The sequence below is a fragment of the Geotalea toluenoxydans JCM 15764 genome, assembly GCF_001311985.1.
GTDB lineage: Bacteria > Desulfobacterota > Desulfuromonadia > Geobacterales > Geobacteraceae > Geotalea > Geotalea toluenoxydans.
The window spans coordinates 1-57671 of record NZ_BBCJ01000014.1 but is presented as its reverse complement, the minus strand read 5'-3'; the positions used below and the strand labels follow the sequence as shown (position 1 = coordinate 57671).

At 54.5% G+C, this 57671-nt stretch carries 46 protein-coding genes, 18 pseudogenes and 1 riboswitch (1 of these 65 running past the window's edge); of the genes and pseudogenes, 42 read left to right on the top strand and 22 right to left on the bottom strand.

What is annotated here, in order from left to right; translation table 11 throughout:
* A protein-coding gene (locus tag JCM15764_RS10685; RefSeq protein ID WP_243688750.1) for an AMP-binding protein crosses the window boundary here: on the bottom strand, positions 1-657 show its 5' end (the start). It extends 1287 nt beyond the left edge of the window; 657 of the gene's 1944 nt are visible here — the first part of the coding sequence; it begins with the start codon at positions 655-657; the stop codon falls past the left edge of the window.
* Positions 658-873: 216 nt separating this feature from the next.
* On the opposite strand from JCM15764_RS10685, the gene JCM15764_RS10675 reads away from it, so the two are divergent.
* Complete coding sequence (locus JCM15764_RS10675) at positions 874-1449, top strand: hypothetical protein (RefSeq protein WP_054695441.1); 576 nt, start codon at positions 874-876, stop codon at positions 1447-1449.
* Positions 1450-1535: 86 nt separating this feature from the next.
* Here the strand turns inward: JCM15764_RS10675 and JCM15764_RS10670 are convergent, their stop codons facing one another.
* From JCM15764_RS10670 to JCM15764_RS22955, 4 genes are read right to left on the bottom strand one after another with little or no spacing between them, the layout of a single operon-like run.
* Positions 1536-3572 carry an amylo-alpha-1,6-glucosidase gene (locus JCM15764_RS10670; RefSeq protein WP_054695438.1) on the bottom strand — a complete coding sequence of 679 codons (2037 nt, stop codon included), beginning with the start codon at positions 3570-3572 and terminating at the stop codon, positions 1536-1538.
* Positions 3569-4057, bottom strand: coding sequence for a DUF3459 domain-containing protein (locus JCM15764_RS22965; RefSeq protein ID WP_243688749.1), 489 nt, complete (start codon positions 4055-4057; stop codon positions 3569-3571). Before JCM15764_RS22965 ends, JCM15764_RS10670 begins: the two co-directional genes overlap by 4 nt.
* Positions 4012-5085: an alpha-amylase family glycosyl hydrolase gene (locus JCM15764_RS22960; protein WP_243688748.1), complete on the bottom strand. Its 1074-nt coding sequence runs from the start codon at positions 5083-5085 to the stop codon at positions 4012-4014. Before JCM15764_RS22960 ends, JCM15764_RS22965 begins: the two co-directional genes overlap by 46 nt.
* Positions 5086-5111: 26 nt before the next feature.
* Positions 5112-5456, bottom strand: coding sequence for an early set domain-containing protein (locus tag JCM15764_RS22955; protein ID WP_243688747.1), 345 nt, complete (start codon positions 5454-5456; stop codon positions 5112-5114).
* A 281-nt stretch (positions 5457-5737) separates the two neighbouring features.
* Here JCM15764_RS22955 and JCM15764_RS29585 point away from each other — a divergent pair.
* The 14 genes and pseudogenes from JCM15764_RS29585 to JCM15764_RS10605 form a co-directional block, all read left to right on the top strand.
* Positions 5738-6127: pseudogene (locus JCM15764_RS29585) on the top strand (SDR family NAD(P)-dependent oxidoreductase); the annotation flags it as partial.
* A gap of 56 nt (positions 6128-6183) precedes the next feature.
* Positions 6184-6861 carry an NAD-dependent epimerase/dehydratase family protein gene (locus tag JCM15764_RS29580; protein ID WP_439645286.1) on the top strand — a complete coding sequence of 226 codons (678 nt, stop codon included), beginning with the start codon at positions 6184-6186 and terminating at the stop codon, positions 6859-6861.
* Positions 6858-8936: an NAD-dependent epimerase/dehydratase family protein gene (locus JCM15764_RS10655; RefSeq protein ID WP_054695435.1), complete on the top strand. Its 2079-nt coding sequence runs from the start codon at positions 6858-6860 to the stop codon at positions 8934-8936. The genes JCM15764_RS29580 and JCM15764_RS10655 overlap by 4 nt, the downstream gene beginning before the upstream one ends.
* A gap of 76 nt (positions 8937-9012) precedes the next feature.
* Positions 9013-9804 (top strand): MDR/zinc-dependent alcohol dehydrogenase-like family protein, encoded by a 792-nt coding sequence (locus tag JCM15764_RS22945; RefSeq protein ID WP_439645285.1) that lies wholly within the window; start codon positions 9013-9015, stop codon positions 9802-9804.
* 144 nt (positions 9805-9948) lie between these two features.
* Positions 9949-10953 (top strand): Gfo/Idh/MocA family protein, encoded by a 1005-nt coding sequence (locus tag JCM15764_RS10645; RefSeq protein ID WP_054695432.1) that lies wholly within the window; start codon positions 9949-9951, stop codon positions 10951-10953.
* The gene (locus tag JCM15764_RS22940; protein WP_243688745.1) at positions 10934-11686 is read left to right on the top strand and encodes a glycosyltransferase family 4 protein; all 753 of its coding nucleotides are present in this window, start codon (positions 10934-10936) and stop codon (positions 11684-11686) included. The genes JCM15764_RS10645 and JCM15764_RS22940 overlap by 20 nt, the downstream gene beginning before the upstream one ends.
* A 115-nt stretch (positions 11687-11801) precedes the next feature.
* Positions 11802-12134: a glycosyltransferase gene (locus JCM15764_RS22935; RefSeq protein WP_243688744.1), complete on the top strand. Its 333-nt coding sequence runs from the start codon at positions 11802-11804 to the stop codon at positions 12132-12134.
* Positions 12135-12142: 8 nt separating this feature from the next.
* A pseudogene (locus JCM15764_RS10635) lies at positions 12143-13128 on the top strand (CgeB family protein).
* Positions 13125-13277, top strand: coding sequence for a hypothetical protein (locus tag JCM15764_RS29575; RefSeq protein ID WP_439645281.1), 153 nt, complete (start codon positions 13125-13127; stop codon positions 13275-13277). The pseudogene JCM15764_RS10635 and the gene JCM15764_RS29575 overlap by 4 nt, the downstream one beginning before the upstream one ends.
* Positions 13278-14390 carry a CgeB family protein gene (locus tag JCM15764_RS10630; RefSeq protein WP_054695429.1) on the top strand — a complete coding sequence of 371 codons (1113 nt, stop codon included), beginning with the start codon at positions 13278-13280 and terminating at the stop codon, positions 14388-14390.
* Positions 14369-15501, top strand: a pseudogene (locus tag JCM15764_RS28225) (CgeB family protein). Before JCM15764_RS10630 ends, JCM15764_RS28225 begins: the two are co-directional and overlap by 22 nt.
* Positions 15482-16267: a TIGR04290 family methyltransferase gene (locus JCM15764_RS10620; RefSeq protein WP_054695426.1), complete on the top strand. Its 786-nt coding sequence runs from the start codon at positions 15482-15484 to the stop codon at positions 16265-16267. Before JCM15764_RS28225 ends, JCM15764_RS10620 begins: the two are co-directional and overlap by 20 nt.
* 684 nt (positions 16268-16951) lie before the next feature.
* Entirely contained in the window at positions 16952-18343 is a 1392-nt protein-coding gene (locus tag JCM15764_RS10610; RefSeq protein WP_054695423.1) for a toll/interleukin-1 receptor domain-containing protein, read from the top strand.
* Between the two features lie 47 nt (positions 18344-18390).
* A complete protein-coding gene (locus JCM15764_RS10605) occupies positions 18391-18612 on the top strand; it encodes a hypothetical protein (RefSeq protein WP_054695421.1) in 222 nt (73 codons plus the stop codon).
* 156 nt (positions 18613-18768) lie between these two features.
* On the opposite strand, the pseudogene JCM15764_RS10600 reads toward JCM15764_RS10605, so the two are convergent.
* Positions 18769-19161: pseudogene (locus JCM15764_RS10600) on the bottom strand (integrase core domain-containing protein); the annotation flags it as partial.
* Between the two features lie 73 nt (positions 19162-19234).
* Between JCM15764_RS10600 and JCM15764_RS22920 the strand changes: the two are divergent.
* The 15 genes and pseudogenes from JCM15764_RS22920 (at position 19235) to JCM15764_RS22905 (ending at position 31821) form a co-directional block, all read left to right on the top strand.
* Complete coding sequence (locus JCM15764_RS22920) at positions 19235-19402, top strand: hypothetical protein (protein ID WP_243688741.1); 168 nt, start codon at positions 19235-19237, stop codon at positions 19400-19402.
* Positions 19402-19554, top strand: a complete 153-nt coding sequence (locus JCM15764_RS28220; protein ID WP_243688740.1) for a transposase — start codon at positions 19402-19404, stop codon at positions 19552-19554. The genes JCM15764_RS22920 and JCM15764_RS28220 overlap by 1 nt, the downstream gene beginning before the upstream one ends.
* A 532-nt stretch (positions 19555-20086) precedes the next feature.
* The gene (locus tag JCM15764_RS10590; RefSeq protein ID WP_054695418.1) at positions 20087-20803 is read left to right on the top strand and encodes a DUF2461 domain-containing protein; all 717 of its coding nucleotides are present in this window, start codon (positions 20087-20089) and stop codon (positions 20801-20803) included.
* Complete coding sequence (locus tag JCM15764_RS10585) at positions 20804-21670, top strand: alpha/beta hydrolase (protein WP_054695415.1); 867 nt, start codon at positions 20804-20806, stop codon at positions 21668-21670.
* A 102-nt stretch (positions 21671-21772) separates the two neighbouring features.
* Positions 21773-21919, top strand: coding sequence for a hypothetical protein (locus tag JCM15764_RS22910; protein ID WP_012648333.1), 147 nt, complete (start codon positions 21773-21775; stop codon positions 21917-21919).
* A gap of 291 nt (positions 21920-22210) precedes the next feature.
* Complete coding sequence (gene pyrR / locus JCM15764_RS10580) at positions 22211-22747, top strand: bifunctional pyr operon transcriptional regulator/uracil phosphoribosyltransferase PyrR (RefSeq protein ID WP_012648334.1); 537 nt, start codon at positions 22211-22213, stop codon at positions 22745-22747.
* 55 nt (positions 22748-22802) lie between these two features.
* Positions 22803-23737: pseudogene (locus tag JCM15764_RS10575) on the top strand (aspartate carbamoyltransferase catalytic subunit).
* Positions 23738-23883: 146 nt separating this feature from the next.
* Positions 23884-25158: pseudogene (locus tag JCM15764_RS10570) on the top strand (dihydroorotase).
* Between the two features lie 125 nt (positions 25159-25283).
* Positions 25284-25825 (top strand): annotated as a pseudogene (locus JCM15764_RS28215) (carbamoyl-phosphate synthase domain-containing protein).
* Positions 25791-26402, top strand: a complete 612-nt coding sequence (locus tag JCM15764_RS26500) for a carbamoyl phosphate synthase small subunit (RefSeq protein ID WP_369412296.1) — start codon at positions 25791-25793, stop codon at positions 26400-26402. Before JCM15764_RS28215 ends, JCM15764_RS26500 begins: the two are co-directional and overlap by 35 nt.
* Positions 26403-26484: 82 nt before the next feature.
* Positions 26485-27410: pseudogene (locus tag JCM15764_RS10560) on the top strand (radical SAM protein).
* Positions 27407-27736, top strand: a complete 330-nt coding sequence (locus JCM15764_RS10555) for a DMT family protein (protein WP_054695413.1) — start codon at positions 27407-27409, stop codon at positions 27734-27736. Before JCM15764_RS10560 ends, JCM15764_RS10555 begins: the two are co-directional and overlap by 4 nt.
* A 46-nt stretch (positions 27737-27782) precedes the next feature.
* Positions 27783-31023, top strand: a pseudogene (gene carB / locus JCM15764_RS10550) (carbamoyl-phosphate synthase large subunit).
* 83 nt (positions 31024-31106) lie between these two features.
* Positions 31107-31582: pseudogene (gene greA / locus JCM15764_RS27530) on the top strand (transcription elongation factor GreA).
* A 42-nt stretch (positions 31583-31624) separates the two neighbouring features.
* Positions 31625-31821 (top strand): annotated as a pseudogene (locus JCM15764_RS22905) (DUF1858 domain-containing protein).
* 189 nt (positions 31822-32010) lie between these two features.
* Here the strand turns inward: JCM15764_RS22905 and JCM15764_RS10535 are convergent.
* The 7 genes and pseudogenes from JCM15764_RS10535 to JCM15764_RS10510 all read right to left on the bottom strand — a co-directional run bounded on the left by JCM15764_RS10535 (position 32011) and on the right by JCM15764_RS10510 (position 38236).
* A complete protein-coding gene (locus JCM15764_RS10535) occupies positions 32011-32742 on the bottom strand; it encodes a metal-dependent hydrolase (RefSeq protein WP_243688739.1) in 732 nt (243 codons plus the stop codon).
* Between the two features lie 303 nt (positions 32743-33045).
* Positions 33046-33792, bottom strand: a complete 747-nt coding sequence (locus JCM15764_RS10530; RefSeq protein WP_054695407.1) for a GltB/FmdC/FwdC-like GXGXG domain-containing protein — start codon at positions 33790-33792, stop codon at positions 33046-33048.
* A 73-nt stretch (positions 33793-33865) separates the two neighbouring features.
* Entirely contained in the window at positions 33866-34228 is a 363-nt protein-coding gene (locus JCM15764_RS29570; RefSeq protein ID WP_243688738.1) for a class II glutamine amidotransferase domain-containing protein, read from the bottom strand.
* On the bottom strand, positions 34195-34971 hold the full coding sequence (locus JCM15764_RS10525) for a class II glutamine amidotransferase domain-containing protein (RefSeq protein WP_243688737.1): 777 nt from the start codon (positions 34969-34971) through the stop codon (positions 34195-34197). The genes JCM15764_RS29570 and JCM15764_RS10525 overlap by 34 nt, the downstream gene beginning before the upstream one ends.
* Before the next feature lie 17 nt (positions 34972-34988).
* Complete coding sequence (locus JCM15764_RS10520; protein WP_054695403.1) at positions 34989-36266, bottom strand: NAD(P)/FAD-dependent oxidoreductase; 1278 nt, start codon at positions 36264-36266, stop codon at positions 34989-34991.
* Positions 36263-36712: a 4Fe-4S dicluster domain-containing protein gene (locus JCM15764_RS10515; protein ID WP_054695401.1), complete on the bottom strand. Its 450-nt coding sequence runs from the start codon at positions 36710-36712 to the stop codon at positions 36263-36265. The genes JCM15764_RS10520 and JCM15764_RS10515 overlap by 4 nt, the downstream gene beginning before the upstream one ends.
* Positions 36713-36805: 93 nt before the next feature.
* Positions 36806-38236 (bottom strand): annotated as a pseudogene (locus JCM15764_RS10510) (glutamate synthase-related protein).
* Between the two features lie 442 nt (positions 38237-38678).
* Between JCM15764_RS10510 and yhbY the strand changes: the two are divergent.
* Complete coding sequence (yhbY, locus tag JCM15764_RS10505) at positions 38679-38999, top strand: ribosome assembly RNA-binding protein YhbY (protein WP_054695399.1); 321 nt, start codon at positions 38679-38681, stop codon at positions 38997-38999.
* 64 nt (positions 39000-39063) lie between these two features.
* Here yhbY and JCM15764_RS10500 read toward each other — a convergent pair whose 3' ends face one another.
* The gene (locus JCM15764_RS10500; protein ID WP_054695395.1) at positions 39064-39633 is read right to left on the bottom strand and encodes a YXWGXW repeat-containing protein; all 570 of its coding nucleotides are present in this window, start codon (positions 39631-39633) and stop codon (positions 39064-39066) included.
* Between the two features lie 70 nt (positions 39634-39703).
* Positions 39704-39780: riboswitch (cyclic di-GMP riboswitch) on the bottom strand.
* A 115-nt stretch (positions 39781-39895) separates the two neighbouring features.
* On the bottom strand, positions 39896-41047 hold the full coding sequence (locus JCM15764_RS10495) for a deoxyguanosinetriphosphate triphosphohydrolase (protein ID WP_054695393.1): 1152 nt from the start codon (positions 41045-41047) through the stop codon (positions 39896-39898).
* Positions 41048-41225: 178 nt separating this feature from the next.
* Between JCM15764_RS10495 and rsmD the strand changes: the two genes are divergently transcribed.
* From rsmD to lepB, 5 genes and pseudogenes are all read left to right on the top strand, one after another.
* Entirely contained in the window at positions 41226-41789 is a 564-nt protein-coding gene (gene rsmD, locus JCM15764_RS10490) for a 16S rRNA (guanine(966)-N(2))-methyltransferase RsmD (protein ID WP_054695391.1), read from the top strand.
* Between the two features lie 9 nt (positions 41790-41798).
* Positions 41799-42283 (top strand): annotated as a pseudogene (gene coaD / locus JCM15764_RS10485) (pantetheine-phosphate adenylyltransferase).
* 33 nt (positions 42284-42316) lie between these two features.
* Entirely contained in the window at positions 42317-42511 is a 195-nt protein-coding gene (locus JCM15764_RS10480; RefSeq protein ID WP_012648356.1) for a DUF1858 domain-containing protein, read from the top strand.
* Positions 42512-42613: 102 nt separating this feature from the next.
* A pseudogene (lepA, locus tag JCM15764_RS10475) lies at positions 42614-44410 on the top strand (translation elongation factor 4).
* A 44-nt stretch (positions 44411-44454) separates the two neighbouring features.
* A pseudogene (lepB, locus tag JCM15764_RS10470) lies at positions 44455-45113 on the top strand (signal peptidase I).
* Positions 45114-45170: 57 nt separating this feature from the next.
* Here the strand turns inward: lepB and JCM15764_RS29565 are convergent.
* The 6 genes and pseudogenes from JCM15764_RS29565 to dnaE all read right to left on the bottom strand — a co-directional run bounded on the left by JCM15764_RS29565 (position 45171) and on the right by dnaE (position 51654).
* Entirely contained in the window at positions 45171-45953 is a 783-nt protein-coding gene (locus JCM15764_RS29565; RefSeq protein ID WP_305048676.1) for a pyrimidine dimer DNA glycosylase/endonuclease V, read from the bottom strand.
* Entirely contained in the window at positions 45899-46342 is a 444-nt protein-coding gene (locus JCM15764_RS29560) for a pseudouridine synthase (RefSeq protein WP_305048674.1), read from the bottom strand. The genes JCM15764_RS29565 and JCM15764_RS29560 overlap by 55 nt, the downstream gene beginning before the upstream one ends.
* A gap of 14 nt (positions 46343-46356) precedes the next feature.
* A complete protein-coding gene (locus JCM15764_RS10455; RefSeq protein ID WP_054695388.1) occupies positions 46357-46677 on the bottom strand; it encodes a nucleotidyltransferase domain-containing protein in 321 nt (106 codons plus the stop codon).
* A complete protein-coding gene (locus tag JCM15764_RS10450; protein WP_054695385.1) occupies positions 46670-47092 on the bottom strand; it encodes a nucleotidyltransferase substrate binding protein in 423 nt (140 codons plus the stop codon). The genes JCM15764_RS10455 and JCM15764_RS10450 overlap by 8 nt, the downstream gene beginning before the upstream one ends.
* Positions 47093-47177: 85 nt before the next feature.
* Positions 47178-48133, bottom strand: a pseudogene (locus JCM15764_RS10445) (acetyl-CoA carboxylase carboxyltransferase subunit alpha).
* Positions 48134-48192: 59 nt separating this feature from the next.
* A pseudogene (dnaE, locus tag JCM15764_RS10440) lies at positions 48193-51654 on the bottom strand (DNA polymerase III subunit alpha).
* A gap of 204 nt (positions 51655-51858) precedes the next feature.
* Between dnaE and JCM15764_RS29555 the strand changes: the two are divergent.
* The 6 genes and pseudogenes from JCM15764_RS29555 (at position 51859) to JCM15764_RS10420 (ending at position 56029) form a co-directional block, all read left to right on the top strand.
* Entirely contained in the window at positions 51859-52167 is a 309-nt protein-coding gene (locus tag JCM15764_RS29555) for an NADPH-dependent FMN reductase family protein (RefSeq protein WP_439645280.1), read from the top strand.
* Positions 52119-52475 carry an NAD(P)H:quinone oxidoreductase gene (wrbA, locus tag JCM15764_RS29550; protein ID WP_439645279.1) on the top strand — a complete coding sequence of 119 codons (357 nt, stop codon included), beginning with the start codon at positions 52119-52121 and terminating at the stop codon, positions 52473-52475. Before JCM15764_RS29555 ends, wrbA begins: the two co-directional genes overlap by 49 nt.
* A 150-nt stretch (positions 52476-52625) precedes the next feature.
* Positions 52626-54013: pseudogene (locus JCM15764_RS10430) on the top strand (TatD family hydrolase).
* A 122-nt stretch (positions 54014-54135) separates the two neighbouring features.
* On the top strand, positions 54136-54516 hold the full coding sequence (locus tag JCM15764_RS10425; RefSeq protein ID WP_054695381.1) for a desulfoferrodoxin: 381 nt from the start codon (positions 54136-54138) through the stop codon (positions 54514-54516).
* Positions 54517-54638: 122 nt separating this feature from the next.
* Positions 54639-55088, top strand: coding sequence for an MFS transporter (locus tag JCM15764_RS26485; protein WP_279384369.1), 450 nt, complete (start codon positions 54639-54641; stop codon positions 55086-55088).
* Positions 55046-56029 carry an MFS transporter gene (locus JCM15764_RS10420; protein WP_279384368.1) on the top strand — a complete coding sequence of 328 codons (984 nt, stop codon included), beginning with the start codon at positions 55046-55048 and terminating at the stop codon, positions 56027-56029. Before JCM15764_RS26485 ends, JCM15764_RS10420 begins: the two co-directional genes overlap by 43 nt.
* Positions 56030-56490: 461 nt before the next feature.
* Here the strand turns inward: JCM15764_RS10420 and JCM15764_RS10415 are convergent, their stop codons facing one another.
* A complete protein-coding gene (locus JCM15764_RS10415; RefSeq protein ID WP_243688736.1) occupies positions 56491-57501 on the bottom strand; it encodes a transglutaminase-like domain-containing protein in 1011 nt (336 codons plus the stop codon).
* Positions 57502-57671: the final 170 nt, after the last annotated feature.

Genomic DNA, 57671 nt, shown 5'->3' with positions numbered 1-57671 from the left:
GTAGACGATGGTGGAGCCGTTGTAAAGCGGGGTAAAGAAGCCCCCCATCTGCTCGAACATGTGGGAAAGCGGCAACAGCGAGAGAAAGTTGAATTGTGAGGTTACAACGGGGATGTGCTCATTCACTTGCATAATGTTGGCCATCAGATTGCCATGGGTAAGAATTACCCCTTTCGGATTCCCTGTCGTACCCGAAGTGTAGATAAGCTCGGCAACGTCATCGGGAGCAGGCCTGGCAATTTCAGTGAACGGTTCAAGACCGGCAAGATCGTATTCCAGATCCTCCAGCAGGATGGATGATGCATGGTCCAGAGGCTCGATCTTGAAGCGGCTCTGGATGACGACTTTGGCCTCGGTAAGCCCGGCAATGGTCTCAGCACGCTCCCTTTCCGACATGAAATCGACGGGTACCGCTACAGCCCCGCGGACAATGGCTCCCCAGAATGCTACAGCCCACCACGGGGAGTTCGGCCCCCAAATCAGCACACGGTCCCCGGTTGCCACACCCCGGTCAGCCAGCAGGCGGGCCATTTTTCTGGAAAGCAGGTGAAACTCCTGATAGGAGAAGATGAACCTGCGGACGCCGGTTCTGTTGACGAAGGCGGTATCCTTTCCTCTCAGGGGGAATGTCTCAAAAAGATCGATCAAGGTCTGCATGCAATTTCCTTTTCCCGGCCAACCTGAAAATGTCGCTTTTTTCCTGACAGTATATGGCGGTCGCCACCCAACGCAAGAAGATAATATGGGGGTCCCTGCTGCCACAATTAATTATTTTAAATTTGAACATCTTAACTCGGATGATATAGTTTCATCTATAGCTCTGCGCTACCTTTTACATGTGCGCATAAACAAACAGAAAGAGGAGGAACAACGATGAAGAATGTAAAACGTTTGGTTTTTACCGCTGCAGCGTTGATTGCTCTATCGGGATTTGCTTTCAGCGCAAGTACCAGCGGTAGCAGTATGGGCAGCTCTTCCGGGTCGGACAGTTCTTCCGGCATGACCGGCAGCGGCTCTGGCGGATCGACAACCGGTTCTTACGGCAGCGACACCGGCAGCGGCATGGGTGGCTCGACCGGTGGTTCGACAAGCGGTTCTGGTGGGTCGACAAGTGATACATACGGTACTGGTTCGGGCACAGGTGGCTCCACCAGTGACACTTATGAGACCGGCACCGGTGGTTCGACCAGTGATACTTATGACACCGGTACTGGTGGAGCAACGGGCGGCACATTTGGAACGTATACCGGCGCAGGCACCGGCGGCTCCACTGGCGGCACTTATGGATCGGATACGGAAATGGGCACCGGCGGCTCCATGGGCGGCACCTATGGCACAGGCACCGGCGGAAGAAGTAGCGATATGGAGAAAGGGAAATCCGGTCACATGGGAACCATGGGTTCATACACCAGTTCGAGCCACGGACATATGGGTACCAAAGGCTACTGATTTTTCTACACATATCCACATGAAAAATGGCCTGCTGATGCAGGCCATTTCTTTTTTCCGGCAACGCCGCAGATGGGGGTGTTTCATCAGCCGGAGGTTTTCAACCAGCATCTGAGCATCTCCGCCACGCTCCACGCCTGTGCAACGCACCCCCGCGGCGAGTAGGGCTCTTCCGCATCGAACACCTCGTTGATACTACCGACACACTTATGATTAAGCTGGTCTGTCAGCCCTTCCAGGAATCCCCTTGCCCCCGGCTTGTCGTCCGGATACAGCCGCAGCCAGGCATCTACGAAAGGCCCCAGAAGCCAGGGCCAGACTGTCCCCTGATGATAGGACGCATCCCTGGATCTCAGATCGCCGAAGTACTTTTCCTTGTAGTCGGGATGTCCCGGGGCCAGCGTCCTCAAGCCGACCGGCGTCAGCAAACGCTCTTTGACAACGGACAGGACCCTCTCCCAACGGGATGGTTCCAGCACCGGATAACGAAGGGCAATGGCTAATACCTGATTGGGGCGGCAGGCCGGGTCGTCTCCCTGTTCACCGTCCACAACATCATAAAGGTACCCTCCCTCCTCGTACCAGAAACGTTTGTTGAAGGAGCGGCTCGTCTGATCGGCGAGAGAACCAAGCTGAGCTGCAAGCTTTTCGTCGGCCTCCTCACGGCTCCATTTCTCCAGAAGCCGCAGGGCATTGTACCAGAGGGCATTGATCTCCACCGCTTTGCCACGGCGCGGTGTAACGACCCAGTCGGCCACCTTTGCATCCATCCAGGTCAGCTGGTAACCTTCGGCGCCCTGCCGCAGCAGGCTATCCGCCGGGTCGATGCCGATACCGAAACGTGTCCCGGCCAGATGCCGGTCAATTATTTCCTTCAGCTTGGGCAGGATCAACACCAGTGTCGCCCGGTCCCTGGTGACTTCCACATAACGGTCCAGGGCATGGAAGAACCACAGGGTCGCATCGGCGGTGTGATAGAGCCTTCCGTCTTCTTCGGGGAACATGTTTGGAATGAGGCCATCGCGGATATAGTGGGAAAAGGTCCTGAGAATCCAGCCCGCTTCATTGATCCGCCCGGTGCAAAGGGTGAGACCCTCAAGGGAAATCATGGTGTCCCTGCCCCAGTCGGTGAACCAGTGGTAGCCCGCTATGACCGTGCGAATCTCGTCTCCCATGGCATTGGCACGAACATAATCCTCCACTCTTCCGGTTGGAGAGATAATGAACTGGTCGGCGGCAAAGACCAGCTCGGCCGGCAAGCCTGACCGTGCCCCCGGATCGGCGGCAGCCAGAAGCAGACGCCGGCGCTCCTTCTCCAGTCTGAAGGCTTCACTGGGGGACAAGGCAGCGATGGTTTCCCATTTTTCCGTGGAAGCGATGAGGGTGGCATCTTCTCCCTTGGCCAGATCGATGGCAAAATAGCCGGGACTCCAGAGATCTCCTGCGTCTTCATAGCCACGGTTGTGCTCGATGCGGTAAAAGATATCCGGAATGGTCTTTTCTTCCAGGGTAAAGGTCCCGTGCAGCCCGTGGAGCACCAGGCGAAGCTGTGGCGACCTTCTGCCGGAGGATATCTGGTAGCGGTTTTCCACTGCCGAAAAAACATAGGATTCTATGGCCGGGGCGTTCACCGGCGCATCATGGGGTCGAAAATGAACGGAGGGCTGCAGTTTGAGCCTTACCTGCTGCTCCCCTTCAAGCATCCGATAGTTCACATGAACCGTGTTCTGCTTGTGAATGAGAAATATCCTCTTCTCAATAACAGTACCATTGATATGGTATTGCCACACCGGCAGCCCGTCTTCCAGGACGAATGAGAAGAGGTTTTCGGAACCGAAAAGCTCCACCGAGCCGTCCCCCCTCTCATTACCTCCCAGCATGACCACGCTTCCATCTTCGAACCTGAGCCGCTCGGTCACTTTGCTGAAGACCATGTTGCGACCCATGGGGGTTGGATAGGCGGCGACGAGCAGGCCATGATAGCGGCGGGTCAGTGCACCACTGACCGTCCCGGAAGCATAGCCGCCAAGACCGTTCGTGACCAGCCATTCCCTTTTCAGCAGCACTTGATCGCGGGTCATGTTCGGCCCGGTAAAAGGCATCTCCCTGCGAATTGAATTCATAATCCTCCTCCATTGGGGGCCGGAACCAGAACTACTGCGGCATGGCCCAGAATTCTCCAGAAGTTTTCCGTCTCAGGCTCGGAATACCCTGAGCCGCCATACTCTGGCTTCTCGCTGGACCAGGCCACCTTCCACACGCCACCCTGGGGTGGTGCAAGCAGCGGTTCAGGCGCCGGCCTCAGCCTCAATTCCCTCCCGAGATTCACCAGCAACAGCCTTTCATCATCCCCATGCAGGTAGCGAATGACAAAACCTTCTGCACCAAGGACAGCCCCGTCAATGAAAGAAGATGCACCGGCACTGAAAACGGCATCTTCTCGCCTAAGCCTGATGAGATCCCGGTGCAGGGCGTAAATTCTGCCATGCTTTTGCCTTTCCTCCAGATTGAGGCGCGATCTCTCAAAGGTGTTCAGGGCGGCTGGGCTGTCCAGACTGTCGATTATCTCCTGGGAGGCAACATTGGTGAACTGGCTGAGAAATTCCACCCTCCCTTGCGCACCATGTTTGCCACCTCTGCGCAGAGGTCGGCGAAGTACAGAAACGGGGTCGAAGCGGCAAATTCCTGCCCCTGAAAGAGCATCGGCGTGCTGGGCGCCAGGAGCAGTAGTGTGGTGATGGCCCTGTAGCTGCCGGGGCTCGTCAACTGGTGGATGCGGAAGCCCCATGCCGAGTTGGCGATCTGGTCATGGTTCTGGATGAAGTTGACGAAACAGGATCGCTTCACCCCCCTGGTGGAGCTGCCACGACGCTTGCCCTGCCAGAAATAACGCTGGCCCTGGTACAGGTACCCATATTTCACTGCCGATACCAGTTCCTGTGAGGTCCCCAGATATTCGCTGTAATATGCCTCATTGTATCCGCTGACGGCAGCGTGGGCACTGTGGTGGAAGTCATCGTTCCAGACCACATCGAAACCATAGCCTCCCTGCTCGGGTGGTTGTAGACATTTAATCTGCTGGGGCTCGTTCTCCCCCACCAGGAATACGGATTTTTCTCCGGCTGCCTTTCGCACCTTTTCGTTGATGCAGGCAATAATATGTCGGGGTGAAGCATCATAGATCTGCTGGGTGGCATCGACGCGCAAACCGTCCAGGTGGAACTCGTCGATCCAATAGGCAGCATTGGCCATGAAAAATTCCCTGACCGGACCGGCCCCATCGCCATCGAAATTGACAGCCTCGCCCCATTCATTCCTGTATCTGTCGGTGAAATAATGATCGGAAAACTGCTTCAGGTAGTTTCCCTCAGGGCCCAGATGGTTATAGACAACATCCAGAATTACTCCTATTCCGCAGTTGTGGGCGGTATCCACGAAGGTCCTCAGGTCGTCGGGGCGGCCGTAGAGCCTGGTCGGAGCAAAAAGATCTACCCCGTCGTAGCCCCAGCCGAATTCGCCTGGAAAATCGGCAATCGGCATCAGCTCCACCACATTGATCCCTAGCTGGGCAAGCTCTGACAGCTCTTTCGCTGCCCCATGCCAGGTGCCGTCCCTGGTGAAAGTGCCGATGTGCATTTCATATATGACGTTGCCCTCTTTGCCTATGCCGCGCCAATCGGAGTCGGTCCAGTTGAAGCTTGGATCGATGATGCAAGACGGCCCGTGGGGTCCGGAAGGCTGAAAACGCGAGGCAGGATCGGGAAAAGCAACGCTGCTGTCAAGACGATAGCGATAGAGCCATCCAGCAATGCCGACCGGCAGAACCCGGAGAAATATCCGCCCGCCTCGGCGGTTAGCCCGAAAGAGAAACTTTCACACTGCTCTCCGTCGAGACTCCCCTCCATCAGGACTTCCACAGTTTTCCGTTTCGGTGCCCAGACGCGAAAGTGGACACCTCCATGGGCCATGACATCAGCTCCAATGGGCAGTCTTCTGGCACCGATCATGCGGCCTCCACAAATAAATGTATTTTAATACTATCACACTCCAGCCATAAAAAAATTATTTGACACTAATGCCAGCACTGTTAGTATTAGTATTGTTTAATTACCTTCAATTCATTACAAATGTTCCCTCCCACCGTGGAGGGACAGGAATGGGGGGGTGAAACTCTACCATCACTTCCTTCTGCTTCACCCTCCCCCTCGCCCCCTCCCGCTTCTGGAGGGGGTATAAAAACTTCGGCAGGCAGAAAATCCCTAACCGCCAATCTGAAGGAGGATTTTTTATGACCTGTGGCAGCGTGCTTGTAACGGGTGGGGCCGGTTTTATCGGTTCGCACCTGGGGGACGAACTGCTCCGGCACGGTTATCGTGTCAGAGTACTTGACAGCCTTCTCCCCCAGGTTCATGGGCCGGCAGCCGGCAGGCCCGAATATCTGGATAGTGAAATCGAGCTCATAAAAGGGGATGTACGTGATCCCGATGCGGTAAAAAAAGCATTGGATGGCATGGATGCGGTTTTTCATCTTGCCGCAATGGTCGGTGTCGGCCAGAGCATGTATGAAATCGAGCGCTACACGTCGGTGAACAATAACGGCACGGCAGTGCTCATGGAAGCCATCGTCCACAGCGGCAGGGTCGAAAAGGTTGTCGTTGCATCCAGCATGAGCATATACGGTGAAGGGCTTTACCATGACAGCCTGGGAAATGAGTACCATGCAGTCAGCGCTGCCTGGAACAGCTCAAGACCGGCACATGGGAACTTTACAACGATGAAGGGGAGCACCTGGTCCCGGTTCCAACCCCGGAAACGAAAAACCCGAGTCTGGCCTCGGTTTACGCCCTTTCGAAGTATGATCAGGAGAGGATGTCCATCATCGTCGGCAATGCCTACCACATTCCAGTGGTCGCTCTCCGATTTTTCAATGTCTTCGGTACCAGGCAATCCCTGTCCAATCCTTACACTGGTGTACTTGCCATATTCGCCTCCAGGCTGTTGAACAGCAACTGCCCCTTGATCTTTGAGGACGGGTTGCAGCAGCGGGATTTCGTCAGCGTCTACGATGTGGTCCAGGCCTGCAGGCTTGCCCTTGAAGTCCCCCAGGAATCCTGCCAGGTGTTCAACGTCGGCAGCGGTACGAGCCATAACATCCTCGAAGTGCTTGAGCAGCTCGCCCAGCTGCTGCAATGCGAGCAGATCAAGCCGGCAATCACCAACAATTATCGGGCAGGAGATATCAGGCACTGCTTTGCCGATATCACGGCAGCCCAGAATCTGCTTGGTTACCGGCCGCGGGTAAGTTTCGAGGAAGGGCTGACGGAGCTGGCGGAATGGCTCCGGGGACAGATCCCTGAAGACTATGCCCCGGTTGCCCATGCCGAATTATCCGCCCGGGGGTTGACCCTATGAGTTTTCAGGCCAAGGATCTGAAAAGGGGGGAAACGCTCCCCGACCATCTGGGTCTGGTGGAATGGTTCCGGCCCGGTGAATTCAGCCGGGTGGAGAAAGTCCTGACCACTATGAAGAAAATCGGCATCGGACGCCTGCGAACCGGTGTGTCATGGGCTGACTGGTATACAAGCGCAGGAACGAGCTGGTACGAATGGTTGATGCCGCGACTGGCAGCAGAGGTGGAGGTTCTTCCCTGCTTCCTCTACACACCGCCTTCCATCGGCATCGAGCAGAAAACCTCCTCTCCCCCTGTGTGCAACAAGGATTATGCAGATTTCCTGGATCTGTTCACCAGCCGCTTCGGCCGGTTCTATGAATACGTGGAATTGTGGAACGAGCCCAACAACCTGAGCGAATGGGACTGGACCCTTGATCCGCACTGGACAAAATTCGGCGAGATGATCGGTGGCGCCGCCTACTGGATGAAGCAGCGAGGCAAAAAAACCATTCTGGGGGGCATGAGCCCCGTGGATGGTCACTGGCTCTGCCGCATGTTCGAACTTGGGGTCATGGAATACATAGATATTGTCGGCATCCACGGCTTCCCCGACATCTTCGATTACACCTGGAAGGGATGGGATAGAAGCATCGCCATGGTGCGGGAAGTACTGGAAAGCAAGGGGAGCAGTTGCCGGATCTGGGTTACGGAAGCTGGATTTTCCACATGGCAGCATGACGAACTGAAGCAGATGGGGGTCTTCCTCGAATTTCTTCAGGCGCCGGCCGACAGAATCTACTGGTACGGGGCAGATGATCTTGATCCGGCTCTTGCCGCAGTCAACCGCTTCCATCTGGACGAAAGGGAGTACTCCTTCGGCCTGCGGAAGGCTGACGGCACGCCGAAACTTTTATGCCGGCTCCTGGAGAATGGCGGCGTTACAGCCGTTCGCCAGGTGACGGAGGGATTTCCAGCCACGACAAGCTATCTGGGAGAGAAGCAAAAGGGAGTGCTTATTACCGGCGGCGCCGGCTTTATCGGCACCAACCTTGCCGACCGGCTACTGGCTGCAGGAGAACGGGTGATCATCTACGACAACCTTTCCCGGCCCGGGGTGGAAAAAAATCTTTTCTGGCTGCAGGAGAAATACGGCGACAGGCTGGATGTGAGAATCGCCGATATCCGCAACAGCCTTCTGCTGGAGCAGGCAGTGTCGGAGGCGAAGAACGTCTTCCATTTTTCCGCCCAGGTGGCCGTTACCACCAGCATTGAAAATCCCGCAGCCGACTTTGCCGTGAATGCCGCCGGGGCCTTTGCCCTCCTGGAAGCCATCAGGAAGGCCCCTGTACCCCCGACCCTGCTGTTTACTTCCACGAACAAGGTGTATGGGGCAATGGAAGGACTGCAGCTGCAAAAGAACAACCAGCGCTACGAGCCGGTTGACCGGTCACTCCAGTCCTTCGGTATGGGGGAAGATGTTCCCCTGAATTTTCTCAGCCCTTACGGCTGCTCCAAAGGGTGCGTCGACCAATATGTGCTGGATTACGCCCACACCTACGGGATTGCGGCAGCGGTATTCCGCATGAGCTGCATCTATGGCCCCCATCAATTCGGCACCGAGGACCAGGGCTGGGTTGCCCATTTCGCCATCCGGACCCTGTGCAACAATCCCATAAGTCTCTATGGCGACGGGTGTCAAGTCCGCGACCTGCTTTTCGTTGAAGACCTGGTGGATGCATTCCTCCTCGCCCGCCAGTTGATGCCGGAGATAAAAGGACAGGCCTTCAATATCGGCGGCGGGCCGGAAAGATCGACAAGTCTCCTTGAGCTTCTCCAGCTTCTCCAGGAAATACACGGCGACCTTCCTTCCATCAGCTTTGGCAACTGGCGAACCGGCGATCAGCGCTACTACATATCAGACATACGAAAGTTCACGGCGGTTTCCGGGTGGGAACCCCGCCATTCGGTAGAAGAAGGGGTGAAAAAGCTTTACGACTGGCTGGCGGCCTCAGTGAAAACCGGCAGGCGAACCGTCTCCAGGGGTTATTCACGTCCTCCGATTTATCCCTCGGCAGCAGTGGAGGCAATGACTTGATACATTCCATGCAGGCAGCAGTCATTACAGGTCCCGGACAGGCAGGACTGACCGAGATTCCCATACCCGATCCCGGATCAGGCGATCTTTTGATCAGGTCGAAGGATGCGGCGTATGCCCGTCCAACCTTCCCCTGTGGCAGGGAAGGCCATGGTTCACCTATCCCGCGCCACCCGGTAATCCGGGGCATGAAGGTTGGGGAACGGTCGAAGCCACCGGCCACGGCGTCAAGGGTTTTGCCGAAGGTGACCGGGTGACCTTTCTTTCGTCCCAGGCCTATGCCGAATACGATCTGGTTCCCGCCGAAGCGGCAGTAAAGCTGCCCTCCAGCCTGGATGGAAAGGCATTCCCCGGCGAACCGGTCGGCTGTGCCTTCAATGTCTTCCGGCGCAGCCAGATCCGGACCGGCCAAACGGTGGCGGTCATCGGCGCCGGATTTCTCGGCATCATATTTACGGCACTGGCAGCCGCCCTGGGGGCCAATGTGGTCGCCATAACCAGACGAAGGACATCCCTCGATCTGGCTAAAAAATACGGCGCTGCGGAAACGGTGGAACTGGATGACCACCAGCGGATTATCGACCGCCTGAATAAAATTACCGGGGGGAAGGGCTGCGACCGGGTCATCGAGGCAACCGGCTATCAATGGCCACTTGATTTGGCTGGAGAACTGGTCAGCGAGCGCGGCACACTTGTCATAGCCGGATACCATCAGGACGGCCCCCGGCAGGTCAACCTCCAACAGTGGAACTGGAAGGGTATCGATGTGGTAAATGCCCACGAACGGGACCGGAAGGTCTATCTGGAAGGGATCAGGGAAGGCATCAGGCTGCAGAATCGGGTCTGTTCCGCCTCGATGATCTGGTAACCCACGATTTCAGACTCATGGAGCTGGGTAAAGCATACTCCGCGCTTACCGAGCGCCCCGAAGGGTTCATCAAGGGAATAATCCGCATGTAGTTCAAGAGGAAACTCAGGAGATTCCCCCTCTAAAACACAGGAAGGAAAGAGCATGACCAGTAAGCACCACACCAGCCGGCCTCGACTCGGCTTTCTCGGCACAGGCTGGATCGGCAGACATAGGATGGAAGCCATTCATCGTTCCGGCGAGGCGGAAATTACCGCCATCGCCGACATCTCGCCGGAAAATGCGCGACAGGCCGCCAAGATCGCCCCGGAGGCGGTACTTGTGGATTCCCTCGACGATCTTTTATCCATGAAAAAACTGGATGGCATCGTCATTGCCACTCCCAGCGCCTGCCATTCAAGCCAGGCAATACAGGCACTGGACGCGGGTTTTTCCGTATTCTGCCAGAAACCCCTGGCCCGCACCGCCAAAGAAACCGGACAGGTAATAGACGCCGCCCGCAAGGCAGACCGGCTTCTGTCGGTGGATTTTTCCTACCGGTACACCGATGGCTTCCAGAAGATCCATAGCCTGGCCAAATCCGGCGGGCTTGGCGACATCTATGCCGCGGATCTCGTCTTCCACAATGCCTATGGCCCGGACAAGCCCTGGTTTTACGATGCCGCCCTTTCCGGCGGCGGTTGTCTCATGGACCTGGGGACCCATCTCATAGATCTGGCCCTTTGGGTCCTTGATTTTCCAAGGCTCAAGGCTGTCTCAAGCTCGATCTATGCCGGAGGGACCAGGCTGAACGGTCCGGGGGCGGTGGAAGATTACGCAGTGGCATCCCTGGGGCTTGAAAACGGCAGCATTGTCCGCATCGCCTGCTCCTGGAACCTCCCGGCAGGTCAGGATGCCGTGATAGAGTCAACCTTTTTCGGCACCAGGGGGGGAGCCCGCTTCAGCAATATCAACGGCTCTTTTTACGACTTTACGGCAGAAAGGTTCACCGGAACCTCGCGGGAAACACTCTCCGTTCCACCTGAAGACTGGGGTGGGAGGGCCGCACAGGCATGGGTGCGGCAATTGAAGGATGGAGGCAGCTTCGCACCTGCAACTGAAAATCTCCTGCTCACCGCAGCAGCACTGGATGCAGCCTATGGTCGTTAAATCGGCAACTAGAAAAAGGTTCAGCGCCTGGAACCAGCAACAGGGTTTCTCTGACGAAGCTTCGGCAGCACCCCGGCGCATTCTCATGACCACAGACACCGTCGGCGGGGTATGGCATTACTCCCTGGAACTGGTAAGGGGGTTGGCGAAATTCGGCGTGGAAGTGGCGCTGGCCACCATGGGCCCCCTCCCCACGGCGGAACAACGGCGCCAGGTCGCCCGCATCCACAATATCACCCTTTTTGAAAGCAGCTATCGCCTGGAATGGATGGAAGACCCCTGGGAGGATGTGGAGAAATGCGGTGCCTGGCTGATGAACCTGGAAGATGAATTGAAGCCCGACCTGGTGCACCTGAATGGTTATGCCCATGCCGACCTGCCCTGGAACTGCCCATGCATGGTGGTTGCCCATTCCTGCGTTCTTTCCTGGTGGGAAGCAGTGAAAAAAGAACCGATTCCCCAAAGGCTCGGCCGTTACCGGGAAAGGGTGGCGCAGGGCCTGGCACGGGCTCATCTTGTGGCAGCACCGACAGCAGCAATGCTCAATGCCGTCGAAACGAGCTATCTGCCCCTGCCAATACCAGGGTTATCTACAACGGACGCTGCAGGAAAAGGTACCGGCCAGACAACAAGATCAATTTCATCCTCTCCGTGGGGAGGATTTGGGATGAGGCAAAAAATATCAACGCCATCGCCGAGCTTGCCGGCTCTCTCCCCTGGCCCGTGTTCATAGCCGGTGAGCAAAAGCACCCGGAGGGGGAAACGACCTTCCTGGACAACGTCAACCACCTGGGAAATCTTCCCCCGGCCAGGCTTGCTCCCTGGTTTGCCACGCAGCCATATATGCCTTGCCGGCCCGTTATGAGCCTTTCGGCCTGACTGTACTTGAAGCGGCGCTGTCAGGCTGCGCCCTGGTCCTGGGGGATATTCCCAGCCTGCGCGAATTATGGGAAGGAGCGGCTGTCTTTGTGCCGCCCGATGACGCCAATGCTCTGGCCGATGTTCTCCAGTCCCTGTGCCAGGATCGCACTCTCCGGGAAAGAATGGCAGAGAAGGCTTTTGAAAGAAGCCGCTTTTTCAACCCGGACAAAATGGCAGCGGAATATTTTGCCGCCTATCTTTCCCTGAATTCCGGCCTCCGCCGTCAGGCGCTCGATGAAGCCGTGAACTTCAGCAGTTGAAAGGAAATATGATGCGTATTGTAATGTTCTACCATTCCATAATATCCGACTGGAATCACGGTAATGCCCATTTCCTTCGGGGAATAGTGACGGAACTTCTGGGGAGAGGCCATCAGGTGGAGGTTTATGAACCGAAGGATGGCTGGAGTCTTACCAATCTCCTGCGTGAACAGGGGGAGATTGCCATCAGGCAGTTCCGCAGGATGTATCCCCTGCTGGATGGTAAACAGTATGTTGCCGAACGTCTGAACCTGGACCGGATCTTTGAGGGGGCCGACCTGGTAATCGTCCATGAATGGAACGACCACGAGGTTGTCAGGAAAATCGGCGAGCACCGGAAAAGAAACGGCCATTACCATCTCCTGTTCCACGACACCCATCACCGGTCGGTCACCGACTATGATTCCATGAGCGCCTACGATCTGTCGGGCTACGACGGCGTACTGGCCTACGGTACCAAGATCAGGGACATCTACCTGAAAAGCGGCTGGACCAAGCGGGGCTGGGTCTGGCACGAGGCTGCGGATATCCAGGTCTTCCAGCCCCACACCCGGATGGATTACGCCGGGGACGTGGTCTGGATCGGCAACTGGGGGGACGAAGAGCGCAGCGAGGAAATCTGCGAGTTCTTCGTGGAGCCGGTGAAGCGGCTCAAGTTGAAGGGAATGGTCTATGGGGTAAGATATCCGGAAAAGGCCCTGAAATATCTCGCCAAGGCAGGCATTGAATATGGGGGCTGGCTGCCCAATTTCGATGTGCCGAAGGTCTTCAACAGGTACCGAATGACCATGCACATACCGCGGCGCCCCTACGCCACCGCCCTTCCCGGCATACCGACCATCAGCCTTTCGAGGCCCTGGCATGCGGCATTCCGCTCATTTCCGCACCATGGGTAGATTGCGACGAGCTATTCACGGCAGGGGAAGACCTGCTTTATGCCCAGGACGGCTTCCACATGGAAAGACAGATGAAGCAGTCCTGGACCAGCCGTTGAAGACCGAACAGATGGTCAACCATGGCCTGAAGACCATCAGGGAGCGCCACACCTGCAGCCACAGGGTCGATGAGCTGCTTCGCATCTGCACCGAGCTGGGGATGGATACGAGCCTGCCCAGGAACAGGAAAATCGGGGGGAAAGGATAAATGATGAAAGGTTTCTCCATCGCATTTTTCGGGTCGAGCCTTGTCTCCTCCTACTGGAACGGAGCTGCCACCTATTACCGTGGCCTGATCCGAGCCCTGCATGAGCGGGGACACAGGGTCACCTTTTTCGAGCCCGATGCCTATGATCGCCAGCAACACCGGGACATGGAAGATCCCCACTGGGCAAAGGTGGTGGTTTATCCGGCCACGGAGGAAGGGGTCTTTCGTTCCCTGGAAGCAGCCATGGGGGCAGATATAGTCGTCAAGGCAAGCGGCGTCGGGGTATTCGACGAACTCCTGGAGAAAGAGGTGCTTTCACTGAAGACGGCAGATAACCAAGTCGTTTTCTGGGATGTGGATGCCCCGGCGACCCTGGAGCGGATCAGCCACAACCCCGATGATCCCTTCCGCAGCCTCATTCCCGGCTATGACCTGATCCTCACCTATGGCGGCGGCGATCCAATCGTTGCCGGTTATGGCTCTTTCGGCGCCAGGGAGTGCATCCCGGTCTACAACGCACTGGACCCGGACACCCATCACCCGGTCCCCTCCGACCGCCGTTTCTGTGCCGACCTGGCATTTTTGGGCAATCGCCTCCCGGACCGGGAAAAGAGAGTGGAGGAATTCTTTCTCAGAACCGCCGCCAGCCTTCCCCACAAAAGGTTCCTCCTGGCAGGAAGCGGCTGGGACGACAAGCAGCGACCACGAAACGTGGACTACCTGGGGCATTTGGGGACGGCCAGTCACAACGCCTTCAACTGCAGCCCGCTGGCTGTTCTCAACATCAGCCGGGAAAGCATGGCGAAGAACGGCTTTTCACCCGCCACCAGGGTCTTCGAGGCGGCCGGTGCGGGAACATGCATCATCACCGACAGCTGGCTGGGCATCGAGCAGTTCTTCGAGCCGGGCAAGGAAATACTGGTAGCCGGCTCAGGGGAAGAGGTTGCGGACATTCTGGAACGCCTGACCCCCAGGGAAGCATCCATGGTCGGCCTGCATGCCTTTGCCAGGGTCAGGGCCGAGCATACCTATGCCCACCGGGCCAGACAGGTGGAAGCCATTTTTATGGAAGAAGAATCGAGCATGGGCTCATGTGCAGGAGGGGCAGCATGAAAATAGTCATTTTCGGTCTTTCAATAACATCCTCATGGGGAAACGGCCATGCCACAACCTATCGGGGGCTGGTGCGGGAACTGGCAAAGCTCGGCCATGAGATACTGTTCCTGGAGCGAGACGTGCCGTGGTACGCAACCAGCCGGGATCTCCCCTCCCCCCCCTATTGCCGGACGGTTCTCTATAACTCAGTCGGCCTGCTCCTTGGCGATTACGGCAGGGAGATCATGGAAGCGGACTGTGTCATCGTCGGATCCTATGTGCCGGACGGCATCGAGATTGGCAGGTGGGTGACGCGCAAGGCCAAGGGCATCACCGCCTTCTATGACATCGATACGCCGGTGACCCTGGCAAAACTGGAACGGGGGGACTGTGAGTACCTCACCCCCGAACTGATTCCCATCTACCGTCTCTACCTTTCCTTTACCGGCGGACCGATCCTGGAGCGGATCAGGGAACAGTATGGGGCACGGGAAGCAGTGCCGCTCTATTGCTCGGTGGACCCGGAGATTCATTACCCCGTCCAGCAGCCGGCCAAATGGGATCTGGGCTACCTGGGCACCTACAGCACTGACCGCCAGCCCCCCCTGGAGCGGATGCTGTGCGAGCCGGCCACCCTCTGGAAAGAAGGGCGTTTCATCGTCGCCGGCGCCCAATACCCGGCGGGAACCGCCTGGCCCGACAACATGAAGCACATCGAGCATCTCCCCCCGGAGCAGCATCGGGAATTCTATACCGCCCAGCGCTTTACCCTCAACATCACCAGAAAATACATGATCCAGGCCGGCTATTCCCCCAGCGTCCGTCTGTTCGAGCGGCCGCCTGTGCCGTGCCGGTCATCAGCGACCAATGGCCCGGAATTGAAGAGTTCTTCATCCCCGGCGAGGAGATCCTTTTGGCCTCCACAGCCAAAGAGGTATTGGGGTATCTGCAGGAACTGTCCGATGAGGATCGCCAGGCCATGGGCCAGCGGGCTCGCAAAAGGGTACTCAGGTCGCACACCGCCGGTCGCAGGGCGACCGAGCTGTTAGATTACATCGCCGGTTGTGAAAACTTCAGGAGCAAACTTCCCTTATCAGGTGGTACCCATTATGGACTATGCCGACTCTGACGGTATTTCCGACAAAATAAAGGCCCTCTCCCCCTGGTTCCATAACCTCCATTTCGAGGATGGCACCCAGACCGCACCGGACCATTTCCTGGGGGATTTCCCCCGGTTCAAGTGGCTGCAGCTGGCCCCCTTAATCCCGGAAGATCTGAGCGGCTGCCATGTCCTGGATATCGGCTGCAACGCGGGGTTTTATACCTTCGAACTGGCCAGGCGCGGCGCCAATGTCACCGGAATCGACATCGACCCGCGCTACCTGGAGCAGGCCGACTGGGCAGCCCGGCAATACGGGCTTCAGGACAGGGTAACCTTCAGACAGATGCAGGTCTACGACCTGGCGCGGGAGAAGGGAGAGTACGATCTCGTCCTCTTCATGGGGGTCTTCTATCATCTCCGCTACCCGCTTCTGGCCCTGGACATAATCGCCCAGAAGGTAAAGGGAATGATGGTCTTCCAGACCCTGGCCATGCCGGGCAAGGAAATATACCGGCAGGTGGACCATCCCATCAACGAACGGGCATCGCTCCTTGAGCCGGGCTGGCCGAAGATGGCCTTCATCGAATACCGTTTCGCCGGAGATCCAACCAATTGGTGGATACCCAATCACGCCGCCGTAGAGTCTCTGCTCAGGTCAGCCGGCATGCGCATCACCGGCTACCCCGGGCACGAAATATACCTCTGCGAACCAGACCATGAGGCGCCATCGTGCATCAGCACCTGGAACCGGGAGGAGTACCTGGCGGCGCTGGGGTTGACAATCGACCGCTGAAAATGCCCTATAAAGCAGGTACCGCGGCCGGGTCGTCAGCACCCGGCCGTTTGCGTTCCCTCTCCTCTATCTTTTCTTTTCAAACCCTTAGCCAATCTTTTAATTTTCCAATTGAGATGACCACATTTTTGGTGTAGTGATGGTGGCAGCCTTGTGTGCCATCCACGGGGCACCACAATGAGAAATCTAGAGCCAGGGGGAATTAAATATTCCTCCCCGGAATCTTCCGGCAACCAAGGGAACTGGGTCGCCCCGGAAAATTGGGGAGTGTCCCTTATTTTCCTTATTTTCCCCCTTATTTTCCCCAGATGCTTCATATGGCGGGCGCAGATGATCAATTGGTAAAGGTGGCCCCGCTTCTGGAGATGGTTGGGGATTGGAAACTTTTTCTTAGTGCAGCAACTGATGAAGAGATGGAAAAGATAAGACGCCACGAGCGAACCGGTAGACCTTTGGGTTCAGACGGTTTTGTAAATCAACTGGAGTCGGCCCTGGACCGCATGCTGACGCGCGGAAAGCCAGGCCCAAGGGGCAGGAGAATTAAGTAAGGTGTCCCCCGAACTCGTTGGGCGGCTTTTTATTTAGCTTTGCTTAAGAATAGGAAGTTGAACAATAATTTATCCAACGCTTGGAGCCACGCAGGGGGGACTGCAAACGTCATCCCTTGCCAAGAAGGGTGGTCATATGGTCGATATTTGGACGGAAATGTTGCAAGCAATGAGATCAGTCGGTGTTGACCCAGCTATTGTGTACGCTACTGCTAAAACAGGAATGATGGTTTCCAGTGATAACCGACATCTTTTTAGCGGCAATGATCTCAGAAAATGGAACAGAGCAATACAAGAATATGATTCGATAACAGTGCCTAACAACATTTTAACTAGTAGGATAACAGCACCTTCCTACCATTCAACAGCAACTTATGACCTTCCGGCTAGCCCTGTTGTATTTCTCTCCTACTGTTGGAAGGATGGCGGTATCGCAAATGTTATTTACGAACAGTTTAACCAGTTCAATCTAAAGGTACGCAAGGACAATATTGACATCAGTTATAAAAAAAGTATCAGGGAATATATGAGCAAAGTGAGAAAATGCGATTATGTACTGATGCTTTTATCCAAAAACTATTTTAGGTCATGTAACTGCATCCTTGAAGCACTTGATATAGCAGTGAGCACAAGATTCCGAGAGCAAATATTACCTATCGTGCTGGATTCGTATAATTTATTCGCGCCTCAGGAAAGAATACGGCTCCTAAAATATTGGGATTCTAAAATTGAGAAAATGGCAGAAGCAATAAAGTCACTGAACAATTATGAGTCAATTACAGCACTTGAAAAAGAGCTAGAAACGTATCATAAAATACGTGCTGGGTTGGATAGCCTTTTATCAGCTTTGTCTGACATGAAAATGCCAACGTTGAAAGATTTAGTGGCCACTGGGTACGAAGAAATTTTGAAAGTCATTGCATCTTCAGAATCGGCTAAAATCAGCCATGGGATTAGGATATTGAACACTCCTGATCCTTATTTGCAAATGTCAAAATTGTCGAGCTTTAAGAATTTATTTTCTGGCGACAAATATCCAACATTCTTGGAGGGGGTAATTACTTATAAAGCAAGAAGCCTCGATATAGCAGCCGAGTGTTTCGAGAGAGTTATATCAGAATGGCCAGAGTATGAACCAGCCTATATAGAGCTTGCGATACTAAACATAGATAAAGGAAATTTTGATTATGCACAACATTTATTAGAACAAGTCTTACGAATCAACACTACTAATGCTATAGCTATGTATAACCTTGGTTGTTTGTTTTGTAAACTTGAAAGGAAAAATGCTGCTATCGATTGGTTCAAGGCTGCGATATCTGTTAATACTCAAGATTCTGATGCTTTCCAGAACATTGGGGCCATATTATATGACTTGAAACAGTATAAGGACTCCTGTAAATATCTAGTGAGAGCAATAGAGCTAAATCCTCTTGATGCCAAAGCTCATCTTAATCTAGGACGACTGTTGTCTGATCCTTTCATGAGGCATGACGAGGCAAAAAATTCTGTTGAAAAAATCATATAAAATAGAAAAAAAGTACTGAAGCACTTATCGAGCTGGGTAGGATACATATGCAGCTTAGCGAAAAATCTCAGGCTAAAGCTTGTGTTAATAAGGTGTTGAAACATGATGCAGATAATGCTGAAGCAAGGATTAATTTGGCGTTCCTGGAAGAAAATAACGGAAAAAGGCAGGATGTTTATTTCTCACTAAGAAGAATTCTATCTATTAGTGATCGTGATTTTAAGAAAATGATAAAAGGTATTGAGGATTTCCATTCGTCGGAGACATAAACCGGGAGGGAACATCCGTATCTACTTGCAGGGGAGTTCTGTGGGAATTCCGGGGACTGGGAAAAGCATAGGGGTCATGTTTGACATTTAAACATTCTCGCAACTTCTGTACAGAGATGGTAATCACCTGACAGTCCGTCCTTAAACGGGGAAGAATCAGGCTGCCTGTTTTTCGGTTGTATCTGTTTTTACGTTCTTTGGCAATCCGGCAATAAATACCTTGTATGGTACCCGGCCCTTCATGTTGCGGCCCTGGTGGGTCCGTTTGTGATTGTAATGTTGCAGGTAGGTTTCCAGGTCCTTTTGCATTTCTTCCACCGATTCATACCATTTGGTTCGGCCCATGATGCGGAAATGCTCGTCCAGCAAGGTTCTGTGCAGCCTTTCGACAAAGCCGTTGCTCTGGGGCCTGCGAACCTTGGTAGTGCGGTGCTCGATCCCCTCCAGTTGCAGGAAGATCTCGTAGGGATGCTGATCCGGCCTACCACAGAACTCTCTGCCGTTGTCGCTGAGAATCGTGGTGATAGAGGCATTATGCTCTTCAAGGAAAAACTAGGAAAAACTAGGGACACTCCCCATATTTCTGTTGCTAATGTGAAAATCGGACGGTACTATCTCACCCATGCCAAGAATAGCCCGCATCATAGCACCCGGCTACCCACATCACATCACGCAACGCGGCAACAACCGCGCTACGGTATTCTTCGATGATGAGGACCGACAGACATATTTGAAGTTGCTGGCAGGTTACGCCCAGAAGCATCATGTACAGATCTGGCTTATTGCCTGATGAGCAACCATATTCATCTGCTCGCCGTGCCCGAGACGGAAACCTCCCTGTCGCGCGGTATCGGCCTTGCAAACCAGATGTATACCCAGTATCTCAATCGAAAACATAAGCAGTCAGGTCGGATCTGGCAAAATAGGTTTTTTCTTGTGTAGTCGAAAACGAGCAATATCTTTGGGCAGTCGCACGCTACATCGAGCGCAACCCTATTAAGGCCGGACTCGCTACGAATGTTGAAGGGTATCGGTGGTCCAGCGCCAAAGCCCATGTGTCAGGCGCACATGACCCACTGCTGGCGGCAGATTCCTGGCTTTCGCCACAGGAGCACAATGCGTATCGGGAATTTGTGGCCTTTGAAGATGAAGAAACGGATAGCGCCATCCGCAAAGCCACTAACTCCGGACGGCCTTTTGGATCGGAGTCCTTCGTTGAGATGTTGGAATTTAGATTGAATCAGGTACTCAAACCCAAGAAACCTGGGCGTCCTAAAAAGAAAACCGGGGAGTGTCCCTAGTTTCTCCTAGTTTCTCTAAAAAGCAGCACATAATCGGGTAGCCGGAGGTCTTAGCCCCCCAGCCCACACATCACCTGGCATATGGGTCCGCACCGGGCGGTGAAAAGGCCCTGTACGGGGAATGACCTTATCATGCCGTTTTACGCGGCACTATCAACACCTTGGAGCCAAGGATGAATGACGTGAATGAAAAATTTGATGGTTTTTCTTCCCTTTCGATACATTTTATCAGTGAACTCCGCGATAACAATCGCAAAGACTGGTTCGAACTGCACAAACCGGAATACCAGAATCATATACTGAAACCATTGCAAGCGCTGGTAGCTGGATTGGGCCCGTTGATGCTGAGCATCGATGCAGATTTTGAGGTAGCGCCGGCAATTAACAAGACCATATCGAGAATATATCGCGACACCAGATTTTCGAAAGAAAAGTCCCCCTACAAGACCAGCCACTGGATTACCTTCAAACGTCCAAGAGCAGAGTGGAAGGATTACCCGGCCTATTTTTTCGAGATTTCTCCCACTTCATATCGTTACGGAATGGGCTTTTATAGCGCCAGCCGTGAAAACATGGACCGGTTCAGAAAGAGCATCGAGTCGAATCCTGCGAAATTCCTATCCTCAACCTCATTTTTCCCAAAGCAGAAGATCTTCACCATTGCAGGGGAGGAATACAAGCGACCGCTGAAAGCGGATATTGCCAGGGAATTGCAGGACTGGTACAACAGAAAAAATCTTTACCTGGTCAGCAATCGGCAAATAGAGGGTAACTGCATCAAAAAAGAGTTGCTCTCGGAATTGATACATGGTTTCGAGACCATCGCACCCTTGTATCAGTATCTATGCAAAGTGGCAGCATACAAAATGCCCAACAAGAGAGGGCATTAAATGACCAAAATTTTACTATTGGTCTTGCTGATCGCCCTAACCGTCATTTGCCAGGGATGCGTCGGCAGGCTTTTCTACTACCCGGACAAAGAAACCTACGACACGCCGGCCCGCCATGGTCTTCCCTTTGAGGAGGTCACCTTTGCCAGCAAGGACGGCACAAGACTTTCCGGCTGGTTCATTCCGGCAGTCGGCAAGCCCAAGGGCACTGTGATCCATTTCCACGGCAACGCCCAGAACATGACCGCCCATTTCGGCTTTGTCTCCTGGCTCCCCGCTGAAGGCTTCAACCTCTTTGTCTTCGATTACCGGGGCTACGGAAAGTCGGCGGGCCGCCCGAACCGGCAGGGGGTCTTTGAAGATTCAGTCGCAGCCATATCTTACATTGCCGCACGAAAGGACGTGGACCAAAGCCGGCTCCTCATCTTTGGTCAGAGCCTTGGCGGCACCAACGCCATTGCTGCAGTGGGCATGAATCGCTTCACCGGCATCCGGGCCGTTGCCATCGAATCCACCTTTGCCTCCTATCGGGAAATCGTCCGGGACAAGATCGGAGAGATCCCTGTAGTATCCCTGTTTAAATGGCCCCTCTCCTATCTCCTTGTCGGCAACAGTCACAGCGCCGATCAGGTGGTGGACAAGATCGCGCCCCTACCCCTCTTGCTCATTTACGGTGATGAAGATCCGATCATTCCATACCGTCACGGCAAGAAACTGTTCGAGAAGGCAAAGGAACCGAAACAATTCTGGACCATCAAGGGGGGCAGCCACACTGAGGCCTTCCTGGAGGCAGGCTCGCCATACCGGGCCAAGCTGGTCAACTTCTTCCTCGAATCACTTGATGGCAAACCGAAAATGCCAAAGTGAACCTGCTTCCCTCCTCTTCCATCCTGTGCTACAATCCATCCGTTTTTAATCTCAACACGGGGGAGCCCTCCCGGCAGAGGACTTCTTCAGAGGGGTACTGCCATGAAAAACTTGATCTATATCTTGTCGGTGGGAATTTTCCTGATATCCGGTTGCGTGTGGGTTGGGCCGGGCAAATCAGCTCCTCCAGGGCAGGTAAAGAAAGCCACCGGATATAATCCGGCATCGGGCAAGTTCAAGGTCAAGTAGTCATCATTACCTTGCCCAGGGCTTCATAATCGACAGCCAATCCCAATGGAGTTCAGCCCGTTTTCTCTCTTGACTCCTGCCGGCAACGATGGTACTGTCCTACGACTTTATTCCATACTCCCCTTTTAATTTAGCCCCGTGAGGTTAGCAAAGGTGATGAAGAGAGAAACTCCCAAGATAGCTTGTGAAGAGCCTCTCCGTCTTTTGCGCGGGAGGCTCTTTTTTCATGCCCCCTCATCAGCTGTAACCTCCCTGCTTCACCAACCTGACATGCGAGAAAGGAGTGCCTAAGTGGGAACTGAGAATACCGTAATTTTAGATGGAGTCGGCGTCAAACGAGCTCTAACCCGCATTGCCCATGAGGTGCTGGAACGCAACAAGGGGGTCAAGGACCTGGTGCTGGTGGGAATCCGCACCGGCGGCGTTTATCTGGCCCATGAGCTTGCGTTGCGCCTGGAGGAGATCGAAGGGGAAAAAGTAGGGGTAGGTGCTGTCGACATAACACTGTACCGGGACGATATCAAAGGGCATTCCGAGCATCTGCCGGTGGGAAAAACGGACATTCCATTTTCCATAGAGGGAAAAAAGGTTGTCCTGGTGGATGACGTACTGTTTACCGGCCGCACCATCAGGGCTGCAATGGATGCGATTATGGATCACGGCCGGCCTTCATGCATCCAGCTCGCGGTTCTTGTGGACAGGGGCCATCGGGATCTGCCCATCCGAGCCGATTTCGTAGGGCGTAACGTCCCAACAAGCCTGAAAGAGAATATTACGGTCGCCTTTGACTCTGCCAACAAGCCGACCGAGGTCGTTCTGGAAAAATGATCTTTTGCCGGGGCACCTTTCGGGGCTGTCCTGATATGGCACACAGGAGGTAACCATGGCTTTCAAGCATAAAGATATCATCGGACTGCAGGACCTGACCAGGGAAGAGATAGAGCTGCTTCTGTCCACGGCTGAGAACCTTAAGGAGATAAACAGCCGGGAGATAAAAAAGGTGCCGACCCTGCGCGGCAAGACGGTGGTGAATCTGTTTTACGAGGCATCCACCCGCACACGCACCTCCTTCGAAATAGCGGCAAAAAGGCTCTCCGCCGATACCATCAACATCACAGCCTCCACCAGCTCGGTGACCAAGGGCGAGACTCTCTCCGACACGGCGCGCAACGTCCTGGCCATGAACCCGGACATCATCGTCATGCGCCATGCTGTTTCCGGCGCCCACCACTATCTGGCAAAGCGGGTTTCCTGCTCGGTGATCAATGCGGGTGACGGCGCCCACGAACATCCATCCCAGGGACTTCTGGACATGCTGACCATGCGCCAGCAATTCGGCAAACTTGAAGGCTCAAGGTGGCCATCGTCGGCGACATCACCCACAGTCGCGTGGCCCGTTCAGACATCTACGGCCTGACCAAAATGGGGGCCAATGTTTTTCTTGCCGGACCTCCGACCATGATGCCTCCGGGTATCGAGCGTCTCGGCAATGTGACCGTGTGCAAGGACATGCGCGAAGCGGTGGCCGATGCGGACGTGGTAATGATGCTTCGCATCCAGCTGGAGCGCCAGGGGAAGACCCTGCTCCCAACCATGAAGGAATATTCACGTTATTTCGGTCTGAACCAGAGTGTGCTGAAACTGGCAAAGAAAGATGCCATGGTCATGCACCCGGGACCGATCAACAGGGGGGTCGAACTGAGCTCGGACGTTGCCGACGGCAGCCAGTCCCACATCCTGAAACAGGTGGAAAACGGCGTCGCGGTCAGGATGTCCATGCTGTATCATGTGAGCGGTGGGGAACTGCCTACGGAATAATAGGAAATTGTAGGGGCGAATCTTGTATTCGCCCATCCCAAAGGGCGAATCTTGTATTCGCCCATCCCAAGGGGAAATCCTGTATTGCGGCAAGGCATGGGCGATCACAAGGATCGCCCCTACATCTAAATTATGGGGTGATAATTATGAACTTGCTGATAAAAGGAGGACGGGTTGTCGACCCGTCACAGAACATTGATGAAAACCTGGATCTGCTGGTTGTGGATGGCAGGATCAAAGAGCTCGGCAAGGGGCTAAAAGCTCCTGCCGACGCAGAGGTCATCGATGCCGCCGGCCTGCTGGTCACCCCCGGCCTCATCGACATGCACGTCCACCTGCGCGATCCGGGTCTGGAATACAAGGAAGACATCATTACCGGCGCCAGGGCTGCGGCAGCCGGCGGGTTCACCTCGGTGGCATGCATGCCCAACACCAAGCCTGTCAACGACAACAAGGCCATTACTTCCTATATTGTCAACAAGGCGAAAGCCGAGGCGCTGGTAAACGTTTTTTCCGGTCGGCGCCATTACCCAGGGAAGCAAGGGAGAAAACCTGGCCGAGATGGGTGAACTGAAGGAAGCAGGCTGTGTCGCCGTCTCCGACGATGGCCGTCCGGTTGTCAATGCCGAGTTGATGCGCAGGGCTCTGGAATATGCCAAGGGAATGGGGATCATGGTCATCGCCCATTCGGAAGAACTTGCATTGGTGGGTGAAGGGGTGATGAATGAAGGCTTTACCGCCACGGAACTTGGCCTCAAGGGCATCCCCTGGGCAGCCGAGGATGTGGCCGTCGCCCGTGACGTCTACCTGGCCGAGTTCACCGACTCCCCCCTCCATATCGCCCACATCTCCACAAAAGGATCGGTACGGATCATCCGGGATGCCAAGCCCGCGGCGTGCAGGTCACCTGCGAAACGGCCCCCCACTACTTTTCCCTCACCGATGATGCAGTGCGCGGCTACGAAACAAACGCCAAGATGAATCCGCCGCTTCGCGAGGCTGAAGACGTGGCAGCCATCAAGACCGGTCTGGCAGACGGCACCATCGATGCCATCGCCACCGACCACGCGCCCCATCACCTTGATGAGAAGGACGTGGAATTCAATGTGGCCCTCAACGGCATCATCGGCCTGGAAACGTCCCTTCCCCTCTCCCTGAAGCTGGTGGAGGACAAGGTGCTGGATATGAAGACCCTGGTGGAGAAGATGGCGGTGAAACCGGCGCAGATCCTGGGTCTGGACCGGGGCACCCTCAAGGCAGGAGCACCAGCCGATGTGACCATCATCGATCCCAATGCCGAATGGGTGGTGGAGGCGGAGAAGCTTGCCAGCAAGTCGAAGAATTCTCCCTTCCTCGGCCATAAGATGACGGGGGCTGCAGCCTACACCATTGTCGGCGGGAAGGTAGTATACAAAAGATAAAGGTGTTTTCGAACTCCCTCCACCTTGATGGTGAGGGTTGAGGAGGGGGTGAAGAAGCTTTGCCCTCCCCCATCCCCCTTCCATAAAGGAAGGGGGCAGACGTAAATTTATTTCAGGAGCATTACATGAAAGCAGTGCTGGCGCTCTCCGACGGGCGCATCTTCAAAGGCAGATCATTCGGCGCATCAGGTGAAGCTACCGGTGAGGTAGTCTTCAACACCGCCATGACCGGTTACCAGGAGGTCCTCACCGACCCATCATACAAGGGGCAGATGGTCACCATGACCTATACCCAGATCGGCAACACCGGATCAATGGAGAGGATATCGAGAGCAAACAGCTCTATCTTTCAGGGTTTATCGTCAAGGAATATCACGACTGCCACTCCAACTGGCGCGCCACCATGAGCCTGGATGCCTATCTCAAGGAAAACGGCATCGTCGGCATCCAGGGGCTGGATACACGGGCGTTGACACGCCATCTGCGTGACAATGGCGCACAGAACGGCATCATCTCCACCGTCGATTTCGATCCTGAGAGTCTTGTGAAAAAAGCGCGTGCCATCCCAGCATGGCCGGACTCGATCTCGCCTCCGGCGTCAGCACCGATAAGCTTATCACTGGACACAGGGGCTGTGGGATCTGGAAGGGGGATATCCCGAGGTTGATGCCAAGAACCTGAAATACAAAGTGGTAGCCTACGATTTCGGCATCAAATACAACATTCTCCGTTGCCTGGTGGATGCAGGCTGCGATGTGACTGTGGTCCCTGCCACCTTCCCGGCGGAAGAGGCCCTGGCCATGAATCCGGATGGCATATTCCTCAGTAACGGCCCTGGCGATCCGGAGCCGCTGGTCAAGGTCCAGGAAGAGATCAGAAAGTTCATCGGCAAGAAGCCCATTTTCGGCATCTGTCTCGGCCATCAGCTCTTGGGGCTCGCCCTTGGCGGCAAGACCATCAAGCTGAAATTCGGCAACCACGGCTCTAATCTGCCGGTCATGGACATGGAGACAAGAAAGGTGGAGATCACCGCCCAGAACCACGGCTTTGCCGTCGATTTGGAATCATTGGGTGATGTTGCGTGCCTGGGGCATGAGAACCTCAACGACCAGACGGTGGAAGGCATCCGCCACTGTACGCTGCCCATATACTCGGTGCAGCATCATCCGGAGGCATCGCCGGGGCCGCATGACTCTCATTATTTGTTTGCACGCTTTGTTGAATTGATGGAGAAAAATCGGTAACTGGTCGGCGGTGGATAGTCGACGGTAAAGCAGATTGATGTTTTTTACCTTCCGACCATCGGCTGCCGACCGCCGACTGTTTATGCGTTACATCGATCTTTATCAATCTGGTGAATTATTGCAGCGTATTCGGACTGCCTATGGGCGGCTGAGAAGCTGCGATCTCTGCCCACATGACTGCCGGGTCAACCGGCTGGCGGGTGAGACGGGCATCTGCCGTAGCGGTGCTTTGCCGAAAATTGCCTCGGCTAACGTTCATCGGGGCGAGGAACCGCCGATTTCAGGCTCGCGCGGTTCGGGAACGATCTTCTTTTCCAACTGCAACCTGTCGTGCCGCTTCTGCCAGAACTTCCCCATCAGCCAGTTCGGAAACGGAGAAAAGCTGAGCCTAAGGCAGTTGGCGGAGAAGATGCTCAAGCTGCAACGGCAAAAAGTCCACAACATCAACCTGGTTACGCCGAGCCATTTTTTGCCCCAGTTTCTCGCTGCCCTCTTCATGGCCATCAAGGAAGGCTTCAATCTCCCCATCGTCTGGAATTCCAACGGCTATGAAAAAGTCGATGCGCTGCAGCTGCTGGATGGAATCGTAGATATTTACCTGCCGGACATGAAATATGCTCAGGATGAGCCGGCTAGAGCCATTTCGGGTGCTCCCGGTTATGCCCGCGTCAACCGTCTTGCAGTTGTAGAAATGTTGCGTCAGGTTGGGCAACTGCAGGTTGATGAAGAAGGGATTGGTATTCGCGGCTGATCGTCCGGCATCTGGTACTACCCGTAAATAAGGCTGGAAGCGATGAAACCTTGCCCTGGATTGCAGAACACCTGGGAGAGGCGACCCACGTGGCGCTGATGAGCCAGTATTTTCCGGCCCATCTGGCGGGAGCCACCCCAGGCATTGACCGGCCCCTTACTGCCGAGGAATACGATGCAGCGGTGGAAGCGCTGGAAGAGGCAGGACTTGAATCGGGATGGGTGCAGGAACTGGAACAGGAGCGCCGCCCGGTATGAGAACCATTGTGCTGCTGATAATCTCCAATGTCTTCATGACCTTTGCCTGGTACGCCCACCTGAAGAACCTGCAGAACCGGCACTGGCTGATCGCCGTTCTTGTATCATGGGGAATCGCCTTTTTCGAATACCTGGTGCAGGTGCCGGCCAACCGGATCGGCTACCGCGGCAATTTCTCCCTGGCCCAGCTGAAGATCACCCAGGAAGTGATCACCCTCGGTGTCTTCATCCCCTTCGCGGTGCTGTATATGGGGGCACCGCTGGAACTGGACTATTTGTGGGCGGGGCTTTGTCTGGCCGGGGCGGTGTTTTTCATTTTCAGATAGTAATGTTTCGATTTTATCGGTTAAACAATAAAGGAGTCGTCAAAGCATGCCAAAACGTACAGACATCAAAAAGATCCTCATCATCGGCGCCGGCCCCATCGTCATCGGCCAGGCGTGCGAGTTCGACTACTCCGGCACCCAGGCCTGCAAGGCGCTGAAGGAGGAAGGCTTCGAGGTGGTGCTGCTCAACAGCAACCCCGCCACCATCATGACTGACCCCGACTTTGCCGACCGCACCTATATCGAGCCGGTCACTCCGGAAATCCTTGCCAAAATCATCGAAAAAGAGCGGCCCGATGCGGTTCTGCCCACACTTGGCGGACAAACCGCCCTCAATACGGCGGTGGCTGTGGCTGAGAATGGTGTTTTGGACAAGTTCGGGGTGGAGCTGATCGGCGCCAAGCTCCCTGCCATCAAGAAGGCCGAAGACCGGACCCTGTTCAAGCAGGCCATGGAAAAGATCGGCTTGGCCGTGCCGCGCTCCGGCCTGGCCCACAACAATGCGGAAGCCATGGAGATCATCAGGGAAATCGGTTTCCCGGCCATCATCCGTCCATCCTTTACCCTTGGAGGGACCGGCGGCGGCATAGCCTACAACATGGAAGAATACGAAAAGATGTCGGCTACCGGCATCGATGCATCCCCCACCGACGAGATCCTGGTGGAAGAATCGGTCATCGGCTGGAAAGAGTACGAACTGGAGGTCATGCGCGATACCGCCGACAACGTGGTCATCATCTGCTCCATCGAAAACTTCGATCCCATGGGCGTTCATACGGGTGATTCCATTACCGTTGCCCCAGCCCAGACCCTGACCGACAAGGAATACCAGATTCTGCGCGACGCAAGCCTCAAGATCATCCGCGAAATCGGCGTCGATACTGGGGGCTCCAATATCCAGTTCGGCATCAACCCGAAAAATGGCCGTCTGGTGGTTATCGAGATGAATCCTCGTGTTTCCCGCTCATCGGCCTTGCTTCCAAGGCGACCGGCTTCCCCATTGCCAAGATCGCTGCCAAACTGGCTGTCGGCTATACCCTGGACGAGATCACCAATGACATCACCCGGGAGACCCCGGCCTGCTTCGAGCCGACCATCGACTATGTGGTGACCAAGGTTCCCCGTTTCACCTTCGAGAAATTCCCGGCCGCCGACTCTACCCTCACCACCCAGATGAAATCGGTGGGCGAGGTCATGGCCATCGGCCGCACCTTCAAGGAATCGCTGCAGAAGGCACTCCGTTCCCTGGAGATCGGCTCCTGCGGTTTCGAATCCCGCCTCTTCGAACAGACTGCCGAGACCCGTCGGGCGCTGACCGGCAAGGAGCAGCAGCTTCTCATGGAAAAACTGCGCACCCCAAACTGGGAGCGGCTCTGGTATCTGGGAGACGCCTTCAGAAGCGGCATGACTGTGGAAGAAATCTTTGCCGCCACCGCCTTCGACCCCTGGTTCCTCCACAACATCAGGCAGATCATCGAAAAAGAGGATGAGCTGAAGCAGGTGGACCTGGAAAAAGCGGCCGACCTGAAAGATATCCTGCTGGAAGCAAAACAGTACGGTTTTGCCGACAAGTTCCTGGGCAAATTGTGGGGCAAGAGCGAGCATGAGGTGCGGAGCCTGCGCCTGTCATTGGGTATCAAGCCCGTATTTAAGCGGGTCGACACCTGTGCCGCCGAGTTCGTTGCCTACACCCCCTATCTTTACTCCACCTACGAGGAAGAATGCGAAGCTGAGGTTACCGATCGCAAAAAGATCATGATCCTTGGCGGCGGACCGAACCGGATCGGCCAGGGGATCGAGTTCGACTACTGCTGCGTCCACGGCGTCTTTGCCCTGGCCGATGCGGGCTACGAGACAATCATGGTCAACTGCAATCCGGAGACCGTTTCCACCGATTACGATACCTCCGACCGCCTCTATTTCGAGCCCCTTACATACGAGGATGTGCTGAACATCGTCCAGCTTGAAAAACCGGTAGGGGTGATTGTCCAGTTCGGCGGGCAGACGCCGCTGAAGCTGGCGGTGGCCCTGGAAAAAGCCGGCGTACCTATCATCGGCACCTCTCCCGACGCCATTGACCGGGCCGAAGACCGTGAACGATTCCAGGAGATGCTGCACAAGCTCGGCCTGCGCCAGCCGGAAAACGGCACCGCCCGCTCCTTCGAAGAAGCCGAAAAGGTTGCCGACCGCATCGGTTATCCCGTCGTCGTCCGCCCTTCCTATGTTCTCGGCGGGCGGGCCATGGAGATTGTCTACGACGTGGACAACCTGCGCCGTTACATGACCACCGCCGTCCAGGCTTCCCCTGAGCACCCGATCCTCATCGACAAGTTTCTGGACGAAGCAATCGAAATCGATGTGGATGCCCTCTGCGACGGCACCGAAGCAGTCATCGGCGGTATCATGGAGCACATCGAGGAAGCCGGCATCCATTCCGGCGACTCAGCCTGTTCCCTTCCCCCCTATTCCATCTCCCGGGCCATCACCGACGAGATCAGGCGCCAGACCAAACTGATGGCGCTGGAGCTGAACGTTCGGGGCTGATGAATGTCCAGTACGCCATCAAGGAGGGTGCCATCTATATCCTGGAAGTGAATCCACGAGCCTCCCGCACGGCTCCCTTCGTCTCAAAGGCAACCGGCAGGCCCCTCGCCAAACTGGCGGCACTGATCATGAGCGGTAAAACCCTGAAGGAACTCGGCATCACCGAAGAAATCGTCCCTGGCCACATTTCGGTGAAGGAAGCCGTCTTCCCCTTCGTCAAGTTCCCCGGCGTAGACACCATCCTGGGACCGGAAATGAAATCCACCGGCGAGGTAATGGGCATTGACGACAATTTTGCCATGGCCTTTGCCAAGGCCCAGTTGGGAGCCGGAGTGAAGCTTCCCATGAGCGGCAAAGTCTTCATAAGTGTCCGCGATGCCGACAAAAAACATATTGTCACTGCTGCAAAAAAACTGTATGATAACGGCTTTGAGCTGGTGGCAACTCGCGGAACCGCTGCCTACCTGCATGAAAAGGGCATCACGGTTCAGGTAGTCAACAAGGTCCTTGAAGGACGGCCACACATCGTCGACTCAATCAAGAACAACGAGATCTGCATGGTGATCAACACCACCCAGGGTGCACAGGCAGTGGCAGATTCATTCTCCATCCGTCGCAGCACTCTGCTGAACAACATTGCTTACTACACCACCGCATCCGGGGCAAAGGCGGTCGTTGACGGCATTATCGCCATGCGCCAGGAAGAACTGGCCGTAAAGCCGATTCAGGATTACCTGAATTAACCGCTTTTTAACAATTACTTAGAAAAATTTATGGGGCGGCCGGTTTGGCTGCCCTGTAAAGTTCTTGGAGGAGTATTACAGAAATGTCACAGTCCGTGCCGCTGACCAAAGAAAGTTACGATTTCCTGCAGGAAGAACTGAAGCGCCTGATCAAGGAGGAAAGGCCCAAGGTCATTCAGGATATAGCCGAGGCCAGATCCCATGGCGACCTTTCCGAAAATGCCGAATACGATGCGGCCAAGCATCGCCAGGGCTTTATCGAGGGACGGATACTGGAGTTACAGGATAAGCTGCTCGCGCCTATGTGGTGGACCTCTCCAACCTCAAACCGGACAAGGTTGTTTTTGGCGCCACCGTCACTGTTTACGATACCGCCACCGAGGAGGAAGTGACCTACAAGATAGTCGGTGAGGACGAAGCGGACATCAAGATCGGCAAGATGTCGTGCACCTCTCCGGTTGGCAAGGCTTTGATCGGCCACAAGCTGGACGATACCGTCAAGGTAAGCGTTCCTTCCGGAATGAAGGAATATGAAATAATAGACATAAAATACGAATAAGCGGTGTCGGACCTGACAAGCCGCAACAGAGGAGAACGAGAAATGAGTCAACAGGTTACCAAGGATATGACATTTGCCCAGGTAATGCGTATGCATCCCGATGTGGTAAAGGTTCTGGCAAAGTACAACCTGGGTTGCGTCGGCTGTATGGGCGCCAGAACGAATCCCTTGAGCAGGGCTGCAATGCCCACGGCCTCAATGTGGATGATGTGGTCAATGACCTGAACGCCATCTTCTAAATCCGGGAAGCCGCACAAAAATGAAAAGCCGCCTGCAGCATCAGCTGACAGGCGGCTTTTTTTGTTCCAGCGATTTCTTCAGGGGGCGACTGCCGTGGCTTAGGGAGTGAGTGACCGTGCCGCAGCGGCCGCGCCGAACGAATGGACGAAGTCACGGCAGTCGTTCGTTTAGTGCCTACCTGCCCTCCTCTATTTCGTCTGCATGGTCAGCTTAGTCTGGGGCCAGCTGAACGTCTCATTCACTTTCAGCACCTTGACGGTTGTACTGGGGCTGGTCTTTTTCGTCTCGGCGATAAATTCAGGGGCAGTGCCGGTCAGAATCGGAAAAGTACCGAAATGCATGGGAATGGCCAGGTCCGGCTGCACCAGCTTCACCGCCATGGCCGCGCGGCGCGGCCCCATGGTGAAACGGTCGCCGATGCAGACCATCATGATATCCACCTTACCGAAATCTTTCACCAGCGCCATGTCGCTGAAAAGATCGGTGTCACCGGTATGGTAAATGGTAGGGCCGTTCTTGATGCTGACCACCATCCCTCCCGGATTTCCAGCGTATTGGAGCCCTTTAGGGTACTTACTGTAATCCGGGGGCTCAATGGACGAACTGTGCAGGGCCTGAACGAAAGCTACCTTCACCTCTCCATCCAGCAGACTTATCTCTCCACCGAAATTGCCGGTGGTAGGAAAGCCGAACTGTTTTTCGGGGAAGCCGCCATACTGCACCATCGCCTTGCCCAGATCGAAGGATGCCACCAGTTGGGCACCGGTTTTTTTCGCGATCTCCGAACTATCCCCCACATGGTCGAAATGACCGTGGGTAACCATGATCAGATCAGCCTTTTTGATGGCGGCAAGCACCTCTTTGCCCTTACTGTTGGCCGGATTGTTGATCCAGGGATCCATGTAGAGAACCTTACCCATGGGGGTGGTAATCCTGAAAGCCGACTGGCCGTACCAGGTGATTTCAGTGGCCGGGGCAGCCAAGGCAGTAAAGAAGAAGGGTAAGAGTTAAAATTATAATCAGTTGACGCAGCTTCATTGTGTCCCTCCCGTATCTTTTGTTGAGGCCGGTAGCATAAGCTGTGGAATTTTTCGCGTCAATAATTTTATTAGTGACATGTAAATAAGAGAAGTCAATTTGCACCCATGATCAATGGAAAAAGCCGCCTGTCACGACTATGGTGACAAAAGCGGCTTTTTGGAAATTATGCTTGTTGGGTAAGACTATCTGGGCATGGGACAGTACATGTTGCCGTAGGGGCGCTTGCTCTTCGGCAGCACCTTGACGAATTTTTCCTTCATGAGTTCCTTCAGGTCCAGCTTGAAATCGGCGCTGTATTCCTTGAGATACCCTTCCAGCTCCTTCTTGTCCTTGGCGGTCAGGTCGAAAACGCCCACCTCCGGTGAGAGTTTGCTTTCGTCCACGCCACCCCTGACGAAAATGACGCCACCATGCATACCGGTGCCGAAACGGAAGCCATGCTTGGCCTTGTCGGGGCTGTCGGTGAACATGCCGAGCAGAATCAGCACGCCGCCGGCCATGTACTCTCCGAAGAAGTCTCCTGCTTTGCCGCCGGCGATCAGGACCGGCTTATTCTCATGGTAGGATTTCATGTGGATACCGACCCGGTAACCCACATCCTTCAAAATATGAATGCGACCGCCACGCATGCCGTAGCCGAGAACGTCGCCTGCATGACCATGGACAATTACCCGGCCGGCATTCATGGTGTTGCCGATGTTATCCTGGGCATTGTCCTTGACGACGATGGTCGCCCCATTCATGAAAGCCCCCAGGTCATTGCCGGGAACGCCGTTGATGGTGATGGTCACCGGCTTATTGATGCCGTCGCCGATGAAATACTGGCCATTGACGTTGTCCAACTGCAGCTTGTCGGCCCCTGCAGCAACCGCTTCGCGGATCTTGGTGTTCAGATCTCGATAATATACGCCGTTCGCGTCGATCTTCATTTCTGACTCCTTAAAAAAGTTCGAGGTTCGGGGTTCAAGGTAACATCGAACTTCGAACTCCGAACTTGGAACTTTAAATATTCAGCTTTGCCACCACCGGTTCGCCGCCGCGGGGGGACCAGACGTAATCGGGAGCGGGGCATATCTCGCGGATGGCCGCCTCTTCAGAAGCCATGTAGACGAAATCGCCCTTGGTGGCACAGACCAGCGGCCGCAGCTTTACCCTGTCGTTGAGGCCGATCAGACCTTCGTTGCTGGCAAAGAGGATGGCAAAGGGACCATTGAGGAGGCCGCTGCCGTATACCTGGCGAATGGCGGTAAGGAGTTGGCGGTCTTCTTCGGGCATACGGTCGATCATATCCCAGAAAGGGGCGGCCAGGGCCATACTGGCAAGTTCCGGCGTCAGGCCGTGCTTGCGGATGAGCAGGTCGAGCATGTAGCGACAACCTCGGTATCGGTGAGCATGGTGCAGAGATAACCGTACATCTCCAGGTAACGCTTGTTGATGCCATAGGAGGAAATCTCGCCGTTGTGGACGATGGACCAGTCCAAAAGCGTAAAGGGGTGAGCCCCGCCCCACCAGCCCGGGGTGTTGGTGGGAAAACGATTGTGGGCGGTCCAGATGTAGCCCTTGTATTCCTCCAGGCGGAAGAAATCGGCGATCTCTTCCGGATAGCCTACCCCTTTGAATGCCCCCATGTTCTTGCCGGAGGAAACGACGAAGGCCCCTTCGATCTCGTTGTTGATACGCATCACATGGCCGACGATGACATCTTCAACGGTCATGTTCTGAAATTCGATGGCCTCTTTGTAATCGGCAGTCTCCAACGGCTTGACGAAATAGCGCTTGAACACCGGCGGATTGGCAATGGCGGCAACACGCCGGGTAGGAATCTCTTCCTGGTGCTCGACGAAAAAGTGCTGCTCCAGGTACTCCTCGGTCAACTCCAGTGCCAGACCGCTTTCGTACATGAGGTGAAAGGCATAGAAGTCCTTGAAGTCGGGATAGATGCCGTAAGCGGCAAAACCGCCACCAAGGCCGTTGCCCCGGTCATGCATGAGGGCGATGGACTTGATGATCACATCCCCTTCCACCAATTGCCCCGATTTGGAGATGAAGCCGGTCAGGCCGCAGTTGGAGATATCTTTCTGAAATATATGGGTAGGTTTCATTTTCATTCTTGGTAATCCTCCGGTTAGGCTACTTTCCCTTGCGGCGCAAACAGGGTGCTGCGAATCTCTCTGGTCAGGTGGGCAAAACCGAAATCCACCGCCAGAAGCTTGTCCTTGAATGGTGCAACGTCGATCTTCTCCCGCACCAGTCCGGCAAAGATGCCGGCCCGATCAACGGCGCCCACCAGAACGGCGCCGACAAGAATATTGTCCTTGAGGACGATCTTGCGGTACTGGTAGTTCTCCTGGTCAAGATAAGTCAGAATCTCGAATTCCTTCTCATCCTGGGGATTGGTGATGCCCATGGAGATGGTCGGCACCTTGAACAGCTCGATGGAGTTCATGGCCAGTCCGCCCACATACCCCTTTTCACTACCGGTCATGGCAGCGCCGGCCACGTCCCCCTGAATGTATGCATCGGGCCAGATGGGCATGGGGTTCTTGCTTTTTGAAAAGAAATCACTAGCTTCAGCAACGTCGCCCGCGGCAAAAATACCCTTAACCGAAGTCTCCATACGGTCGTCGACAACTACGCCCCGATTTACTTCGATGCCGCTCCCCTTGAGGAATGAGGCGGCTGGACGAACGCCGATGGCGACGATAACCGTATCGCAGGGAATGAAGTCGCCGGATTTAAGGGTAACGCCGGTGATCTCCCTCCCCTCCCCCTCGATTTTCACCACCGTATCCTCAGTGATTACATCGATGCCGTTGGCCTTCATCTTCTTCGCCACAATGCGGCCGGCGGTACGGTCAAAGGCTGCTGAGAGGATGCGATCGGCCAGTTCGACTATGGTTACCTTCTTATCCAGCTGGTAAAGCCCTTCGGCGGCCTTGAGGCCGATAAGTCCGCCACCAATGACGACAACACGCCGGATATCATAGGAAAGCGCCTTGAGCTTTGCCGCATCGTCCCAGGTGGTAAAGGTAAAGATTTTTTCTTTGCCCTGAAGCCCGTCAATGGGAGGGACGAAGGGATCGCCGCCGGTGGCAATGAGGAGTTTGTCGAAGGAAATAGTCTCGCCGCCAGCAAGCTTCACCTGTTTTTTGCTATGATCGACCGCCACGACTTCAGCGCCTAGCCTGAGGTTTACCTGGTTCTTTTCATAGAAATCCTCCGGCAGGTAGGCCATTTTTTTGTCGGTTATGGTGCCGCCAAGGAGGTAAGAAATCAGTGGTCGGCCATAAGCAATGCGATTTTCCCTGGAGAGCACCGTTATTGTTCCATTGGCGTCATGATTGCGGATGCCTCTGATAGCGCCGACTGCGGCAACCGAATTGCCGATGATGACGTAGTTCATTTCTGGTTCCCCTCCTTGTAAACGAGGGCCCGGTTGGGGCATGCGTCAACACAGGCCGGGCTCTGCCGATCGGGGCAAAGATCACATTTATTGCCCTTCTTTTTGTTCAGGTTCCGCTGAACCGCTCCATAAGGACAGGCCATGACACAGGACCAGCAGCCGACACATTTGTCCGTATCCATGAACACCCTGCCGTCATCCAGTTTCTGAATGGCGCCGGAGATGCAGGCCCTGAGACAATCGGGCTCGTCACAGTGGCGGCAGTTTGTGGAAAACGACACCACTCCGCTGTCAATTTCCTCCACCGTACAGCGCGCGATGGGACGCTCAGGCTCATGGAGAAAAGCCTTGATGGGATCTTTCGATTTTGAGTGCTCGGTAATGCAGGCCACCTCGCAGAGATGGCAACCGATACAGGCGTCTTCGATGCTATAGATTCGTTTCATAATGTGGCGTACCTGTTCTTTATTGATTTTGTAGGGGCACCCCCGTGTGGGTGCCCGGCATCAGGGCGGCCACATGGGGCCGCCCCTACCAGATCATTCCCCTGCCGGCATAACGCCTAACAAATTCATATCTTTTTCGGAAAGGCCGACAGCCCGCAGCTTGTAGCGGTTGCCACGCAGGGACTCCAGGGCGTTCAGGCCCATACCACCCAAGATCTCCTTCATCTCATGACCCCAGGCGTGAACCAGGTTGACGAGCTTTTCGGCGCCGACTTCCGGATTGAGGCGTTTGGCAAGATAGGGGTCGTTGGTGGTGATCCCCCAGGGACACTTGCCGGTGTAACAGCGCTGGCAAAGGGTACAGCCCATGGCGAGCAGTGTCGAGGTCCCCAGGTTGATGGCATCGGCACCAAGAGCGATGGCCTTGATGGCGTCGCCCGAGTTCCTTACCCCGCCACCGACAACGATGGAGACCTGGTTCCTGATCCCCTCGTCGCGCAACCGGGAATCGACAGCGGCCAGGGCCAGCTCCATGGGAATGCCCACATTGTCACGTATAACCTGGGGTGCTGCACCTGTACCCCCGCGGAAACATCGATGGTAATGATGTCGGCACCGGCCCGGGCTATGCCGGAAGCAATGGCCGCCACGTGATGAACGGCAGCGATTTTCACGGAAACAGGCTTCTCGTAATTGGTCGCCTCTTTCAGGGCAAAGATCAGCTGGCGCAGGTCCTCTATTGAATATATATCATGGTGCGGCGCCGGTGAGATGGCGTCGGAGCCCATGGGGATCATGCGGGTCTCGGAGATCTGGTCATTGACTTTTTCTCCGGCAGATGACCGCCGATACCAGGTTTGGCGCCCTGCCCCACCTTGATCTCGATCCCCACACCGGCATTCAGGTATTGCTCGCTGACACCGAAACGCCCGGAAGCAACCTGGACGATGACATTCTTGCCATACTTGTACAGGTCCTTGTGCAGACCGCCTTCGCCGGTGTTATAGATGGTCCCCAATTCCTGGGCGGCGGCAGCATGGCCCGGTGCGCATTGAGATTCAAGGCGCCATAGCTCATGGCAGAGAAAATAAAAGGATATTCAAGCTTGAGCTGGGGTGAGAGCTTGGTCTTCAGCGTCGGCTTGCCCGTCTTCTTGTCCTGAACAACTTCTATGGAATGGGGCTTTTTTCCCAGGTAGGTGCGCAGCTCCATGGGCTCCCGCAATGGATCGATAGAGGGATTGGTAACCTGCGATGCGTCCAGCAGCATATGATCAATAAATGGGATATTTGGCCGGATTGCCCATGCGGCAAGGAGAATGCCGCCGGTGTCGGCCTGGGCATACAGATTGCGGATATGGGCTGTGGACCAGGACTCGTTTTTCTTGAAAACTTCCTCGTTGGACCGGATGGTGATGGCGCCGGTCGGACAGAGGGCCGAGCAGCGGCGACAGCCGATACAGCTGGTATTATCCTCGATCAGGACATTGTCTTGATCCACATACGAATGGACCCATAGGAGCATTGACGGACACAGACCTTGCAGCGAATGCACTTGGCATCGCTCCTGTCGATAACAAATTCGTTGAATGACTCATTGACAGTTTTGTAAAGCACCTTGACCTCCCGAAACCAGGTACAGCGGATATACATGGGACAGCTGTTTCGGCTACCAATATGCCAGATCCATGCCACTCCACATTCACCCGTGCTAACCCTGCATAACTAGCGATTTTAGCAGCACCCACCCTTAAAACTCTATTAATAATTTACCAGTAACTCGGCAATCATCCAATAAATATGAGTAACAACATTACACAAACAATTTACTTTTTCTACACTTTACCCAGGGAACGGTAAATGCAGCACCAGAACGACGTATCTCCAAACCTGCCATAATAAATTTGCCTTGGGCAGCCGGAGATGGTATTAATCGCAGCGATCAAAATAATTTACGGGGAACAGATATGCTGACAGGAAAACAGAAGAGATTTCTCAGGGGGTTGGGACACCCTCTGAAGGCGGTCATTACCATCGGCAAAGGCGAGATTAATGAGTCCCTGGTCAGGGAAACAACGGAAGCCCTTGCCGCACATGAGTTGATCAAGGTGAAAATACTGGAGAGTTGCCTTTTGGACAGATATGAAGCTGCAGCCGAACTTGCCGGATCATGCGGTGCCGAGGTTGCTCAGGTGTTGGGCAGGACCTTTCTGCTTTACAAGAAAGCCGACAAGCCCACATTAGAACTTCCGTCTGAAAAAGCAGCGAAGAAGCCTTCCCGCAAATAAAACACAAAAAAGGGCAAGGAGAAAAGCCTCCCTGCCCTTTTGATCAGGTCATGCAGATGGTCAGTTAATCGTCATCCCGCCCATGCTTCCGCTCATGCTTTTCCCACTTTCGTTCTTCCTTTTCCCACTTGCGCTCTTCCTTCATACGCTCGCGCTCTTCCTTACGACGCTCTTTTATTTCATGCTTGTCGGGACGGAAGTGCCTTCCACGATAATGATCTCCATCCCCACGGTAGCGTCGGTACTCTTCATCCCTGACATAGCGGATTCTTTCAAATTTGTGGCGACGGAGTCCCTGAGGAAGCCTGCGATACGAAGTAGCTACCCACGGTCCGTTATAGCGGGGAGAACGATACCAGGTGTTGTCGCGGTATACATAGTAAGTGTTGGAGATATAGAACATGTCGTAGGGGATGCCCACTGCCACATAAAAACCTAGAGCTGACGGAATGATGAACTCGGGTGGTTCTTCTACGACAATGGAAACGGGTGCCGGTGAAGGAACGACCACCGTTGCCGGCTGTCTGCCACCGCCATTTCCGATGTTGATGTTCATGTCGAAGCCGACATTTGCCAAAACAGGCTGTGCAGACAAAATTGCCGCCATCATCGGCATCAAAAGCAGTTTCTTCATACTATATCTCCTTTCAATTTGCCGGACCTGAAAATAGAAACAGCCGGGACCGGATATCTATAATTGATATTTCGGCAACCCGGCTGTCTCCTTGAGACCCATTAGGCTTTCCGCCCCACCTTCACAGGTGGTTTAGTATTATCGTCTATCTGAATCGAATTGGTGTTGAAAAATCTATCCCATCACAGGCTAATGAGTCAAGATATTTCTCTTCAGGTTGCCGCCTGCCAAAAAGATGATCTAAGCCATCACTCGGCGTATCCTACACCCTTTCATATGGTTCGAAGAGCCGCTTGTATTCGTCCAGGGCAAAGCGGTCGGTCATGCCGGCAATGTAATCGCAGACCACCCGTTCCCGCTCTTCACGCTCCATTTTCTCCAGATATTTGCGCGGCAGCAGGGTCGGATGGGAAATGTAGACATCGAACAGCTGTGAAAGGTATCGCTCTGCCTTTACCCGCATCCTTTCCACCTTGTAATGATGGTAAAGGTTTTCCATCAAAAATCTCTTCAGCTGTCGGTTTTTCTCTGCCACCTGAGGGCTGAAACAGACCACCTGGCTGTTGACCCGGCGCAGGTCGTCGAGATCCTTGATGTTGTTGGTCCTGATATTGCCCATGGTGGTTTCGGTGATATCGGTGATTAAAAGGCCGATGATGGCACTTATGGTCTGACACTTCTGCCTGTCGGGATCAATGCCCGGATACTGAGCGGCTATGTTCTGCCGGACCTCACGCCACAGATCCACACTCTCCAGTTGCTCCAGGGTTATGTATCCGGATTTGAGTCCGTCGTCAATATCATGATTGTTATAGGCGATCTCGTCGGCAAAATTCATCAGCTGGGCTTCTACAGTCGGAACGATCCCCGGCAGAAATTCGGCAATGCCACCTTCAGGCCTGTCATAGGGAGAAGAATGCTTGATAATCCCTTCTCGAACCTCCCAGGACAGGTTCAGGCCGTTGAATTCCGGGTACCTTTCCTCCAGTTCGTCCACCACCCGGAGTGACTGCAGATTATGTTCGAAACCGCCAAAGCCCTTCATCAGGCGGTTCAGAACTTCTTCTCCGGTATGGCCAAAGGGGGTATGACCCAGATCATGTGCCAGGGCCAGGGCCTCCGTCAGTTCCTCGTTCAGTTTGAGCCTGCGAGCTATGCCCTTTGCGATCTGTGCCACCTCAAGAGAATGGGTGAGCCTGGTACGATAGTAGTCCCCTTCGTGATTGACGAATACCTGGGTCTTGTATTCCAGACGCCTGAATGCAGCACAATGGATGATCCTGTCCCGGTCACGCTCGAAGGCAGGGCGGTCGTCGCGCAACTCCTCCGGGTACCTGCGCCCGCGCGAGAGCGAACTTTTTGCCGCATAGCCGGCCAGGTCAGGTCTTTCCATAACAGTTGCAGCTTCTGACATGCATATTCCTCCAATTAAGTACTCTTTAGTATCAGGTCAGGAAGGTGTCAACAACAAACTTCTCCTTGACGAGCCCACCCCTTCATGGTAGGTTTTTAACCTTTTCAAAAATGCTGTTCTATAATAGCATATGAATCGAGCTTGGCAAAAAAGATCAGGTTCATGGAGAAACTGGCAATTGCGCATCATAAGCGGTTCGGCAAAAGGGCGTAAACTGGCTTCGCCCAAAGACATGCGGGTAAGGCCTACTGCCGACCGGGTAAAAGAATCCCTGTTCAACATTCTGACCAACCTTATGGACGACCTGTCAGCCGTCAGGACCTTGGACATCTTTGCCGGAACCGGCAGCCTTGGCATTGAAATGCTCAGCCGGGGCGGCGCTTATGCCGTCTTCATCGACAATCACCGCCAGTCTGCAGCCATGATTGGGAAAAACCTGCAGATGCTGGGTTTTGCGGAAAAATCCCGCCTCCTGGTCGAAGAAGCACTGGTAGCCCTGAGGCTTCTGGAAAGACAGGGGGACGGATTTGGTCTCATTTTTCTTGATCCACCATACCGCAAGGGACACACGGAGAAAGTTCTTGAATTTTTATCACACTCTTTGCTTGCTACCAATGATACTATAGTAGTCGCGGAGTTTTCGGTGCAGGAAGATATTCCTGCCGGTTTTGGTCAGTTGCAGCAGTTCGACAGAAGGGTCTACGGAGACACCGTCTTGGCTTTTCTTAAAAAATCAAGCTAGAGGATTAACATGCCCCTGAAAATAGCTGTCTATCCCGGGTCCTTCGATCCCATTACCTACGGCCATCTGGATATCATCGAACGTGGACTGAGGATCTTCGACAAAATCATCGTCGCTGTGGCTAAGAATTCGGAGAAGAACTCCCTGTTTCCCACAGATGAGCGCATTGCCTTGATCAAGGAGGTATTGGGCGACAGTGAACGGGCAGAAGTCGACACCTTTACCGGCCTTCTGGTGGACTACGTGCGCGATCAGGGGGCAACGGTGATCATCCGCGGGTTGCGGGCGGTATCGGATTTCGAATACGAATTCCAGCTGGCCAGATGAACAGAAGCATCACCCAAGACATCGAGACACTGTTCATGATGACCTCCGTACCCTATAGCTACCTCTCATCATCCATAGTCAAAGAAGTCAGCTCCCTCAACGGACCCATAGAAGGCCTTGTTCCCCCTGCGGTCAAAAAGGCTCTGGATGCGAAGTTCAATCGCTGAAATAATTTGCCGAAGATGGCACAAGGAGCGACCATGATCAACAAGGACATGACCATTGGTGACATTATCCGGCGGTATCCCCAAACCATCACCATCTTCGAGCGGTACGGACTCGATTGCCATGACTGCCAGATAGCCGATTTTGAGGCAGTGGAGCATGGCGCCTCGGTACATAAGGTGGATGTGGACAAACTTCTTCATGAACTGAATGAAAAAATAGCTCCCTGATCTCACCCCTTTCCCCTCCTGGCAAAACCTCAGAAATCCCTTTACATTCAAGGTATAGTTATATATTGTTACTTGTTCAACTACAGGTAATAAAAGGGTAATATGGTACTGGATAACATACGCAACTTCTCCATCATTGCACACATAGATCACGGCAAATCGACTTGCCGACCGGCTTCTCGAATATACGGGCGCTCTGACCGAGCGGGAAATGCAGAACCAGGTTCTGGACAAAATGGACCTGGAACGTGAGCGGGGCATCACCATCAAGGCCCAGGCCGTCAGGTTGAACTACCTGGCCAATGACGGCAGGCAATACATACTGAACCTCATCGACACCCCGGGACACGTGGACTTCACCTATGAAGTTTCCCGCTCCCTGTCCGCCTGCGAAGGCGCTCTGCTGGTAGTTGATGCATCACAGGGGGTAGAGGCCCAGACACTGGCCAATGTCTACCTGGCCCTGGAAAACGATCTGGATGTTTTCCCGGTTTTGAACAAGATCGACCTTCCTGCCGCCGAGCCGGAACGGGTCAAGCAGGAAATAGAGGATATCATAGGTCTCGATGCCCATGACGCCGTTCTCGCCAGCGCCAAGGAAGGCATCGGCACCAGGGAAATTCTCGAGGAAATTGTCAATAAAATTCCGCCCCCCAAGGGTGATGCTGCAAAACCCCTCAAGGCGCTTCTTTTCGACTCATGTACGACCAGTACCAGGGGGTAATAGTCCTTGTCCGCATCCTTGACGGCTCCGTCAAGAAAGGGGACAAGATTCAGCTCATGTCCAACCGCCGTAACTACGAAGTTCTCAAGGTGGGTGTCTTTTCCCCCGCCATGTGCGAAGTGGCAAGCCTTTCCGCAGGCGAGGTCGGCTTCGTTATCGCCGGCATCAAGGACGTGCAGGACGCCAAGGTCGGTGACACCATCACCAATCTGCACAACCCCTGTGACGCGCCCCTGTCCGGATTCAAGGAAGTGCAGCCGATGGTCTTTTCGGGGCTGTATCCCATCGACACCTCCCAGTATGAGCAGTTGCGCGATGCACTGGCCAAGCTGAAACTGAACGATTCGTCCTTTTCCTACGAGCCGGAAACGTCCCTTGCCCTTGGCTTCGGCTTCCGCTGTGGTTTTCTCGGCCTTCTGCACATGGAGATCATACAGGAGCGCCTGGAGCGGGAGTTCAACCTTGACCTGATCACCACCGCCCCCACCGTCGTTTACAAGGTTCACCGGCTTGATGGATCGATTATCACCATCGAGAGCGCCAACCAGCTCCCCCCGACCCAGGAAATTGAGTTCGTGGAAGAGCCATTCATCCTCGCCTCCATCCATGTGCCCAACGAATTTGTCGGTGGCATCCTGGCCCTGTGCGAGGAAAAACGCGGCGTGCAGCGAGAGATTAAATACCTGACACCAACCAGGGTGATGATTGTCTATGAACTGCCGTTGAACGAAGTGGTGCTGGATTTCTACGACCGACTGAAATCCATTACCAAAGGCTACGCCTCTTTGGATTACGAGCACCTGGACTACCGGCGCAGCAACCTGGAGCGGCTCAACATCATGATCAACGGGGAGGTGGTAGATGCCCTGTCGCTGATCATCCACAAGGAAAAGGCCTATTACCGCGGGCGCGATCTGGTGTCGAAAATGAAGGAGCTGATCCCCCGGCAGATGTTCGAAATTGCCATCCAGGCAGCCATCGGCAATAAGGTAATAGCCAGGGAAACCGTCAAAGCCCTGCGCAAGGACGTCCTTGCCAAATGCTACGGCGGCGACATCACCCGAAAACGGAAACTTCTGGAAAAGCAGAAGGAAGGCAAGAAGCGCATGAAGAACGTCGGCAATGTGGAACTGCCCCAGGAGGCATTTCTCGCCATCCTCAAAGTAGAAGGATGAAGAGGATAAAGCCCTCAATCTCTGATACAGACAAAGGATAATCCATGGAAGATTACAAGAACATGACATCGGAATCGGTGAAACCAGAGCCGCAGGTCAAGAAAAAACACATTGTTCGGGAATATGCCGAGTCCATAATTATTGCCGTTATTCTGGCACTTATTATCCGTACCTTTATCGTCCAGGCCTTCAAGATCCCTTCCGGTTCCATGGAAGATACCCTGCCATCGGCGATCATATCCTGGTCAGCAAGTTCATTTACGGTACCCAAATTCCTTTTACCACTACAAGATTGCTGAAGATCAGGGATCCCCGGCGTGGCGATGTCATTGTCTTCGAATATCCCGAAGACCCCAGCAAGGATTTCATAAAAAGGGTCATTGGCACCCCAGGGGATACGGTTCAGGTGATCAACAAGAAGGTCTACGTCAACGGCAAGCTGTACGAAAACCCCCACGAAGTCCACAAGGAGAAGGACGTTATCCCAAAAGAACAGAATCCCCGGGATAACACCGATCTGATTACCGTGCCGACCAATGCCTATTTTGTAATGGGAGATAACCGGGACCGTTCCTACGACAGCCGCTTCTGGAAATTCGTCAGGAACGACCAGATCAAAGGGCTCGCCTTCATCAAGTACTGGTCCTGGGACAAGGAAAATTTCGGCGTACGCTGGAGAAGCATCGGCAAGCTGATCGATTAGAACCGCTGTCAGTCAATAAAAAATCCCGTTCACCGAGCAAGGTGTAACGGGATTTTTTTATGGTCTCACATGTTCCCAGTCCGCTACCGGGCCAGGGACAATGCGAAACAGGGGATGGGGGTCGGGGAAAGAAAAGGACTCTAGATTATCCAGCCACGAGGGAGAGCGAGCCCGAAGTTTCTCCCGCAAATGGCCCCATTCGTACTCCAGCTGTCCTGAGGTTGCCGCAAGAGGTTCAGCTCCATCGGTCGGTCCGATCTTGTTCCGATCGAACGCATAGCCCCGCTTGAGTGCCTCCCGGTAAACCTCCTGCAGATAGGCGGCGATGGATGCCTCCGGGACAGCGGTCTCGCGAAAGCGGATCAACTGGGGATGGTGGACATACCCCCGCGTCTGCCCCCTGAGAACGGCCTGGGCCAGCAGCGCTTCCCGCCACAGGGCAACCAGTCCCTTCTGGTCCAGGTATTTGGGATGCAGGGTCCAGAGGCGCACAATCAGATCCTCGTATCTACTTCCGCTCTCCCTGCTGCAGCGCTCAACCTCTGTTGAACTCAATTCCCGGTACTGACCAGGCTTGAGTTCCCCTATCTCCAGGAAACCGTAACGTGAACGTTTCAGCCTGACCACGGTCAGCCCCACCGCCTCGCACATGCGGCGCACCTGGCGGTAACGACCCTCGTGGATGGTAATGGAGATCCAGCAGTTATGGTCGCTTTCCCGCACCAGTGAGACCTGCGCCGGCGCGGTCATGCCGTCTTCCAGCTCTACCCCCATCTGCAGATGCTTCAGTTGCGATGGGCTCGCCTGTCCCCTGATCCGCACCAGATAGCCCTTATCCACCTCGTGGCTTGGGTGTGCAAGCCTGTTTGCCAAGCTCCGTCATTGGTCAGGAGCAGCAGCCCTTCCGTATTGTAATCGAGCCGCCCCACCGGATAGACCCGCTCCTTCACATCCTTGAGCAGGTCGGTGACAATGGGTCGCCCTTCCGGATCTTTCATGGTGGTCATGTAGCCGACCGGCTTGTAAAGGAGGAGATAACGCTTGCGGGACTCCTGCCTGATAGGCTTGCCGTCCAAAGTAATCCGATCTGATTCGGCATCTGCCTTGGAACCCAACTCGGTTACGACTTGTCCGTTAACGGCCACGCGACCGGCGGTAATGATTTTTTCAGCCTCCCGGCGGGAGGCTATGCCGGCCTGGGAAAGTATTTTCTGTAAGCGTTCCTGCATGTAAAAATTCCTTCTTAATTGCCTGCTCTTTCGTAAAACACCTTGCCAACCCGCTTGATGTGCTCGACCAGATCGGGATTGCCGATTTGCCGCAACAAGGAAAGGTCTATCTTATAGGGAAGCAATAAATCGTCCAACTCGTTAGCAATGCGCAACAGTTGAGAATGGGTAAGGTCATCGCCAACCATAGTCAGATCGATATCCGAGCCAATGCGATAATTACCTTTGGCGCGTGACCCGTAGATGATGACCTGTTTTATCTGCGGATAAGCGGCGAAAACATGGTTTAACCGATCAATTGTGCTTTCCTTGAGCCCGAAGCGCATGTCATTCATTCCCATTGCTCCGGTCGGCTATCTGTTGCATGGTATACTGTAATGCCTTGAACAGTTCGAAGTATCGGGAGATCACATTCTCCGCTATGGTGCGGGCGGTATCTTCGTTGTAGGTGTGAACCGTAAGGTTGCGGTCCTTCAGCATATCCATCCAGCCTTCTCCGTCAATGATCAACTCAAGGGCAAACGCCTCACGAATGGCATCACGCGACCCATGAATACTCCGATTGCCCTGCTCGCGTAAATAGTCCCGAATCACATTCCAACCCAATTCATATGTATACTCAAAGGCCTGAATAACCCCCTGCTCTTCAAGCTCGTTCAAATCACCCTTGTCCACGAATTTCTTTAGTTGAGCCAGAGCTTTGTTGTAGTTGACAAACCGTTGCTGCCAGCGAATGTCATCTCTTTCCATGAAACCCTTCCCCCGTCATAAGTAGAAAGCTCCTACCAAAAACAAAAGGCGGGAGATCCTCCCGCCTCGCTACTTCATCTGCTGCTTACTCAACAAAGCGCGACATTTTTCTGAATTTCTGGTAACGCTCTTCGATGAGCTGCTCGGCGGGAATCTTGCGCAGCTCTTTCAGGTTCCTGGCCAGGGCCTGGTGCAGGTTTTCGGCCATTGTCTCATGGTCCCGATGGGCACCTCCCAGGGGTTCCTCGACGATCTCGTCGATGACCTCCAGCGCCTTGATATCCTTGGCCGTCAGTTTCAGCGCCTCGGCTGCCTGCTCACCCTTGGTGCCGTCGGACCAGAGAATGGCGGCGCATCCTTCAGGGGAGATAACCGCATAAACCGAATGCTCCAGCATCAGTATCCGATCGCCCACCGCTATGGCCAGCGCTCCCCCCGAGCCACCCTCGCCGGTGATGACTACAATGATAGGCACTGTCAGGCGTGACATCTCCCGCAGGTTGCGGGCGATGGCTTCGGCCTGTCCCCGCTCTTCTGCACCAATGCCCGGAAAAGCACCCGGTGTGTCAACAAAGGTGATGATGGGCAGCTTGAACCTCTCGGCCATTTCCATGAGACGCAGCGCCTTGCGGTAGCCCTCAGGGTTAGGCATGCCGAAGTTGCGGAAAACCTTTTCCTTGGTATCGCGCCCTTTCTGATGGCCGATAACCATCACCGGTTCGCCGTCGAGCCTTGCCAGGCCACCGACTATGGCATGATCATCCCCGAAGTTGCGATCCCCATGCAGCTCGTTGAACTCGGTAAAGATAAGCTCAAGGTAATCAAGGGTAAATGGGCGATTGATGTGGCGAGCTACCTGGCGGTCTGCCAGCGGCTGAGATTGGAATAAATATCAGCCTGTACCTGCTCTGCCTTTTTCTCCAACTTGCTGATCTCGGTCTTCAGATCCAGAGTATCGTTTGATAGTTCGTGCAGCTCTTGAATCTTGCGCTCCAGGTCTGCCAGCGGTTTTTCAAACTCCAGATAGGTCTGTGTCGCCATTTATTCGGGTCTCCTTTAGATTGCACTGAATTTGAACCAGACATTGATGAACCACCGGGCTACTCGAAAGAGACGGCATTATAACCCAGCAGATTCTTTACTTCCAGCGATAATTCTTCAGAGGCGGAAAGCATGTAGGCATCGGGGAGGTTGATGGTGGTCCTGGATTGTTCGGGAATGACGATATGCAGATAGGATCTGCAGGAACCAGGATAGCGTTTGATGATACCCTTGAGGGATTCAAGCTGTTCACGGGCAATACCTGACTGCACCGTCACATGAACCCGTCGCGTCTCACGCTCGGTCAGTTCCCTGAGTAGCACCACATCGCTGGCAATGACCTTGATATTTTTCTCGCCCACTTCCACCGTGCCGCTGACGAGGATGGGGTCATCGCCGGCGAGACACTCGGCAACCCGACTGTAGACCTTTGCCAGCACCACCACCTCCACCGAGCCGTGCAGGTCTTCCAGGGTGACGAAGGCCATTCGATCACCTTTCTTGGTGATGAACTCCTTCTTGGCCACGACGATGCCGCAGATCTTGACCTCGGTCTTGTCCTTGATCTCGGCAAAGTCGGAGGTGTGGACGGAGGCAAAACGCCTGATCTGGGCAGAATAGCGATCAAGTGGATGCCCGGTTATGTAAAAACCCAGGGCTTCCTTTTCCTGGTTGAGGAGAAACTTGTCATCCCACTCGCAGATCGGGCAGGCTTCCCTTGCCGTTACCGTTGCCCCTGGCGATCTCTTCTACTCCAAACAGCGAAACCTGGGCACTGTCCCTTTCCTGTTGAATTTTCTGCCCCAGGGACATGGCGTCCTCAAGTACCGCCATGAGCGGAGCGCGATTGGCGCCGGTGGAATCGAAGGCGCCGCATTTGATCAATGATTCAACCACCCGTTTGTTGACCTTGCGCAGGTCCACCCTCTCGCAGAAATCGAAAATATCGGCGAAGGGTCCTGTTTTCCTGGCATCAATGATCGCTCGATGGCAGATTCCCCCACGTTCTTCACCGCCCCCAGACCAAAGCGGATGGAATTTCCCAGGACGCGGAAGGAGAGATCGGAGGCGTTGATGTCCGGCGGAAGCACTTCGATCCCCATGTCCCGGCAGTCACTGATGTTCTTGATGACCTTGTCGGTGCTGCCCATGTCCTCGGTGAGGAGCGCGGCCATGAACTCCACCGGGTAATGGGTCTTGAGATAGGCGGTCTGATAGGCAACCAGGGCGTAAGCGGCGGAATGGGACTTGTTGAATCCATATTCGGCAAATTTAGCCATCAGGTCGAAGATGGCCTCCGCCTTTTTCCCGTCGATCCCCTGCTTTTCAGCTCCGTCCAGAAACGGGATCTTCTCCTTGGCCATGACCTCCGGGTCTTTCTTGCCCATGGCGCGGCGCAGGAGGTCGGCCTGGCCGAGTGAATAGCCGGCCAGGACGCGGGAGATCTGCATGACCTGTTCCTGGTAAACGATAACGCCGTAGGTGTCCTTGAGGATCGGCTCCAGTTGCGGCAGGTCGTAGACGACCTTTTTGCGGCCATGCTTGCGGTCGATGAAGTCGTCGACCATGCCGCTGCCCAGGGGGCCGGGACGGTAAAGGGCGCAGACGGCGATGATGTCCTCGAAGCAGGATGGCTTCAGCTTGACCAACAGGCCCTGCATGCCGGAGGATTCCAGCTGGAATACGCCGGTGGTGTTGCCGGACTGGAGCAGTTTGTAGGTCTCTTCATCATCATCGCGCAGGACAGTGATGTCGAAATCGGCGTTCTTCCCGGCGCGGATCAGCTTCACCGCATTGTGGATGACTGTCAGGTTCTTGAGGCCTAAAAAGTCGAACTTTACCAGACCGATCTTTTCCACGTACTTCATGGAGTACTGGGTGGTAATCGATCCGTTCTTCTGGTCCTTGTAGACCGGGCAGAAGGCCTCCAGCACGTCAGGCGCCACCACGACACCGGCGGCATGGGTTGAAGCATGCCGTGCCAATCCCTCCAGGCAGAGGGCCACATCCAGGAGCTCCTTGATACGAGGATCGGCCCCAGCCAGCTCGTTCAGTTTGGGCTCCTGCTGCAGGGCCTTTTCCAGGGTAATGCCCAGCACCTCCGGCACCAGCTTGGCTATGCGGTCCACATCACCATAGCTCATGTCCAGCGCCCGTCCCACATCGCGGAGCACACCCCGGGCCGCCATGGTACCAAAGGTGATGATCTGGCAGACCTTGTCCCGGCCATACTTCTCGGTGACGTACTGGATCACCTCCTCGCGGCGATCCTGGCAGAAATCCACGTCGATATCAGGCATTGAGATACGTTCCGGATTGAGGAACCGCTCGAAGAGCAGATTGTAGGGGATCGGGTCCAGATCGGTGATGCGAATCGAGTAGGCAACCAGCGAACCGGCTGCGAACCGCGGCCCGGGCGACGGGAATGCCGTGGTCCTTGGCCCAGTTGATGAAGTCGGCAACGATGAGGAAATAACCTGGAAAGCCCATCTGCTTGATGCAGTCAAGCTCGATGCGCAGCCGGTCGTAATAACCTTTTTCCTGCTCCGCCGTCAGGTCCGGATATTTGGCCCGCACCGCCACCAGTCGGTCCTTGAGCTTCATAGGCCTGTTCTTCCAGGACATCATCCAGGGTCTTATCAGCCGGCTTGATATATTGGGGAAAATGGTAGGTCTTGAAGTCAAGCTCAAAGTCGCAGCTCTCGGCAATGCGCACCGTGTTGGCAATGGCCTCAGGCGCATAATGGAAGGCAGCCGCCATCTCCTGGGGAGACTTGAAGTAGAACTCCTCTGCCGAAAAGTGCATGTGGTTCGGATCGTTCATCGTCTTGCCGGTCTGGATGCAGAGCAAAACCTCGTGGGCCTTTGCATCCTCGCGGTTAAGGTAATGACAGTCGTTGGTGGCAACCAGCGGCAGCGAAAGTTCCGAGGCCACTTCCAGCAGGCGCTTATTAGCCACATCCTGCTCTGGAAGCGTATTTTCCTGGAGCTCGATATAGTAGCGACCGGGGAAAAGCTCGGAATACCAGCGGGCAGTGGCTACGGCTTCTTCCATGCGGTTACGGCCGCACTGATATGCGACTTCCCCCTTGAGGCAGGCGGAAAGTGCTATCAATCCTTCGCTGTGCTCAGCCAGTATCTCTTTGTCGATGCGGGGCTTGTAGTAAAAACCCTCCTTGTATCCGGCGGAAACCAGCAGGAAAGGTTTTTATACCCCTGCAGGTTCTGGCAGAGCAGGATCAGATGGTAACTGGAGGTGGATTCGTGGCCATTACCGCTCTCCTTGCTGAACCGGGAGCCGGGAGCGATATAGACCTCGCTGCCGATGATCGGCTTGATCCCCTTGTCCTTGCACTTGGTATAGAACTCGATGGCGCCGAACATGTTGCCGTGGTCCGTAATGGCCACGGCAGGCATTTCGTAGCCTTGACCTTCTTGATCAGGTCACCGAGGCGAATGGCGCCGTCCAGCAGCGAATACTGGGTATGCAGATGAAGATGTACGAAATCCGGCTGGCTCATGGGTCCTTAAATACAACTATGGGAGCCGGTCCTGCTCATGGCTCCCTTTTAGTCAAACTAAAAAATTTCGCTTATTATTACATAACAACAGCTGGGGTGTCAACAAGCCAACGGGGCAAAACCGCCTTCCCTTGCGCACATGGCAATACGTGATAGAGTATTTGCACTATTCATCGTCTGCACTTTTCGACAGGAGGTAACTGCATGAAAGTACTGGTAGTTTATTATTCCATGTATGGCCACATACATCGTATGGCAGAGGCAATGGTTGAAGGGGCAAAGGAAGTAGTCGGGGCGGAAGTAGTGCTCCGCCGAGTTCCGGAAACGCTTCCCCATGATGTACTTGAGAAGATGGGAGCGGTGGAAGCGCAACGGAGCATGTCCCATATTCCCATCTGCACTGTTGACGAGCTGGCAGAGGCCGACGCCGTAATTTTCGGTTCACCGACACGTTTCGGCAACATGTGTGGCCAGATGCGCAGTTCCTGGACGCAACCGGCGGTCTTTGGGTAAAGGGATCACTGATCGGCAAAGTGGGGAGCGTCTTTGCCAGTTCCAACACCCAGCATGGAGGGCAGGAATCAACCATTCTCAGCTTTCATACTACCTTGCTCCATCACGGCATGGTCATAGTCGGCCTCCCCTATGCATTTCAGGGTCAAATGCGCAATGACGAGATCACCGGGGGGTCACCCTACGGCGCATCCACCGTTGCCGGCACCCAAGGGGAGCGGCAGCCGACCGAGAACGAACTTGCGGCTGCCCGCTATCAGGGGAAGCATGTGGCATCCATCGCCTATAAGCTGGTGATGGCCCGCTGAATATATGATCTCAGAGGGTTGGTACCGTTTCGGCCAGCTCTCTCCCCAACTTTCCTGCCCCACCATTGCCGACTCTCCATGGGAAAAATTTGCATGCAACGGCTGCCGGTGCTATCCTGCCTCCCTAATCAAAACTGAAGGGAATGCATAATGACGCCTTACAATACCTTGATCGACTCACATGCCCACATCTATGGGCCTGAATTTAAAGACGATTTTGCTGATATGCTGAAAAGGGCGGAAGAAGCCGGTGTCGGTGAGATCATCGTCGTCGGGACCGATGTGGCGACAAGCAGGGCAGCCTGTGAACTGGCGACCAGGCATGAAAACCTCTATTGTGCCGTGGGCATCCACCCCCACGATGCAGCGACAGTGACGGAAAAATGCTATGAAGACATTCGCCATATGGTCAACAGCTGCACAAAGGTTGTGGCCATCGGCGAAATCGGCCTGGATTTCTACCGGGACAGGTCGCCCCGCCACCTGCAGGAAGAGGTCTTCCGCCGTTTCATCCGGCTGGCCAGGGAGGTATCGCTGCCGGTCATAATCCACGACCGGGACGCCCATGACCGGGTAATGGCCATTGTCATGGAAGAGGATGCCGGTGCTGTGGGAGGTGTCTTCCACTGCTTTTCCGGTGACCTGCAGATGGCCAGCCGGTGCATCGACCTGGGTTTCCACATTTCCATACCGGGCACCGTCACCTATCCGTCCAACGAAAACCTGCGCCAGGTTGTACAGGGTACGAAGATCGAAAAGATGCTGGTCGAAACCGACTGCCCTTACCTGACCCCTGTCCCCCATCGGGGCAAACGCAATGAACCGGCTTACGTGAGTATCACCGCAGCAGGGTAGCCGAAATCAAAGGATTGTCGGTGGAGGATGTGAGCCGGATAACAACTCACAATGTGCGCAACCTTTTCAAGATCGGCGCCAAGGACCAGAATGCCCGCATTGCCTACCGCATCAGGCATTCCCTCTATCTGAACATCACCAATCGCTGCTCCAATCGTTGCTCATTCTGCGCCAAGTTCGAAGATTTCACCGTCAAGGGGCACTACCTGCTTTTGGACCACGAGCCGGGATTCAGCGAGGTGATGGCGGCGATATCCGAGCACCACGGCTATGAGGAAGTAGTCTTCTGCGGCTATGGGGAACCGCTCCTGCGCCTTGACCTGATCAAGGAGATCGCTGCTGAGCTGAAGAAACAGGGGATCAGGACCAGGATAAATACCGATGGCCAGGCCAACCTGGTTTACGGCAGAAACATTCTGCCGGAGCTGGAAGGCCTCATCGACTGCGTCTCCGTAAGCCTCAACGCCGCCGACGCCGAGACCTATGATCGGCTCTGCCACACCCCCTTCGGCGAAGCCGGTTTCCACGGGGTCTGCGATTTTCTCCGGGAAGCCCCCAAATACATACCGCAAGTTGTAGCCAGCGCTGTCACGGTGCCGGGACTTGATATCGATCAGGTTAGAGAGCTTGCCCAATCGCTGCGTGTTGAGTTCCGGGAGCGGGAATTTGCGGAAGTCGGCTGAGTCTTTACCCATAGCAATGGGGCAATAATTTAATGATGCAGGTTGCAATCTTCAGACTATCTGCTATAAGATAAAAAAGACCGAAATGGTCGTCTTAATTTAAATGAAGGAGGGTAACACACATGAGTAAAAAACTGGAAATCTACAAATGTCAAAGCTGTGGAAACATAATCGAGGTCTTTCATGCCGGAGCGGGTGAACTGGTCTGCTGCGGCAGTCCCATGGCGCTGCAGGTGGAGAACACGGTGGACGCTTCACGGGAAAAACATCTGCCGGTGGTGGAAAAGAATGCCGGCGGCATCACTGTCAAAGTCGGCAGCGTCCCCCATCCCATGGAGGAGCAGCATTTTATTGAATGGATCGAAGTGGTTGCCGATGGCCGAATATTCCGCCAGGAACTGAAGCCGGGCGACGCCCCCCAGGCAGTTTTCCCGGCAGCAAGCGGCAAGGTTGTCGTTAGAGAATACTGCTCTCTTCACGGCCAGTGGGCAACCAACGAATAGCCTCTGACCGCAGCTTTCAGACCAAAGCCTGCCCCTCGGCAGGCTTTTTTATTCTGGCTAAAAAAAGGCTGGCCAGCTATAATGCCCGCCTGAACTGAGTTCCTTACTCTAAAAAGGTTACCATGAACCAAAAGACCCGCTGGCTTTTGACCCTCTGCCTGGCCCAGATATTCATCATGCTGGCTTTCATAAATTATTCGGCAGTTCTTCCGCTCTTGAAGCAAGAATGGGAGATGAACAACACCAAAGCCGGTTCCATATTTTCCGTCTACCAGCTGGGATACATTGCTTCAGGAGTCATACTCTCCACCCTTACCGATCGGCTGAACACCAAGCACATCTTCATTTTCTCGGCCCTGTGGTCAGGCACAGCCAACCTGCTCTTTGCCTTTTACGCCCACGATTATCTCTCTGCCTTGGTGTTCCGGGGCTTGACCGGCATAGGCATGGGGGGAACCTACATGCCCGGCTTGAAACTGGTGGCGGAAAATTTGCTACCGGCAAGCGGGGAAAGGCAGTCGGCATCTATGTGGGATCGCTGGTTCTCGGCGCCTCCCTTTCCCTTGCAGTGACCGGCGCCGTCACCTCCCTGGCCGGCTGGAGATGGGCATTCATCGTCTGCTCCATAGGTGTCTACTGCGGTGCAGCCTTGTCCCTCATCGTTTTCAAGGGCTACCGCCCCATGGTGCATGCTACTCCCGAACACGGTTTCCGGGGCGAAGTACTCCGCAACAAGCCGGCATTCCTTATGATATTGGGCTATGGCTCCCACATGTGGGAGATGTACGGCATGAGAAGCTGGCTGGCGCCTTTTTTCACCGCCGCACTGGTAGGTCACGGCATAGCCAAAGGAATCGCCACCGGCTGGGCGGCCACTGCAGCGGCGGTTATTATCGGCATCGGCACCTTTTCCACCGCCATTACCGGCACCCTGTCCGATATCCTGGGCAGGACCAGAACCATTTTCATCGTCATGTGCGGCAGCGCCATGTTCTCCTTCGCCTTCGGCTGGCTGGTAAATGCCAATCCCTACATCACCTTTGCCGTCGGCATTGTCTATGGCTATTTGATAGTTGCCGAATCACCGGTTTTTTCGGCTGGACTGACGGAACTGGTGGCGCCCGGCTATATGGGTGCTGCCATGGGACTTCAATCCCTGGTTGGTTATTCCCTGGGAATGATCTCGCCAACCGTCTTCGGCTGGGCTCTTGACCTGTGCCACGGCTGGCAACCCTGGCCCGGAATAGATGCCGACTGGGGAGTCGCATTTGCAACTGCAGGCCTGGCGCCGTCACCGGCCCCATCTTCATGTACATGTTGCGCCGTTGTCCGGAAAGCGAGCGCATGGCAGGCGGCAGGCGCTAGGAGTCTGTCTGACTTAGGGGATCGTAGCGAGAGGATAGCAGGTCGAGGACAGATTTACGGAAATTTGAAGACGAATAGTGGACCTATTGGTCGAAAATTTCCGGGAATATGGACCGTTCTGCTATTCTCGCAGCAGATTCATTCCTAAGTCCGACAGACTCCTAGTGTGCTTAACCCGGGAACCACACCCCAGACAGCGTCAACATTACCGAAAATGTTTGTCTGTTTTTTGACATCAAGAGTCAACCAAAGTGATTCCATCGTGAAAATAAATACTTCCCCCACTGAGTGGCCGTCAATTAATTGTCGTTTTTTTGGGGAAATAAAAAAAGTGGAAAACTTTCTGGCTTTTACGGCTAAAAGCCTGCTGGATGCGCCTGTAATCCACAGAATCTGTGGATAACTTTGTGGAAAAAGGTGTACGAGCTGGTGAATTTCAGCGAAATTTTATATGAATTTAACGTTCTGCCTCTTTTTTAGGCAGGAGAGATAACCTTTCTCTGCCCTGCTTTCCTTCAGAGCCGCTCTTCAGATGACAATATCCCGTAAAAAAAAGCCGCATCCAGGACAGACGCGGCTTTTCGCTGCCTTTATCCAGCCTGAGGCAGGCTACTTCTCCCGGTAGGTTATTCTGTAACTAAAGGTTGTCGGCTCCAGCCAGTCTATCACTTTGCCACCAACCTCAGCATAGGGATAGCCGAAGGTATTAAGCGGCGCACCGGTTTGGGCAGGATTAAGAACCAGATCGCGCCCGAAGGCAAGTTTCACCCGATATTGGTCGATCCCTCCCCAGAAGTAGTCATGCAGCTCCCGTGTCCTGACATCCTTTGGCTTCAGCTTTTCCACCAGCATCGCCTTGCGCACGTCTGCCGGGTCCACGGGAACCCAGCCGTAACCGGGCAGATAGAACTCGGCCCAGCAGTGCTGCCAACCCGTTATATCCTCTTCTGCCTTTTTGCCCAGCCTGATGCCGAAGATCTCGCGGGCCGGAACCCCGGCCGCCCTGGCAAGGGCGACAAAGACCGAAGATATATCGGTGCATTTACCGCCGGGCTTCTTGAGCAGGGCACAGACATCCCCCTTGCCGCAGCCGCGGGTTTCAGGGTCTCGCCAGGTGTTCTCGCAGGTCCAGTCATAGATCGCCTTGGCCTTCTCCAGCACTGTTGTTTTCCCTTTGGTGATCATTTCAGCAACTTTCTTCACTTCCCCATCGACCGGTCCGAGGCTGGTAGCAGTAAGATATTGTCGGTAATCGTCTGGGCTCCACGACGACTCCTTTGCAGGAAAACTGCGGCGCACCGATTCCTCCCTTTCCACGGTGAAGGAATAGACCAGCTTACGACCCGCAGCATTTTTGTCCCATTGGGCATAGAGAATCGGGGTACCGTTGACCCGGTCCGTATACACGGCAGAGGAGGCATAGTCGCCGGAAACCTTCACATGGGAAATCTGCTGCTCCGCATCGGAAACGGCATAGGGGAGCCAGAGTCTTGCCTCCTTACCCGGCTCCTGCGCGGAAAGATCCACCTCCACCGTGACGACACCGCCACGGCTCTTTGCCAAGCAAGGAGCGGCACTAAGAAGACAGGAAACAACCAACAGCATCAACAACTTATTCATTTATTACTCCTTCCCTTTTTTTATCGTTTTTCCTAGACTGCTCGGCACAAATCATCAGTCCTTCCCTTCTCCCTGGGAGAAGGTGGCCGCAGGCCGGATAAGGGGACGTCAGTTGAAGTCGTTTTTGCACATTCCTTCACCCTTCACCCTTCACCCTTCACCCTTCACCC

Coding starts and splice junctions, on each gene's coding strand:
- JCM15764_RS29555 (WP_439645280.1), top strand. CDS start 51,859: ATGAAAGTACTGGTAGTTTATTATTCCATGTATGGCCACATACATCGT.
- JCM15764_RS22940 (WP_243688745.1), top strand. CDS start 10,934: ATGCAGCCTATGGTCGTTAAATCGGCAACTAGAAAAAGGTTCAGCGCC.
- JCM15764_RS10515 (WP_054695401.1), bottom strand. CDS start 36,712: ATGAAACGAATCTATAGCATCGAAGACGCCTGTATCGGTTGCCATCTC.
- JCM15764_RS22955 (WP_243688747.1), bottom strand. CDS start 5,456: ATGATCGGTGCCAGAAGACTGCCCATTGGAGCTGATGTCATGGCCCAT.
- JCM15764_RS10630 (WP_054695429.1), top strand. CDS start 13,278: ATGATGAAAGGTTTCTCCATCGCATTTTTCGGGTCGAGCCTTGTCTCC.
- JCM15764_RS28220 (WP_243688740.1), top strand. CDS start 19,402: ATGAGCAACCATATTCATCTGCTCGCCGTGCCCGAGACGGAAACCTCC.
- JCM15764_RS10415 (WP_243688736.1), bottom strand. CDS start 57,501: ATGAATAAGTTGTTGATGCTGTTGGTTGTTTCCTGTCTTCTTAGTGCC.
- JCM15764_RS10450 (WP_054695385.1), bottom strand. CDS start 47,092: ATGGAAAGAGATGACATTCGCTGGCAGCAACGGTTTGTCAACTACAAC.
- JCM15764_RS29560 (WP_305048674.1), bottom strand. CDS start 46,342: ATGCAGGAACGCTTACAGAAAATACTTTCCCAGGCCGGCATAGCCTCC.
- JCM15764_RS10605 (WP_054695421.1), top strand. CDS start 18,391: ATGCAGCTTAGCGAAAAATCTCAGGCTAAAGCTTGTGTTAATAAGGTG.
- JCM15764_RS10480 (WP_012648356.1), top strand. CDS start 42,317: ATGATCAACAAGGACATGACCATTGGTGACATTATCCGGCGGTATCCC.
- JCM15764_RS10530 (WP_054695407.1), bottom strand. CDS start 33,792: ATGAAGATCGACGCGAACGGCGTATATTATCGAGATCTGAACACCAAG.
- JCM15764_RS22960 (WP_243688748.1), bottom strand. CDS start 5,085: ATGCACATCGGCACTTTCACCAGGGACGGCACCTGGCATGGGGCAGCG.
- JCM15764_RS10585 (WP_054695415.1), top strand. CDS start 20,804: ATGACCAAAATTTTACTATTGGTCTTGCTGATCGCCCTAACCGTCATT.
- JCM15764_RS10655 (WP_054695435.1), top strand. CDS start 6,858: ATGAGTTTTCAGGCCAAGGATCTGAAAAGGGGGGAAACGCTCCCCGAC.
- JCM15764_RS29570 (WP_243688738.1), bottom strand. CDS start 34,228: ATGCTCGACCTGCTCATCCGCAAGCACGGCCTGACGCCGGAACTTGCC.
- JCM15764_RS10495 (WP_054695393.1), bottom strand. CDS start 41,047: ATGTCAGAAGCTGCAACTGTTATGGAAAGACCTGACCTGGCCGGCTAT.
- JCM15764_RS10555 (WP_054695413.1), top strand. CDS start 27,407: ATGAGAACCATTGTGCTGCTGATAATCTCCAATGTCTTCATGACCTTT.
- JCM15764_RS22920 (WP_243688741.1), top strand. CDS start 19,235: ATGCCAAGAATAGCCCGCATCATAGCACCCGGCTACCCACATCACATC.
- yhbY (WP_054695399.1), top strand. CDS start 38,679: ATGCTGACAGGAAAACAGAAGAGATTTCTCAGGGGGTTGGGACACCCT.
- JCM15764_RS10500 (WP_054695395.1), bottom strand. CDS start 39,633: ATGAAGAAACTGCTTTTGATGCCGATGATGGCGGCAATTTTGTCTGCA.
- JCM15764_RS10590 (WP_054695418.1), top strand. CDS start 20,087: ATGAATGACGTGAATGAAAAATTTGATGGTTTTTCTTCCCTTTCGATA.
- JCM15764_RS10620 (WP_054695426.1), top strand. CDS start 15,482: ATGGACTATGCCGACTCTGACGGTATTTCCGACAAAATAAAGGCCCTC.
- JCM15764_RS10670 (WP_054695438.1), bottom strand. CDS start 3,572: ATGAATTCAATTCGCAGGGAGATGCCTTTTACCGGGCCGAACATGACC.
- JCM15764_RS10675 (WP_054695441.1), top strand. CDS start 874: ATGAAGAATGTAAAACGTTTGGTTTTTACCGCTGCAGCGTTGATTGCT.
- JCM15764_RS10455 (WP_054695388.1), bottom strand. CDS start 46,677: ATGAATGACATGCGCTTCGGGCTCAAGGAAAGCACAATTGATCGGTTA.
- JCM15764_RS10610 (WP_054695423.1), top strand. CDS start 16,952: ATGGTCGATATTTGGACGGAAATGTTGCAAGCAATGAGATCAGTCGGT.
- JCM15764_RS10645 (WP_054695432.1), top strand. CDS start 9,949: ATGACCAGTAAGCACCACACCAGCCGGCCTCGACTCGGCTTTCTCGGC.
- JCM15764_RS26485 (WP_279384369.1), top strand. CDS start 54,639: ATGAACCAAAAGACCCGCTGGCTTTTGACCCTCTGCCTGGCCCAGATA.
- JCM15764_RS10425 (WP_054695381.1), top strand. CDS start 54,136: ATGAGTAAAAAACTGGAAATCTACAAATGTCAAAGCTGTGGAAACATA.
- JCM15764_RS10525 (WP_243688737.1), bottom strand. CDS start 34,971: ATGAAAATGAAACCTACCCATATATTTCAGAAAGATATCTCCAACTGC.
- JCM15764_RS22910 (WP_012648333.1), top strand. CDS start 21,773: ATGAAAAACTTGATCTATATCTTGTCGGTGGGAATTTTCCTGATATCC.
- JCM15764_RS10520 (WP_054695403.1), bottom strand. CDS start 36,266: ATGAACTACGTCATCATCGGCAATTCGGTTGCCGCAGTCGGCGCTATC.
- JCM15764_RS10535 (WP_243688739.1), bottom strand. CDS start 32,742: ATGGGTAAGGTTCTCTACATGGATCCCTGGATCAACAATCCGGCCAAC.